Source organism: Buttiauxella noackiae ATCC 51607, assembly GCF_001654865.1.
Lineage (GTDB): Bacteria > Pseudomonadota > Gammaproteobacteria > Enterobacterales > Enterobacteriaceae > Buttiauxella > Buttiauxella noackiae.
The window spans coordinates 1-57,194 of record NZ_LXEO01000065.1; the positions used below are offsets into that span (position 1 = coordinate 1).

A 57,194-nucleotide genomic window follows, 5' to 3' on the forward strand; every position below is an offset into this window, starting at 1 on the left:
AATACAAACAAAAAGGCCTGCACATGGCAGGCCTTGTGGCTGGAATACTTAGCGTTAGAGAGTGATGACACCAATAAAAGTCACTACAGTAAGGATGGCCGCAAGACCGTAGAACACCCACTTGCCAGACGGCACATGAATTTTCAGGTCGTGCATTGCGTGATGGATACGGTGCAACCCACACCACAGCGGTAGGACAATCATCAGGAAGATGAACAGGCGGCCAATCAGGCTTTGTGAGAATGCCAGCACACGGTCATAGCCTAATGCATCGCCCGGGAAAAGCCCCAGCGGCAGCATAATGCCAACCAACAGCACGATCACAGGAGCAATGATTGCACCCCACATACCGCTTGCGCCAAACAGACCCCAGAATACTGGCTCGTCGGAGCGTTTTGGATTCGGATTAATCATGACGTCCCCCTTACCAGAACAGTGCAATAAACAGAATGACGACCGTGGCGACAACCGTCACCGCCCACAAGCCTTTAATCACTGGCTCTGGCCCCATTTTGTCATCTTTGATGATGATATTGGCGGCCTTCGGTGCCAGTTCAAACCAGGTTTTCGTATGCAATAACGCAGCCGCTAACGTGATCAGGTTGAGGATAACCACGATAGGGTTCTGGAGAAAACTGACAAACCCTGCCCAGCTTTCCGGGCCACTTTTCAAAGAGAAAAGACCGCACAGCAGCAAGATGCTGAACCAGACGGTAGGTACAGCGGTTCCTTCGCGAATCATATAAAAACGATAGAAACCCAGCTTTTTCCACCAGGTTGGGGTCATCGTCCGCACATATGGCTTACGTTTCGTAGTCATTTTGCACTCCTTAGCGTGGTTTCAGGGTAGCAATCAAAAAGTCTTTCGAACTTTCGACTTTACCCTGCTGGATGGCAGCGGCGGGATCGACGTGTTTCGGGCACACTTCGGAGCAGTAGCCCACGAAAGTACAGCTCCAGACGCCGTTCTGGCCGTTTAACTGCGCCATACGCTCTTTCTTGCCATGGTCGCGGTTATCCAGGTTGTAACGGTGAGCAAGCGTGATTGCAGCCGGGCCAATAAACTCAGGGTTTAAACCAAACTGCGGACATGCGGAATAACACAGCCCACAGTTGATGCAGCCGGAGAACTGATGGTATTTCGCCATCTGAGCTGGAGTTTGGGTGTTTGGCCCCTGGTCTGGAGTACGCGTGTTGCCGATGATGTACGGCTTAATCGCTTCCAGGCTTTCGATAAAGTGGGTCATATCGACCACCAAATCGCGCTCAATAGGGAAGTTTGCCAGCGCCTCAACCTTCATACCCCTGGTGTATTCACGCAGGAAGGTTTTGCAGGCCAGTTTAGGCACGCGATTGACCATCATGCCGCAAGAGCCGCAGATAGCCATACGGCATGACCAGCGATAGCTCAGGTCTGGTGCCAGGTTGTCTTTGATATAACCCAGCGCATCCAGCAGTGAGGTTTGCTCATCATAAGGCACTTCATAGATTGCACTGTGTGGCTCGTTATCCGTTTCCGGGTTGTAGCGCACCACTTCAATCTTCAGAGTCTTCATCGTATCAGCCATTCGACATCTCCTTCTTCTTGTCGGCTGCTTCTGATTCCGCACCGTAGACGCGTTTAGCCGGTGGCAACGTAGTGATTTTCACATCACTGTATTCCAGACGCGTAGTTCCATTGGCGTCACGGAAAGCGAGAGTATGTTTCAGGAAGTTCACGTCATCACGCTCGGTACAACCCTCGTCCAGACGCTGATGCGCGCCGCGCGACTCTTTACGAGCCATCGCCGAGTGCGCCATACATTCCGCAACATTCAGGCCGTGGCCCAACTCGATGGTGTAGAGCAAATCAGTATTAAACACGCTGGATGTGTCAGTAATACGCACACGTTTGAAGCGCTCTTGCAGCTCAGCCAGCTTATCAATGGTTTTCTGCATCAGTTCTGGTGTGCGGTAAATCCCGCAACCTTCTTCCATGGACAGACCCATTTCATCGCGAATCTTCGACCAGTTTTCAGTGCCTTCCTGATTAACCAATTTCTTGAGACGCGTTTCGACATCAGCCGCTTGCGCGTTCAGGGCAGCATCGTTAGCCGGCAGTGCTTCATTCGCGCGCTTCATCGCGCTTTCGCCCGCCAGACGACCAAACACCACCAGTTCTGCAAGGGAGTTAGAACCCAGACGGTTCGCGCCATGCAGGCCAACGGAAGAACATTCACCCACAGCAAACAGCCCTTTGATACGGCTTTCACACTGGCTGTCAGTTTCGATGCCACCCATGGTGTAGTGCGCGGTAGGGCGAACTGGAATCGGCTCTTTTACCGGGTCAACGCCGACATACGCTTTCGACAGCTCGCAGATAAACGGCAGGCGCTCGAGAAGTTTCTTCTCACCCAGGTGACGCAGATCGAGATAAACCACATCGCCACGTGGAGTCGGAACGGTACGGCCTGCACGCCATTCGTGCCAGAAGGCCTGAGAGACTTTGTCGCGCGGGCCGAGTTCCATGTATTTGTTGCGCGGCTCGCCCAGCGGTGTTTCGGGCCCCATTCCATAATCTTGCAGATAGCGATAGCCATCTTTGTTGACCAGAATACCGCCTTCACCACGGCAGCCTTCTGTCATCAGAATGCCGGAACCTGGCAAGCCAGTTGGGTGATATTGCACAAATTCCATATCACGTAGCGGTGCGCCGTGGCTCAACGCCATGCCCATACCATCACCGGTCACGATGCCGCCGTTGGTGTTATAGCGATAAACACGGCCTGCGCCGCCCGTCGCCATCACGACTGCATTGGCGCGAATCTGCACCAGCGTGCCTTCCATCATATTCATGGCGACCACGCCACGCGCTTCGCCGTCATCGACCAGAATATCGAGTACGAAATGCTCGTCAAAACGCTGGATTTGCGGGAACTGTAAGGAGGTCTGGAACAGGGTGTGGAGCATATGGAAGCCGGTTTTATCTGCGGCAAACCAGGTACGCTCAATCTTCATGCCACCAAAGCGACGAACGTTTACGGAACCGTCCGGACGGCGACTCCATGGGCAACCCCATTGTTCAAGCTGAGTCATTTCGGTAGGGCAGTGATGGACGAAGTAGTCGACCACATCCTGCTCGCACAACCAGTCGCCACCGGCCACGGTGTCATTGAAATGGTATTCGTAGCTGTCGTGATCCTGCGTGACGGCGGCAGAACCCCCTTCGGCGGCCACGGTGTGGCTACGCATTGGGTAGACTTTGGAAATCAGAGCTATTTTGGCTTGTGGATTGGCTTGTGCCGCCGCTATGGCTGCTCGTAAGCCCGCTCCGCCAGCGCCTATTATGGCGAGATCGGCTTGAAAGGTTTGCACGACATTCCTCCAGATTTTAGTTATTTCGCACAGCTAATTTAACCAAAGGTAGTTCACCAATACGGCGCCAGCTATTGCGAAAGGGTTATCCCTGCTCCTTTGTAGGTAGAGGATTATAGCCGCAGGCTTTTTAAGGAAATTTGACGTGTTCGATTTTTTTGCTGTTCAGTGCAGCAATTAATTAATAGTGGTGATGAGTTACGTCACGAAATACAGATTATTAATGTCAATTAGGGGCTGGAAACGGTGAAAATTTACTGCGCAAAATTTGTCTCCCTTATGCGATGCGGGTAGACTTCTCCGCCTTGTTTGAATACGGAGACTTCCCCATGAGCGAAACGGCCACCTGGCAGCCGAGCGCATCCATCCCCAACCTGTTGAAACGTGCAGCGATCATGACCATCATTCGGCGTTTTTTTGCCGATCGCGGCGTACTGGAGGTGGAAACACCGTGCATGAGTCAGGCAACGGTTACGGATATCAATCTGTTCCCGTTTGAAACCCGTTTTGTTGGCCCAGGTCACGCTCAGGGCGTTAATCTGTACCTGATGACCAGCCCGGAATATCACATGAAACGCCTGCTGGCGGCGGGCATTGGCCCGGTATTCCAACTGTGTCGCAGTTTCCGTAACGAAGAGATGGGGCGCCATCATAATCCAGAGTTCACTATGCTGGAGTGGTACCGCCCTTGCTACGATATGTATCGTCTGATGAATGAAGTTGATGATTTACTGCAACAGGTTCTGGAAACTGATGCGGCAGAGTCTCTCTCTTATCAGCAGGCGTTCCTGCGCCACCTGGAGATTGACCCGCTTTCTGCGGATAAAACGCAGTTGCGTGAAGTGGCCAAAAAACTCGATTTAAGCAACATCGCCGATCAGGAAGAAGACCGCGATACCTTGCTGCAACTGCTGTTCAGCATGGGTGTTGAACCACATATTGGTAAAGACAAACCGACGTTTGTTTATCACTTCCCCGCAAGCCAGGCAGCCCTTGCACAAATCAGTACCGAAGATCACCGCGTCGCAGAGCGTTTCGAGGTTTATTTCCGTGGTATTGAACTGGCGAATGGTTTCCACGAATTGACTGACGCCCGTGAGCAGCAGCAGCGTTTTGAGCAGGATAACCGTAAACGTGCCGCGCGCGGTTTGCCGCAGCAGCCGGTAGATGTGAATTTACTGGAAGCACTCAAGGCGGGATTGCCGGATTGTTCAGGTGTTGCACTAGGTGTGGATCGTTTGATTATGTTAGCGCTGAAGGCTGAAAGCCTTGCTGATGTGCTGGCGTTCCCGGTAGACCGGGCTTAAGAAAATAGTGGATGAGCTTGCGCTTATCCACCCTAAATGAAATAAAAAATAGAGCGGGTAAGCATTTAGCTTCACCCGCTTTTTTTACAAACTCCCCGGCGTCCTGCCTGCTTTCCCTGTCGAAGTCAGCGTCTTACTGCTACGTTGCCCGCCGAGACTATCCAGACGCATCTGGAATGGTGGGAACGGCAGCTCGATACCGTGTTCGCGGAAACCTTGCAGAATGAGCTGATGAATCTCGTGGCGCAGCGGCATACGGTGGTTCATCTCTGCGGCGTAGATACGCAGCTCAAAGATTTGAATGCCCGCCTGCAAGTCCACAAGGAACGCTTCTGGCGGTGGGTTATCAATTACCAACGAACAGCGCTGGGCCGCCTGCAACAACACCTTCGTGACTTCTTCGCTGTTTGCATCAGATGGGGCTGGAACAGTTAGCACCACACGCGTTACTGAATCCGACAACGACCAGTTAATGAACTGCTCGGTGATAAACGCTTTATTTGGCACGATTATCTCTTTACGGTCCCAGTCGCTGATGGTGGTCGCGCGGGTGTTGATCTTGGTGACGCTGCCGGTGAGATCGCGGATAGTCACGGTGTCGCCAATACGAATCGGTTTTTCGAACAGAATAATCAGGCCGGAAATAAAGTTGGCGAAGATCTCCTGCAAACCAAAACCTAAACCGACACCAAGGGCTGCGACCAGCCACTGCAATTTCGACCACTCAATGCCAATCATCGAGAAGCCAACTAACGTACCGATCAGTAACAGCAGATATTTGGTTACGGTGGTAATGGCGTAGCCTGTGCCTGGCGCCAAATCCAGATGCTGTAGCAGTGCAAGTTCGAGTAGCGCAGGGAGGTTACGCACCAGTTGCATGGTGATAATCAGCACCAGAATGGCAATTAACACTGAACCCAGGGTTATCGGCTCGATGCTTTCCACGCCTTGTACTGTTGAGGTCACATCCCACAAGGTGATGTTCTCAAGGAAACCAAATGCAGAGTGGATTTCTGACCACAACACAATGACCGACAGCAGCGCAATCAGCATCAGAATCGAACGCACCAGACGCAGTGATTGCACGCTGATGGTATCCAGATCGATTTCAGGTTCTTCGATAGTTTCTGATGAGCCTTCATTACTGTGGCTATGTGCGGTTTCTTCTTCACCACGCGCACGCTGGGCCAGGATTTCAGCACGGCGATGTTTAGCGCGATCAAAGGCCAGACGGCGGCGCTGAATCAGCATCCAACGGCGGAAGATGTGGTACACAACGAGCAGTAAGAACCAGATAGCTACTGATGTTTCAAGCCTTGCCAGCAAGGCCTGGGCCGTTGCCAGGTAACCCACTGCCGCTGCCAGAATGGCGAGCAACGGGGCGGCAAGCAGCAGGTTCCACAAAATGGTGTTAGCGATGTTTTCGCTATTACCTTGTTTATCCAGATACAGCGGAATACCTGCGCGTTTCAGACTCAGGGTGACCAGTGCCATTGCACCGCAAATCAACATAAAGCACAGTCTTCCGAGCGAGCCGGAGAACTCTCGGTCGTTCAAATTATCAAACATAATCAATGCCATAATCAGGGGCACGATTAAGCCGATACTCATCAGGTAATAGCGCATGGCACGGGCAACTCGTTGCTGCGGCCAACCAAAATGCACGATGAACAAGCCATTTGGGCGGGCGAACGTGGCGCAAATCATCACGGCCCACAGCAGCGGAACCGTGGCGGTCACTCCATCACCGATAGCCACCGCAAGGGGATATGGCCAGGCAGATTGCAGCCCGTAACCGAGCGTTGCCCAAAGAACGGGTAAAGGCAGAGCCACCAGAATCGACCAGAAAACGGTACGCAAGGTCAAGCTGAAGTGATCCTGAGTAACCTTTCCGACCTTTGCACTAGAGCGTTCAAGGAACGCAGAAAAATGGCGGCGGGAGCTGACACTAAAGCCCACCAGTATCAATGCTCCGAACAAAGGCAGCAGCGTTTCTTTGCTGGTGAGCATCATGATGGTCGCACTGCCAAGCTGGCTGAACGTATCCATCGACACCAGACGACGCAAATCCTGCACAATCTCTACCGGCCAGGTGATGCCCATTGGGCTGACATCTGAGGTCCAGAACAGGTAGCGGTGTGTTGCTTCGTTGACCTCTTTTAACGCATCTTCCAGTTGGCTATTCGCCACTTTCAGTTTGGTCAGTTCGAGAATCAGGTTATCGCCACCTTGCAGCAAGGAGTTGAGCAGTTCGCGTTGGGTGCGCAATTGCGCTTCCAGAATACGATTTTGCTCACTGGTCAGCTCCTGACCATCGTTCTGACGAATCTGGCGTAATTGCTGCTGTTTGTTCAGCAGGTCTTCATAATGCAGGCGCTGTACACGCAACTGGCCAAGTTCGGTATCCAGTTGCTGAGACTTTGGCATTTCAGGTAAACGGGCCACCTGAGCGCGTAAAGCTTCACCCAACACATTCGATACGCCAAGCCATTGTGACTGTTCACGTAGTGTGTTGAGTGCCTGACGCACTTGCAATGTCTGACTGGAGGCCTGGCGTTGCTGAGAAGCCACTAAATCCATTCGTTGAGCCTGTTGATTCAACGCCTGGGATAATTCGCGGTTATTTTTAAACTGATCAACGATACCTGATGGCAGGTTAGCGCTGCTTTCTGCCAACAACTCGGTGCTTTCCAGCGCTTTTTCCGCTTCACGCTGACGCTGATTATTGAGCTGATTACGCAATGCCTGGAGATAAGCATCCAGTTGCGCGCTCTGTTTTTGGGCCAGCTCTGCCCGTAGCCGCGCGAGTTCCTGGCGGTTACTGGCAGACAACTGTGCCAGTTCCAGTTCATCGACCAGGGCTTTCAGGCGTGATGATTCAGCCTGTAAAGAGAGATTTTGTGCCTGCGCCAGCGGTGTACTGCTAGCAGGCTGGGTGCCCATCCGACGTTCCACCTCGTTTAGCTGGCGGCGTGCATCTGTTTGCTGTTGAGGCAGTTGGCTGAGCGAATCGGTGATTTCTCGGGTGCGTTCCTGCTCTTGTTGCGCAAGGCGGCTTTTATCCAGCAATTGGCTGCTAACTTGCAGGATTTCCTGATTTAACGCATCGGTGCTCATGGTTTCTGGCACTTTTGGCGGTTCATCGCGCAGATTATTTATCTGCCGACGTAAGGTGTCAGAGAGTTTGGGGAAGTTATCGATAACTTGCTGATATTGCGTGACACGCTCCAGCGAGATTTTACGTTCATCAAGCGCGTTGAGCGCGGCCTGAAGTGCTTCCACGGTTTCAGGGCTGCCAGGTTTGTCTTTTGCAGACTTAGCTTGTTCTAGTTCCTGGGAGATTTGTTTGGCGTCGGGGGCTGTGGCGGCATACGTCGGTAGACTAAGGCACCAGGCCATCAGAATTGTGATTATCAGGCGCACGTGAATACCTATAGGTGAATCAGCCCTCGCAGCGATGTCGCGAGGGCTGGGGTAGGAGCGTTAAACGTCTGGTTTGCTTTCCTGATCGGCAGCAACTTCCATTTCAGAAATCTCACTCACTGGTACTTCCGGCTCGATCACCGGCTCGGTAGAGATTGCCAGAGGTTCACCAATTTTGGTTGCGGACAGGCTTTGCAGCTGTTCGGCCAGGTTCACTTTACCTGGTGCGAACAAGTTGATTACTGTTGAACCGAGTTTAAAGCGACCCATTTCCTGGCCTTTCAGCAGCGCTACAGAACCTTCGTTGTCACCAGCAGGCCATGTCCAGCGCTTAATCACACCTTCACGCGGTGGGGTGATGGTGCCAGCCCATACGGTTTCGATGCTGCCAACAATGGTTGCACCCACCAGAATTTGCGCCATTGGGCCAAACTCGGTGTCGAACAGGCAAATTACGCGTTCGTTACGGGCAAACAGGTTCGGCACGTTTTGCGCGGTTAAATGGTTTACGGAGAACAAGTCACCCGGTACGTAAATCATTTCACGCAAAATACCATTACACGGCATGTGAACACGGTGGTAATCACGTGGTGACAGATAAGTGGTAACGAAGCTGCCGTTACGGAACAAATCGGCCATCAAATAGTTACCGGCAAGCAGGGCTTCCAGACTGTAGTTATGACCTTTGGCCTGCAGAATTTTATCTTCTTCAATAGGGCCTAACTGGCTTACAACACCGTCTGCTGGCATCACCAGTACATTTGGGTCGGTATTAATTGGACGAACATCGTCACGTAGTGGGCGCACGAAGAATTCATTGAAGGTGCGATAGCTGGCAGTATCCGGCTTCTGAGCTTCCTTCATGTCGACTTTGTAGTATTTGACGAACAGGTCGATAACCAGTTTGGTCAACCAGCCAGCTCGTTTGCTTGCACCCCAACCTGCCAGGCGAGTCAGCCATAGTTTAGGCAGGATGTACTGGAGCGAAAGTTTAAAGTTGTCTAACAAGATAGCCTCCTGGCTAAGTACCCATATTTAGCGGGCATACACAAAAAGGAGCGCGATTTTAGCGATGCCCAGCTTAATTGTCAGCGGTCAGTATCGGAAAAGGTTTTACGCGATTTTACCTCGGACATACTTTCCAGTATGCGATGGTAATTTTCGAAACGCGTTTCGGCGATTTCCCCACGTTCAACAGCTTCGCGCAGCGCACAGCCAGGATCGTTGGTGTGGCTGCAGTCACGGTATTTGCAACGCCCTAAATACTCGTGGAATTCAGTGAACCCTTGAGTGACTTGATCGGGTTCTAAGTGCCATAAACCAAACTCACGAACGCCTGGAGAGTCAATTACATCACCGCCGCCCGGGAAGTGATACAAACGAGATGCAGTGGTTGTATGCTGACCCAGACCTGAGTTGTCAGAAACGTCATTAACCAGAATCTGGGCTTCTTTAAAACCAAGCAGGTTGTTCAGCAGGCTGGATTTCCCCACACCGGATTGCCCGGCAAAAATGCTGACGCGGCCGATCAGGGCTTCTTCAAGCTCTTTCAGACCTTCTACTTTGTGGCTGGAAACCATTAAGACGCGGTAGCCAATTTTGCGGTAGATATCCATTTGTTCATTAACGAACGCAAGACCTTCTTCATCGAGCAGGTCGGTTTTATTCAGTACCAGCAGTGGTTCAACGTCCAGTGTTTCACACGCTACCAGATAACGGTCAATAATGTTTAGTGACAGCTCGGGCAGAATGGCGGAAACCACAATGATTTGGTCGATATTGGCGGCAATCGGTTTTACGCCGTCATAGAAATCAGGGCGTGTCAGGACGGTAGTGCGCTCGTGCACCGCATCAACAATGCCTTTTATGGTTACGCCAGCCGCAGCTTCTTTGGCTGGACGCCAGACCACATTGTCGCCGGTTACCAGCGAACGGATGGTGCGGCGAATATTGCAGCGGTGAATGTCACCACCTGGTGATTCAACATCGGCATGTTGGCCGAAACGACTAATTACGCGACCATCGCGCGGTTCACCAAACTGAGAGTCGTCAGGATCGGCTTTCTCCACAGTCTGTTTAAGCCGACGCTGGTGGTTTGCTGAAACCCGGCGCTGCTGTCCTTTGGAGAGTTTATTTTTGCTCAATCTTACTGGCTCCTGGTCGCCCGTGATGGGCAAAACCTCTATGATACACACTATTTTATACGAATTAACCCATCGACAAAGGTGGGCTACGCACAAGAAGGGTGGAAAATAGCATGAGTGGAAATGAAAACAATCTGATTTGGATTGATTTAGAAATGACCGGCCTGGACCCCGAGCGGGATCGCATAATTGAAATTGCCACTCTGGTTACCGATGCCAATTTGAATATCCTCGCCGAAGGGCCAACGATCGCGGTTCATCAGTCTGACGAACAGCTGGCGTTGATGGATGACTGGAATGTGCGTACCCATACTGGCAGCGGGCTGGTAGAGCGCGTGAAGGCAAGCACCATGGATGACCGTGCGGCTGAACTGGCGACACTTGAGTTCCTGAAAGAGTGGGTTCCCGCTAATAGTTCTCCAATCTGTGGTAACAGCATAGGCCAGGATCGCCGTTTCCTGTTTAAGTACATGCCTGAGCTAGAAGAGTACTTCCACTATCGTTATCTGGATGTCAGCACTCTGAAAGAGCTGGCGCGCCGTTGGAAACCTGAAATTTTGGCTGATTTCAAAAAGCAGGGTACCCATCAGGCGATGGATGATATTCGTGAATCGGTGGCAGAGCTTGCCTTCTACCGCGAGAATTTTATCAAGTTATAAGAATTTGTTAGCCTCGGTTCTGTTTTTTTCACTCATCCGAAAAAGGCAGGATCGAGAGATTTTCCTGTTATTCGCTGGGAAAATAATCATTTTGTCGAATTAATCAGCATTCAAACAAAAATAGCAAAAAAAATCGTTTGAGGGCTTGCGACTAAAACGATTTCTCGTATAATGCGCCTCCCGTACCGATGCAGAATTTGCAGCGTTACACAGAGCGGGAATAGCTCAGTTGGTAGAGCACGACCTTGCCAAGGTCGGGGTCGCGAGTTCGAGTCTCGTTTCCCGCTCCAAAATTTGATTAGGCTTTTTACAGCCAGCACCACCCAAGCGGGAATAGCTCAGTTGGTAGAGCACGACCTTGCCAAGGTCGGGGTCGCGAGTTCGAGTCTCGTTTCCCGCTCCAAAATTTGATTGGCTTTTACAGCCACGCACCACCCAAGCGGGAATAGCTCAGTTGGTAGAGCACGACCTTGCCAAGGTCGGGGTCGCGAGTTCGAGTCTCGTTTCCCGCTCCAAATTCTAATATCCAGTACAAATTATCCACAACGCTAACCAGCGTCGGTGGTGGTTTTTACGTTCGCGATAAATTCTTGTAAACAGACTTATCCACAGCCTTTGTCTATTCACTTAGATCGCTAACTATTTCTTAATTTTTATAAGAATATTTTAACTATTTGATTAATATCATTTTTTTAATATTTGAGAATGTTAAGCGGATCGCTTGCAGATTTTTTTTCGTTTGCAGGACAAGGTGTTCAAATTTTTATTCACATCCTGTGGACATATCAAGCATCACGTTTTAGTCCCTTTTCAATCACACGAACCAGACGCTGTTTCTGCGGGAGCTGGACTTCGGTAGCGTCCTCGCTTCGCTTGATTAATTGTTGCGCAATCGCCCAATCAATGTGCTCATCAAGAAGTGGGTGCTCACATTTCCGTTGCTGCAACGTCTCCAGAATCGCTTCATCCCAGGGTGCATTTCCCAACGCCACCGCAATATTTCGCAGCCAACGTAAATGGCCAATTCGACGAATTGCCGAACCTTCTGTCACGCGCAGGAAATACTCTTCGCTCCAGGTGAACAGCTCAGCCAGCTCCGGCGCATGCAATTTGCTACGCGGGCTAAAGTCGTCTTCTGTGGTTAATTGTGAGAAACGGTTCCACGGGCAAATCAGCTGGCAGTCGTCGCAACCATAGATTCGGTTGCCGATAAGCGGCCTGAACTCTTCCGGGATTGCACCTTCAAGCTCAATAGTGAGATAAGAGATACAACGGCGGGCGTCAACGGTGTAGGGTTCCACAATCGCACCAGTCGGGCAGATAGTCATGCAGGCCACACAACGCCCACACTTTTCCTCAATGGGATTATCAATTGGCAGTGGTATATCGACTAACAGTTCGCCGAGGAAAAAGAACGATCCTGCTTCCTGGTTGAGGATTAGTGAGTGCTTACCTGTCCAGCCCAGCCCGGCTTTTTCCGCCAATGGGCGTTCAAGAATCGGCGCTGAATCCACAAAAGGTCTAAAATTCAGCGTGGAACAATGGGACTGGATCATCTCGCCCAGTTTTTTGAGCCGATTACGTAGCAGTTTGTGATAATCACGCCCAAGCGCGTAACGGCTGATGTAACCGATTTTGGGATTTTTGAGCGTGGAAGCAAAAGCTGCATTCGCGGGGAGATAGTTCATCCGCACGCTAATGACGCGCAAAGTACCGGGCAGCAATTCGTGTGGTCGGGCGCGCATCATGCCATGACGAGCCATCCAGTCCATCTCGCCATGATATTGTTTATCCAGCCACATCTGGAGCGCAGGCTCGCTGGCAGAGAGATCGGTATCGGTTATGCCAACTTGTTGGAAACCGAGTTCGATACCCCACTGTTTGATATTTTGCGCTAATTGATTGAGATCGAGGGGCTGTGACATGACGGACCTGAGCCTAAAAATAACCGCCAAAAGTATACCACACTCAGTCTGGTCCGCAGACTGGTTGCGCACCGCTGAGAAACAGGCAGCGGATTACCTGGGATTAACGTTATACGAGTTAATGCAACGGGCAGGGGCAGCGGCGTTTAATGTTGCCCACGAACTCTACCCGCAAACTCAGCACTGGCTTGTGGCATGTGGGCATGGCAACAATGGTGGCGATGGTTATGTCGTCGCACGACTTGCGCAGGCTGCTGGTATTCGCGTCACGTTACTGGCGCTTGAAAGCGACAAACCTTTGCCTGAAGAAGCCGCTTACGCACGTGATGCCTGGCTGGGTGCTGCAGGCGTTATTCATGCACCAGAGCATGTCTGGCCTGACGATATCGATCTTGTGATTGACGGTGTGCTCGGCACAGGGATAAACAGCGCCCCACGCGATGCGGCCGCCCGGCTTATCGAAAAGTGTAATCAGCATTCGGCACCTGTTATTGCGCTGGATATTCCTTCCGGTTTACTCGCAGAAACTGGTGCAACACCAGGCGTTGTGATTAACGCTTCTCATACCATTACGTTTATTGCTCTCAAACCTGGTTTACTGACCGGGAAAGCGCGCGATGTAGTGGGCAGACTGCATTTTAATGCGTTGGGTCTTGAAACCTGGTTGCAGGGGCAAACTGCGCCAATAAGCCGTGTGGATAGCGCGCAACTGACGGGCTGGTTGCCTCCGCGTAAACCTACGTCGCATAAAGGGACAAATGGGCGGCTGGTCATCATTGGTGGTGACCACGGTACTGCCGGAGCGATTCGCATGACCGGTGAGGCTGCGCTACGCGCTGGAGCGGGTTTGGTCAAAGTTTTGACTCGTTCAGAAAACATTGCACCGCTTATTACCGCCCGACCAGAACTGATGGTTCAGGATCTCACGTCAAATTCACTTGATGAATATCTCGAATGGGCGGATGTGGTGGTTATCGGCCCCGGTCTTGGGCAGCAGGAATGGGGCAAAAAAGCCCTACAAAAAGTAGAGAACTGCCGTAAACCGATGCTGTGGGATGCCGATGCGCTCAACCTTCTGGCAATCAATCCCGATAAACGTCAGAATCGCGTTATTACGCCGCATCCTGGTGAAGCTGCCCGGCTGTTAAATTGCTCGGTATCACAAATTGAGAGTGACCGCTTACTTTCCGCAGACCGTCTTGTAAAACGTTATGGCGGAATTGTGGTCTTAAAAGGTGCCGGTACGGTTGTTGCCAGCCAAAGCGGCGAATGCTCACTCATTGATGTGGGAAATGCCGGGATGGGAAGTGGCGGTATGGGGGATGTGCTATCCGGGATCATCGGAGCATTGCTGGCACACAAGTTAACCCCGTATGATGCGGCATGCGCCGGATGTGTTGTACATGGCGCTGCTGCTGATGTACTGGCTCAGCGCTTCGGTACACGTGGCATGTTAGCAAGCGACTTATTCTCGACGATGTACCCTTTTGTTAACCCGGATTTGAATAGCAAAGAAAATGATTAATCGAGTTATCGCATTACCTGATGAAACTGCGACCTTAGAATTGGGTGCGCGTCTGGCAAAAGCCTGTATCGGTGCCACAGTGATTCATCTGTATGGTGACCTGGGTGCGGGCAAGACGACATTCAGCCGTGGTTTTGTGCAAGCGTTGGGCCATAAAGGCAATGTTAAGAGCCCAACTTACACGTTGGTCGAACCGTATGAGCTCGGCGATTTGATGGTATATCACTTTGATCTCTATCGCCTTGCTGATCCAGAAGAACTCGAATTTATGGGAATTCGTGACTATTTTACCAATGACGCAATTAGTCTGGTGGAATGGCCGCAAAAAGGTCAGGGTGTGCTGCCGGAACCGGATGTCGAAATCCACCTAAGTTACCAGGCCGAAGGGCGCGAGGCGTGCCTGAAAGCAGTTTCCTCATCTGGTGAGTCGTTACTGGCGCGGTTTGCCAAATAACAAGGATGACGGGATGATCTTTCGCGTGAAAAGTTGGTTGATGGCGGCGTGCTTACTGTTGCTTACGGCACAGTCGGGTGCCGCGAGTTTAGCGGATATTCAGGTATCAAATGGTGATTCTCAGGCGCGGATCACCTTTAGTTTTATTGGTGATCCTGAATATGCTTTTTCTCAGGATGATAAGAAAAGCGTTGCTCTGGATATCAAACAAACGGGTGTGATCAGAGGATTACCGCTGTTGTTCAGTGGCAATAACCTGGTGAAAAGCATTCGGTCAGGGCAACCAAAAGACAGCGATTCTTTACGCCTGGTGGTTGATCTCACTGAGCCTGGCAAAACTCGCGCTGTAAAACAGCAAAATGGTTCTAATTACACGGTAGTGTTTACCATTAACGCCGATGCTCCACCTCCGCCACCTCCTCCTCCGGTGGTGGCTAAACGTGTTGAAGCGCCGCCCGTTGTCCGTTCAACAGAACCTGCAAAAAATCCCTTTAATCCGCAGACCGTGACTGGAGCCATCAGTTCGAATACGGCGATGCATCCTGCGCGAACTCAGCGCACCACAACTCAATCCGATACCGTGGTTGTGGCCATTGATGCAGGGCATGGTGGACAAGATCCGGGTGCGATTGGTCCTGGTGGTACAAAAGAGAAAAATGTCACTATTTCTATTGCCCGTAAGCTACGTTCCTTGCTCAATGATGACCCGATGTTTAAAGGCGTGCTGACCCGTGATGGCGACTATTTCATTTCAGTGATGGGGCGCTCAGACGTAGCACGCAAGCAGAACGCTAATATTCTGGTTTCCATTCATGCTGATGCTGCACCTAACCGCGATGCGACGGGAGCATCGGTATGGGTGTTGTCAAACCGTCGCGCAAATAGCGAAATGGCGGGCTGGCTCGAACAGCACGAGAAGCAATCCGAGTTGCTGGGTGGTGCGGGCGATGTACTGGCTAATAGCCAGGCCGATCCGTATCTGAGCCAGGCGGTGCTGGATTTGCAATTCGGCCATTCCCAGCGTGTCGGGTATGATGTGGCGACCAAAGTACTGGCTCAAATGCAACGCGTCGGTGCGTTACACAAGCGTCGCCCTGAGCATGCAAGCCTTGGCGTATTGCGCTCACCAGATATCCCTTCTGTGCTGGTGGAAACCGGGTTTATCAGTAACAACTCGGAAGAGCGTCTGCTTGATAGCGATGATTATCAGCAAAAAATTGCCCAGGCCATTTATCAAGGGTTGAGGGACTATTTCCAGACGCATCCGTTACAATCAGCACCTGGACCGGGGCAAACCGCACGTTCGCAAGGTGCGGGTCTCGATCAGGTCGCGATTACTCAATAAGGAAATTTCATGCCGATTCAGGTTCTGCCGCCGCAACTTGCCAACCAGATTGCTGCTGGCGAAGTGGTAGAGCGCCCCGCATCGGTGGTGAAGGAGCTGGTTGAGAACAGTCTGGATGCTGGTGCTACTCGTATTGATATTGATATCGAACGCGGTGGCGCCAGGCTCATTCGTATCCGCGACAACGGTTGTGGTATCAAAAAAGACGAGCTGGCGCTTGCGTTGGCGCGCCATGCCACCAGTAAAATTGCTTCACTTGATGACCTTGAGGCGATTATTAGCCTTGGTTTTCGTGGCGAAGCGTTAGCGAGTATTAGCTCGGTTGCCCGTCTGACGTTAACGTCACGTACTGCCGATCAAAATGAGGCCTGGCAAGCCTATGCCGAAGGCCGAGAACAAGATGTGACGGTGAAACCCGCAGCGCATCCAGTCGGAACCACGCTTGAAGTGTTGGATCTGTTTTACAACACGCCTGCCCGGCGCAAATTCATGCGCACTGAAAAAACCGAATTCAACCATATTGATGAGATTGTCAGACGTATTGCGCTGGCACGCTTTGATGTGTCGATCAATCTGACACATAACGGCAAAGTCATTCGGCAGTATCGTGCGGTCGCAGAAGGCGCGCCTCGTGAACGTCGGCTGGGGTCGATTTGTGGTACGGCTTTCCTCGAACAAGCGCTGGCCATTGAATGGCAGCATGGTGACCTGGCATTGCGCGGCTGGGTGGCTGAACCTACGGCGACGACTTCCGCACTGGCAGAGATTCAATATTGTTACGTCAATGGCCGCATGATGCGTGACCGTTTGATCAATCACGCCATTCGTCAGGCCTGTGAAGATAAGCTTGGAGCCGATCAGCAACCGGCATTTGTGCTCTATCTGGAGATTGACCCGCATCAGGTGGATGTGAATGTGCATCCAGCCAAACACGAAGTGCGGTTCCACCAGTCTCGCCTGGTACATGATTTTATCTACCAGGGTGTACTGAGCGTATTGCAGCAGCAGACAGAAAACCGTTTGCCACTGGAAGAGGCTAACGAAGAACCGCAACAGAGTTGGCAGCCGGAAAACCGTGTGGCATCTGGCCGCAACCAGTTTTCAACACCTGCACCCACTTCTTCGGTTGTTCGCGAATCATCGTCTCGCAGTTCTTCGCCAAATAGCGGCGAATATAGCGGCGGTGGTGTCAGCAAAAACACACCTTTATGGCCTCATGCGGCACCGGGTTTCCAGAAAAAAGAAGGGGCGTTGTATCGCGAACTTCTGAATACGCAAGCCTCCCCGACGCCAAAAAATCGTGCCGCTGAACCTGAAACTGACGCAGCGTTAGACGCCCACGCACAAAGTTTTGGCCGTGTACTGACGGTGCTCGCACCAGACATGGCATTGCTGGAACGCGACGGAAAAATCATGCTGCTTTCATTAAGCGTGGCTGAACGCTGGTTGAAAATGGCTCAGTTAGTACCGGGTAGTGAAGGTGCGCGGGCACAACCATTGCTGATCCCTGTACGCCTGAAAGTGACGAAAGAAGAGCAGGACGTTCTGGTTAAATATCAGTCGCTTTTATTGGAAATGGGTATCGAATTTGTCGCAGAATCGCGTCAGATAACAATTCGCACCGTACCTTTACCTTTACGTAAACAAAATTTACAAATCTTGATTCACGAACTGCCAGGATACCTGGCGCAACAGACAGAGGTGAGCGCAACTCAGATTGCTCAATGGTTTGCTCGTCAAATGGACGGCTTTCATGAACAATGGAATCAGGCACAGGCAATTGCCTTGCTGGCTGATGTAGAGCGCCTTTGTCCGCAGCTGGTGAAATCACCACCTGGCGGTTTGTTACAACCTGTTGATTTACAATTGGCGATGAACGCCCTGAAACATGACTGAAGTTAAGCAAAGCCTGCCACAGGCAATTTTTCTGATGGGGCCGACGGCCTCAGGTAAGACAGCGTTAGCCATTAATTTGCGTAAAACGTTGCCGGTAGAGTTGATAAGCGTCGATTCGGCCCTTATCTATCAAGGAATGGATATTGGTACAGCGAAGCCTACGGCCGAAGAACTGGCTCAGGCTCCGCATCGGTTACTCGACATTCTCGACCCGGCACAGGCTTATTCCGCCGCAGATTTCCGGCGCGATGCGTTGGCTGAAATGGCAGATATTACTGCCGCCGGTCGTATCCCCTTGTTAGTTGGGGGAACGATGCTCTACTTCAAGGCATTGTTAGAAGGTTTGTCACCGTTGCCATCTGCCGATCCAGAAGTTCGGGAACGGATAGAAAAACAGGCTGCAGAGCAAGGATGGGAGACGTTGCATCGAGAGTTAGCACAGGTTGATCCTGTCGCCGCTGCACGTATTCATCCAAATGATCCACAAAGGCTTTCCCGCGCACTGGAAGTTTTTTTCATTTCGGGTAAAACTTTAACGGAACTGACGAAAACGTCAGGAGAAGCTCTGCCTTACCAGGTGCATCAGTTCGCCATCGCCCCGGCGAGCCGTGAACTGCTCCATCAACGAATTGAGCAGCGTTTTCATCAGATGTTAGCTTCTGGATTTGAAGCTGAAGTACGGGCTCTTTTTGCCCGTGGTGATTTGCATACGGACATGCCTTCCATTCGTTGTGTGGGTTACCGGCAGATGTGGTCTTATCTGGCGGGTGAAATTCCACATGATGAAATGGTTTATCGTGGTATTTGCGCGACGAGACAATTGGCTAAGCGCCAGATGACCTGGTTAAGAGGCTGGGAAGGTGTTCACTGGTTAGACAGTGAGAATCCGTCTCAATCTTATAACGATGTAGTACAGGTTGTTAGTGCGAAGCACCAATGAATGTGTACAATTGAATCGTTATGGTGCGCAGTATCTTACGCAGTTTTTCAGAGCCTCAGGGTTCTTGAGTTACAAACAACAAGCATATAAGGAAAAGATAGAATGGCTAAGGGGCAATCATTACAAGATCCGTTCTTGAACGCACTGCGTCGCGAACGTGTTCCAGTTTCTATTTATTTGGTGAATGGTATTAAGCTGCAAGGGCAGATTGAGTCTTTTGATCAGTTTGTGATCCTGTTGAAAAACACGGTCAGCCAGATGGTCTATAAGCACGCGATTTCAACTGTTGTTCCGTCACGTCCGGTATCTCATCACAGCAATAACACCGGTACTAGCGGTTCTGGCAGCTACCACCATGGTGGAAGTGCGCAAGGTTCTGCGCCACAACAAGATAACGAAGACGCTGAATAAGGCGTAACGTTGTTTTTCCAAGCCGGGGAACCAGGGATGATGGGTTCCCCGCTGGTCTTTTTGAGAGGTTATACGCTTGTTTGACCGTTATGATGCCGGTGAGCAGGCGGTGCTGGTACACATCTATTTTTCGCAAGACAAAGACATGGAAGATCTAGAGGAGTTTGAATCTCTGGTCTCTTCAGCCGGCGTCGAAGCATTGCAGGTGGTTACTGGTAGCCGTAAAGCTCCTCACCCGAAGTATTTTGTTGGTGAAGGTAAGGCAATTGAAATTGCCGATGCAGTGAAAGCCACTGGGGCATCGGTCGTTTTATTTGATCATGCGTTGTCTCCAGCTCAGGAGCGTAACCTCGAAGCGCTGTGTGAATGTCGTGTCGTCGACAGAACCGGCCTGATTTTAGATATTTTTGCTCAACGTGCGCGTACCCATGAAGGTAAGTTGCAGGTTGAACTGGCTCAGTTACGTCACATGGCAACTCGCCTTGTGCGCGGCTGGACCCACCTTGAACGTCAGGGAGGGGGGATAGGTTCACGAGGCCCTGGGGAAACTCAGCTTGAAACCGACCGCCGTTTACTACGCAATCGGATTATGCAGATCCTTGGACGCTTAGAACGAGTCGAAAAACAGCGTGAACAAGGGCGAAGATCACGTGCCAAGGCTGATATCCCAACCGTATCTCTGGTGGGCTACACCAACGCCGGCAAATCTACCCTGTTTAATCAGATAACTGCGGCTGGTGTTTATGCTGCAGATAAGTTGTTTGCCACACTTGATCCAACATTACGTCGTATTAACGTCGCGGATGTTGGTGAAACCATACTGGCAGATACAGTTGGTTTTATTCGTCACCTGCCACACGATTTAGTGGCGGCGTTTAAGGCAACCTTGCAGGAAACTCGTCAGGCGACACTGTTATTACATGTCATTGATGCAAGCGACCTCAGGATTGAGGAAAACATTGCCGCGGTAGATGCCGTTCTCGAAGAGATTGAGGCTGATGAAATTCCAACGCTCTTGGTGATGAATAAGATAGATATGTTGGATGATTTCGTTCCACGTATCGACAGAGATGATGAAAATATGCCGATTCGGGTCTGGCTTTCTGCCCAGACCGGAGACGGCGTTCCACTGCTTTTCCAGGCTTTGGCAGAGCGTTTATCTGGTGAAATTGCACAGCATACGTTGTGCTTACCCCCCCAGGCAGGCCGACTGCGGAGCCGGTTTTATCAGCTTCAGGCAATAGAAAAAGAGTGGATGGAGGAAGACGGCAGTGTTGGCTTACAAATTCGTATGCCTATTGTTGACTGGCGTCGCCTCTGTAAACAAGAACCGGCACTCGCTGACTACATCGTTTAGCAAGTCAAGGGAATGTCCTGAAGACTTTTTCCCCTTCGGGGGATATCACCGCACAACAAATATGGAGCATAAACATGGCGTGGAATCAGCCCGGTAATAACGGACAGGACCGCGACCCGTGGGGAAGCAGCAAACCTGGCGGCGACTCTGGGGGTAACAAAGGAGGGCGGGATCAGGGGCCACCTGATCTGGATGATATCTTCCGAAAATTAAGTAAGAAACTTGGTGGTCTGGGCGGCGGTAAAGGCGGCGGTTCCGGTTCCGGTGGTGGTTCTTCGCAACTTCCACGTCCTCATATTGGTGGCCGCATGGTTGGCATCGTTGCCGCCGTGGCTGTCGTAATTTGGGCAGCAACTGGGTTCTATACCATTAAAGAAGCTGAACGTGGTGTTGTGACTCGTTTTGGTCAATTCAGCCATTTGGTTGAGCCGGGTCTGAACTGGAAACCGACATTCATTGATAGTGTCAGAGCGGTAAACGTTGAGGCAGTACGTGAATTGGCGGCTTCTGGTGTGATGCTGACTTCCGACGAGAACGTTGTTCGCGTCGAAATGAACGTTCAGTATCGCGTTACCGATCCGCGTCGATATCTGTTTAGCGTGACCAGCGCAGACGATAGCCTGCGTCAGGCAACCGACAGCGCACTGCGTGGTGTTATTGGTAAATACACCATGGATAAGATCCTCACCGAGGGTCGTACCATTATTCGTAACGATACCCAGCGCGAACTGGAAGAAACCATTCGTCCATACAACATGGGTATCACTTTGCTGGACGTCAACTTCCAGGCTGCTCGCCCGCCGGAAGAGGTGAAAGCTGCATTTGATGATGCGATTTCTGCGCGTGAGAACGAACAGCAATACATCCGTGAAGCAGAAGCGTATACCAACGAAGTTCAGCCGCGTGCTAACGGTCAGGCGCAGCGTATTCTCGAAGAAGCTCGCGCTTATAAAACACAGACTGTGTTAGAAGCTCAGGGTGAAGTTGCTCGTTTTGCCAGATTGTTGCCGGAATACAAGGCTGCGCCGGAAATTACCCGTGAGCGTCTGTATATCGAAACTATGGAAAAAGTGCTTAGCCATACCCGTAAAGTTCTGGTTAACGACAAAGGTGGCAACCTGATGGTGCTTCCTCTGGATCAGATGCTTAAAGGTGGTTCACAGCCTGCGGCGAAGAGCGATACGAGTGGTGCGAACAACTTGTTGCGTCTGCCACCTGCATCCAGCTCAAGCAGCGGCAGCGCCAGCACACCGTCCTCGTCAAGCCGGGGCGATATCATGGATCAGCGCCGTGCCGACGCACAGCGCACTGATAACCAGCGCGTAGGGAGTGAATAACGATGCGTAAGTCAGTCATTGCTTTAATTATCATCGTGCTGGTAGTGCTGTTTACCTCGGTCTTCGTGGTACAGGAAGGTGAGCGCGGAATTACGTTACGTTTCGGTAAAGTGTTGCGTGATGATGAAAACAAGCCGGTGGTCTACGAGCCAGGTCTGCATTTCAAAGTACCGTTTATCGAGTCGGTTAAAACCCTTGATGCACGTATTCAGACTATGGATAACCAGGCCGATCGCTTTGTAACCAAAGAGAAGAAAGACCTGATCGTCGATTCCTATATCAAATGGCGTATCAGTGATTTCAGCCGCTACTACCTGGCAACAGGTGGTGGTGACGTTTCTCAAGCTGAAGTGCTGTTAAAGCGTAAGTTCAGTGACCGTCTGCGTTCTGAAATTGGTCGTCTTGATGTGAAAGACATTGTGACCGATTCTCGTGGCCGTCTGACTCTGGACGTTCGTGATGCGCTGAACTCTGGTTCTGCAGGTACAGACGATGAAGTGTCTACACCTGCTGCTGACGATGCGATTGCATCAGCTGCTGCTCGTGTAACGGCGGAAACCAAAGGTAAAGTGCCAGTGGTTAACCCGAACAGTATGGCAGCGCTGGGTATTGAAGTGGTCGATGTGCGTATCAAGCAAATCAACCTGCCAGCTGAAGTTTCTGAGGCTATCTACAACCGTATGCGCGCAGAGCGTGAAGCGGTTGCTCGTCGCCACCGTTCACAAGGTCAGGAAGAGGCTGAGAAGCTGCGTGCTACCGCCGACTACGAAGTGACTCGTACTCTGGCAGAAGCCGAGCGTATGGGCCGAATCAGCCGTGGTGAAGGCGATGCAGAAGCTGCCAAACTGTTTGCTGACGCATTCAGCCAGGATCCAGATTTCTATGCCTTCATTCGTAGCCTGCGTGCTTACGAGGCGAGCTTCAATTCTGGTCAGGACGTTATGGTGTTAAGCCCGGATAGCGATTTCTTCCGCTATATGAAAACACCAGCGAACAGTTCACGTTAATATTCGCAAGCGTTTTATCAAGAGCCGGTCTGACCGGCTCTTTTTTTATGGGTGTTAGAGGAAATTATGAATTCGACAATCTGGATGGCATTAGCACTGGTATTAGTGCTCGAAGGACTCGGACCGATGCTTTATCCGCGTATGTGGCGTCGTATGATTGCCGCTTTAATCCAATTACCCGACAACACGCTACGTCGTTTTGGCGGTGGACTAGTGGTTGCAGGTGTTGTTGTCTACTACATGTTGAGTCGAAGCGGCGGCTAAGCCACATTGAGGTAGATGATTACCATTTTGTATACTAAAAGGGCTGATCATCGAGGAAACCGATGGTAGAATCCTTTTTTAAGCAAACGGTGATTTTGAAAAATGGGTAACAACGTCGTCGTACTGGGCACCCAATGGGGTGACGAAGGTAAAGGAAAGATCGTAGATCTTCTGACTGAACGGGCTAAATATGTTGTGCGCTACCAGGGCGGTCACAACGCAGGCCATACTCTCGTAATCAACGGTGAAAAAACCGTTCTTCATCTTATTCCATCAGGTATTCTGCGTGATAACGTTACCAGCATCATCGGTAATGGCGTTGTGCTTTCTCCTGCTGCACTGATGAAAGAGATGAAAGAGCTGGAAGACCGTGGGATTCCGGTACGTGAGCGCCTGCTGTTATCTGAAGCATGCCCGCTGATCCTTGATTATCACGTAGCGCTGGATGTGGCTCGTGAGAAGGCGCGTGGTGCTAAAGCTATCGGTACTACCGGTCGTGGTATCGGCCCTGCGTATGAAGACAAAGTGGCCCGTCGCGGCCTGCGCGTTGGCGACCTGTTCGACAAAGCCACCTTTGCCACTAAGCTGAAAGAAGTTCTGGAATACCATAACTTCCAACTGGTTAACTTCTATAAAGTTGAAGCGGTTGACTACCAGAAAGTTCTGGACGATGTCATGGCGGTTGCTGACATTCTGACCAGCATGGTAGTTGATGTGTCCGATCTGCTGGATCAGGCACGTAAGCGCGGCGACTTCATCATGTTCGAAGGTGCTCAAGGCACACTGCTGGACATCGATCACGGTACCTATCCGTACGTGACCTCTTCCAACACCACCGCGGGTGGCGTGGCAACAGGTTCCGGCATTGGTCCACGTTATGTTGATTATGTTCTGGGTATTATCAAAGCGTACTCAACTCGCGTTGGCGCAGGTCCGTTCCCAACTGAACTGTTTGATGATATCGGCGAGTTCCTGTGCAAACAAGGTAACGAGTTTGGTGCGACCACTGGTCGTCGTCGTCGTACAGGTTGGTTGGATATCGTTGCTGTGCGTCGTGCAGTGCAGATCAACTCCCTGTCAGGTTTCTGCCTGACCAAGCTGGACGTACTGGACGGCTTGAAAGAAGTTAAACTGTGCGTAGGCTACCGTCTGCCAGATGGCCGTGAAGTGACTACCACTCCAATGGCTGCTGACGATTGGGAAGGTATCGAGCCAATCTACGAAACCATGCCAGGCTGGTCCGAAACGACCTTCGGCGTGAAAGAACGTAGTGGTTTGCCGCAAGCAGCGCTGGATTACATCAAGCGTATTGAAGAACTGACTGAAGTACCAGTAGACATTATCTCTACCGGTCCAGACCGTTCTGAAACCATGATTCTGCGCGATCCGTTCGACGCATAATGATGTGATGGGGTGTGCTTAGCGCACCCCAACTGTTTTATCCTGCCGTTTTATCTACCTTCCCCGTTAAATAAATTAGCTGGCAACCATATGGCTGGTTTATCATCAATATATCTACCCGTCATACTTCAAGCTGTGGAGGTGTTGGCTGCACTCACAAACCCCAGTCACTTACTGAAGTAAGCTCTTGGGAATTTGCTCCCTTGCCGCCTATCCATAACTTGAATTATTTAGGGTATTGAGTATTCGCTTATGAAAAGCGTTTCCCCTCCCACCTAAGAGGTTGATGTGCAGTTAACGAGTTTTACTGATTACGGTTTACGTGCTTTGATTTATATGGCGTCTTTGCCAGAAGGCAAAATGACGAGCATTTCTGAGGTAACAGAAGTGTACGGAGTATCACGTAACCACATGGTGAAAATCATCAATCAACTCAGTCGCGCGGGCTATGTGACAGCAGTGCGCGGCAAAAACGGTGGTATTCGCCTCGGCAAACCTGCGCAAACAATCCGTGTGGGTGATGTGGTGCGCGAGCTGGAACCGCTATCTTTGGTGAACTGTAGCAGTGAGTTTTGTCATATTACCCCCGCATGTCGCCTCAAACAGGCACTGGCTCAGGCGGTGCAAAGCTTTCTAACAGAGCTGGATAAGCACACGCTGGCCGATTTGGTGGACCAAAACCAACCGCTCTACAAATTATTGCTGGTGGAATAAATCACGATTTCCTCAGCAAATGACAACGGAGGAACCGCAATGTCAAAAGATCCTTTTCAGGAACGAGAAGCCGAAAAATACGAAAACCCGATCCCAAGCCGGGAGTTTATTCTCGCCCATCTCTCTAAACGTGAAAAACCAGCCAATCGTGACGAACTGGCTGAAGAACTGAATATTACTGGTGAAGAACAACTTGAAGCGCTACGTCGCCGTCTGCGAGCCATGGAACGCGATGGACAGTTGGTCTTTACCCGTCGCCAGTGCTACGCCCTTCCAGAACGTCTTGATTTGCTAAAAGGCAAAGTCATTGGCCACCGCGATGGCTTTGGTTTCCTGCGTGTAGAAGGTCGTAAAGACGATCTCTACCTTTCATCTGAACAGATGAAAATGTGTATGCATGGCGATATCGTGCTGGCGCAGCCGCTGGGTGCCGACCGTAAAGGCCGTCGCGAAGCGCGTATTGTGCGTGTGCTGGAGCCAAGAACCGGGCAAATTGTGGGTCGCTATTTTACCGATGCTGGTATCAGTTTCGTAGTGCCAGACGACAGCCGTCTAAGCTTCGATATCCTTATCCCGCCGGAAGGTGTGATGGGCGCGCGTATGGGCTTTGTGGTGGTCGTTGAACTGACCCAGCGCCCAACTCGCCGCACCAAGGCTGTGGGTAAAATTGTCGAGCTGCTTGGCGACAACATGGGCACCGGCATGGCCGTCGATATGGCGCTGCGCACCCATGAAATCCCATACATCTGGCCACCAGAAGTTGAAGCTCAGGTTGCTTCCCTGAAGGAACAAGTGCCGGAAGAGGCCAAAGTCGGCCGCGTAGATTTGCGTGACCTGCCACTCATGACCATCGATGGCGAAGATGCGCGTGACTTTGATGACGCCGTATTCTGTGAGAAAAAACGTGGTGGGGGCTGGCGCTTGTGGGTTGCGATTGCTGACGTAAGTTATTACGTTCGCCCGCCAACCGCACTGGATAAAGAAGCGCGTAACCGCGGCACGTCAGTTTACTTCCCGTCGCAGGTTATCCCGATGCTGCCGGAAGTTCTGTCCAACGGCCTGTGCTCGCTCAATCCACAGGTTGACCGTCTGTGTATGGTCTGTGAAATGACTATCTCGGCAACGGGTCGCCTGACAGGTTCTAAATTCTACGAAGCGGTAATGAGCTCCCATGCACGTCTGACCTACACCAAAGTGTGGCACATGTTGCAGGGCGATCAGGAACTGCGTGAGCAGTATGCACCGCTGGTTAAGCACATCGAAGAGCTGCACAACCTGTATAAAGTGCTGGATGTTTCCCGCGCCGAGCGTGGTGGTATCTCGTTCGAAAGTGAAGAAGCGAAGTTTATCTTCAACGCGGAACGCCGCATTGAGCGCGTTGAGCAAACTGTGCGTAACGATGCGCACAAGCTAATCGAAGAGTGCATGATCCTCGCGAACATTGCAGCCGCTCGTTTTGTTGAAAAGCATAACGAACCGTCGCTGTTCCGCGATCATGACCGCCCAAGTAACGACGCGATCACCGCGTTCCGTTCTGTGCTGGCAGAGTTGGGTCTGGAATTGCCGGGCGGGCAGAAGCCTGAACCGCGTGATTACGCAGAACTGCTGAACTCGATTGCCGATCGTCCGGATCATGAAATGCTGCAAACTATGTTGCTGCGTTCTATGAAACAGGCGGTTTACGACCCAGAAAACCGTGGTCACTTCGGTCTTGCGCTGCAATCTTATGCGCACTTTACTTCGCCTATTCGCCGTTACCCTGACTTGCTGTTACACCGTGCAATTAAGTATCTGCTGGCGAAAGAGCAGGGCCATAAGGGCAACAGCACCGAGTCTGGCGGCTGGCACTACGACATGGAAGAGATGCTGCAACTTGGTCAGCACTGTTCTATGGCTGAACGCCGTGCCGATGAAGCTACACGCGACGTTGCCGACTGGCTGAAATGCGACTTTATGCAGGATCAGGTCGGTAATACCTTTACAGGCATTATTGCAAGCGTCACCGGTTTTGGCTTCTTTGTACGCCTGACCGATCTGTTTATCGACGGTCTGGTGCACGTTTCAACGCTTGATAACGACTACTACCGCTTTGACCAGGTTGGGCAACGCCTGATTGGTGAATCTGGTGGTCAGACTTATCGCCTGGGCGACCGTGTAGAAGTGCGCGTTGAAGCCGTCCACATGGATGAGCGCAAGATTGATTTTGCTCTGCTCTCAAGTACTCGAGCACCTCGCGGTGCGGGTAAAACTGAGAAAGACAAAGCGAAAAAAGGCGCTAATGGTAACGGACCAAAACGTCGCCAGAGCGGTAAACGCACCAACTTCGAGCCAGATAGCACTTTCCGTAAAGAGAAAGGGCCAGCTAAACCGAAGAAAGCGAAAGCCGACAAAAAAATCGAGAAAAACGCTGAACCGAAGGCGAAGAAACCAAAAACGCCATCGGACAAAACTCGTAAAATAGCGGCAGCCACGAAAGCTAAACGGGCAGCGAAAAAGCAACCGAGCTAGCCTTGAAAGGGTGGATGGTACTTTGTTATCCACCCTGAAACTGCTTTTTGTAAGTCGGATTAGCGTAAGCGACATCCGACATTTACGAGCAAATTAACACTGGTGCATCAGCACCTGAAATGAGTAACAGTAATGAGTGAAATGATTTACGGCATTCACGCCGTCCAGGCGCTACTTGATAACGCCCCTCAGCGTTTTCGGGAAGTCTTTATTCTTAAAGGCCGTGAAGACAAACGTCTGATGCCTTTAATTCATGCGCTGGAAGCCCAGGGTGTGCCGGTTCAAATGGCAAACCGCCAATGGCTGGATGAAAAATCTGAAGGCGCCGTGCACCAGGGCATTATTGCTCGCGTGAAGCCGGGTCGTCAGTATCAGGAAAATGATCTTCCGGACTTGCTTGCAAGCCTGGAACAGCCATTCTTGCTGATTCTGGATGGCGTTACCGACCCTCACAACCTCGGTGCCTGCCTGCGTAGCGCAGATGCTGCCGGTGTGCATGCGGTTATCGTACCGAAAGACAGGTCTGCACAACTGAATGCGACTGCCAAGAAAGTGGCCTGTGGTGCCGCTGAGCATGTTCCGCTTATCAGTGTGACCAACCTGGCTCGAACTATGCGTTTATTGCAGGACTCGAACGTTTGGATCGTCGGTACTGCAGGTGAAGCAGACCACACTTTGTTCCAGAGCAAAATGACTGGCCCGATGGCGCTGGTGATGGGCGCTGAAGGTGAAGGTATGCGTCGACTGACACGTGAGCATTGCGATGAGCTAATTAGCATCCCAATGGCTGGAACCGTTTCTTCCCTCAACGTCTCCGTTGCTACCGGTATTTGCCTGTTCGAAGCTGTGCGTCAACGCAGTTAAATCCTTGTGGGGTGCTTTCGCACCCCGCTTTGTGATCCCCCTCCATGCATAAGCGCTGTCACCGTCCATACTAATGGCATTGCCATTACAGGAGGGAACACGATGCGCTGGCAAACTCATACCGTTTTCAACCAACCAATACCCCTCAACAACAGTAACCTTTTTCTTTCTGATATCTCGTTAACCGAGGCTGTAGCTCGTGAAGGGGCTGGCTGGGATGCGGAACTTCTGGCAAGTATCGGCCAACAACTGGGTTCGGCTGAATCGCTGGAACTCGGCCGCCTGGCGAATGCCAATCCACCTGAATTACTTCGCTATGATTCCAGCGGTGAGCGACTCGATGATGTGCGTTTTTACCCTGCCTGGCATTTACTGATGCAGGGGTTGTGTGCCAATCGGGTTCATAATTTGCCGTGGCAGGAAGATGCGAGGCAGGGCTCATTTGTGGCAAGAGCCGCGCGCTTTGTTCAGCACGCGCAGGTGGAAGCGGGCACGTTATGCCCCATCACTATGACATTTGGTGCCATTCCTCTCTTGCTTAAGTATCTACCCAAAGAGTTTCAGCCGTGGCTAAAGCCGCTACTCAGCGATCGTTACGATGCGCACCTCTCACCTGGCGCTCAAAAACGTGGCCTGTTGATTGGCATGGGGATGACCGAGAAACAGGGCGGGTCGGATGTGCTCAGCAACACCACACGGGCTGAGGCCATCGACAAACGTGGCCCGGGTGAAATGTATCGCATAGTCGGCCACAAATGGTTTTTCTCCGTTCCACAAAGCGACGCGCATTTGATTCTGGCGCAGGCGAAAGGCGGTCTTTCTTGTTTCTTCCTGCCACGGTTTTTACCTGATGGGCAGCGTAACCAGGTTCGTTTTGAACGATTGAAAGACAAGCTCGGGAATCGTTCAAATGCGAGCAGTGAGGTTGAGTTTTGCGATGCTACGGCGTGGCTTATCGGTGAAGAGGGGGAAGGTGTTCGTTCGATTTTGAAAATGGGTGGCTATACCCGCTTTGATTGCGCGCTTGGCAGTCATGGCCTGATGCGCCGTGCGCTCTCTGTCGCGTTATATCACGCACACCAACGTCAGGCATTCGGCAAAACGCTGATCGACCTCCCGATTATGCGCCAGGTTCTTGGGCGTATGGCTTTGCAACTTGAAGGGCAAACGGCGTTTCTTTTTCGTCTGGCCCGCGCCTGGGAATCACCCGGTAATCCGCATGAGTTGGCTTATAGCCGTCTGTTTACGCCTGCTGCCAAGTTCAGCATCTGCAAAGCAGGAATCCCATTTGTTGCGGAAGCGATGGAAGTGCTTGGGGGAGCTGGTTATTGCGAAGAGAGCGAGTTGCCACGTATTTACCGTGAAATGCCGGTGAATAGTATCTGGGAAGGGTCGGGCAATATCATGAGCCTTGATGTGTTACGTGTTCTGGCCAAACAGCCCGGTGCGATGGAGATGTTGCATGCGGAGTTTGACGAAGTTAAAGGGCAAAATCGGCATTTCGATCGTAGCTGGCGGCAGTTGCAACAGCGACTTCATAAGCCACAAGAGGAATGGGGCAGGGAAGTTGCTCGAATGCTGGCTCTTCTGGCGACAGGTACCCAGGTTTTACAGCATCTCTCTCCACCTTCAGGTGAAGCCTGGTGCCGTATGATGCTGGACTCTCGAGGGGAAAGTGTTTTACCGAATCAGGTACTTATTGATGTCCTGCTCAGAGCGACAGGGCGCGCAGGATAGAACAAAAAGCCAGCGCCATAAGGGGGGATATTAATGGCCGCTGGCTAATTTATGCATAAATAATGGCTTGAACACGCCAGCCTTCAGCAAGCTGGTTTTCCTGCATTTTAACGATGCGATAGTATGATGCTCCATGTTCGTCAGCCTTCAGAGCGATGACTTTTTCCACATCTTGCACGCTACCGGCAATACCATTTACTGAAATCATGCCGATTTCATTCAAGCCTGTCACACAATCTGCGGCAACATCTTCTGCCGATTGTGCCGACGTGGTGATTAGCCCTACAGACAGCAGTAATGAGGTTAAGGCAAGCGATCGTTTCATAATTTACTCCTTTAATACTTACCCTAAATCAGCAGGGCATTCCTTCGCGTGGATGAACTCCAGACCTGTCCGTTGGCTGAGGTTCATTGTGCATAACAAACGATCAGTTGACGCAAAGCTATGTAAATATGCATAAATTAAACACAGCGCTAAATTACTTGCGGTACAAAATGGCCTGGGCATACCACTGACCTGGCACTACCGTCTCATCGTTTAACAAAATGACGTAGTAATCCGCTTTGGCTGCAACAGCTTTCTCTTCTAACGCTCTTTCTGCGTCCATTGGAGAGCCGTGCTCAAGTGCTGTCACTGTCCCTATTTTGGTCAAACCCTGCGTTTGATAACGCTGGATTTCCTGAGGGACTCCGGTTGCAGGCGGCGCTGGTTCTGGTGTCCCTTGTAGCACGCTACAGGCACTGAGCGTGGTCGCAAGCAACACAGCTAATAGCAATCGCATGATCGTTTCTCGTCTCTTAATAGCCATATTGTAGCCCCGGTTTTTATCTGAGAAGAGGGAATGTTCCCATTTTGTTAGCTTCCCCGCGCTTTTTAATCACTTTCGAATGAAAATCGCTAAGCAGATCTCATAGTGAAGAATAATCACAACCCATCAATGACTTGCCATCCATAGGACGCTGACATACAAAGGATATATCACACCGACACAGGGCTAATATCATGATTGAAATATATACTGAACAGCTTGCGGGGATTGAAGTTCTCCACGCTGTACCTGCCGGAAAAAAAGAAAGCAAACTCCCGGTGGTGTTTTTCTATCATGGTTTTACATCATCAAAATTAGTTTACAGTTACTTTGCGGTCGCTCTTGCCCAGGCTGGAATTCGCGTGATTATGCCCGATGCCGATCAACACGGTGCGCGATTTAATGGTGATGACACCGCGCGGCTGTATCAATTCTGGTCGATTCTTAAACACAATATTGATGAGTTTTCGCCGCTTTATCAGGCTTTATTTGAACACTATCCCGTAGATGAGCGACGAGTTGCTGTGGGCGGTGCTTCAATGGGAGGTATGACGGCTCTTGGTATTATGGCGCGGTATCCGCAAGTATGCTGTGTGGCGTCTTTGATGGGGTCAGGATATTTTATGTCGCTTGGACATTCGTTATTCCCACCAAGGACTGAGGAACTTGAATCGCTAAATGCACTTGCTGGTTACGACATTAACCATCAGTTGGAAAACATCGGTAATCGGCCACTTTTGCTATGGCATGGCGAGGAAGATGATGTGGTCCCGGCAGCAGAAACCTGGCGTTTGCAACAAGCCCTTATCGAGAAGGGACTGGATAAACAGATGATCTGCTTGCGCGAAGCGGGCGTAAAACACCGTATTACCCCAACGGCGCTTGAGGCGACCAGCCGATTTTTTAGCGAGCATCTCTGATTACACCAGAACGACCTGCACGCCCTGAGCTTCAAGCTTTTTGACGACTTCAGGGTCTGCTTGCTTACCTGTGATCACTAAATCAATTTGCTCTGCCCGGCTAAAGAGCATTCCCGCGCGCTGGCCGACCTTCGAGCTGTCGACTAACACCGCCAGTTTGCCCACTACGCCCAGCATTTTTTGTTCAGCCATCGCCGTCAGCATATCGGTTTTATACAGCCCTTCAGCCGTTAAACCTTTTCCACTGGTAAACATCCAGTGCCCGGCATACAGCGACGTTTCGTTTTCTTGCGGCCCAAGAGTAATCGAATGGCTTTTATTATATTGCCCACCCATGATCACAACGCTCTCATGATCCTGATCGATAAGGTAATTCGCCAGCGGAAGATAGTTAGTAATGATCTGCACGGGTTTTCCACAGATCTGCTGACCCAGCAAAAAAGCCGTCGATCCGCAGTTGATCACCACACTTTCGCCTTGTTTTACAAGGGCGGCAGCGGCACAGGCAATACGGCTTTTCTCATCGTGATTCTGCGCCAGATGAATATTCATTGGCGTCCAGCGCAGAGGCTGCTGGCTAATGGCTTCAGCTCCGTTACGAACTTTTTTCAGCCTGCCGCTTTCATCCAGTTTATTGATATCGCGACGTGCGGTAGCAGGGGAAATCGCCAGCCGTTCCATCACTTGTTCGACAGTAACAAACCCTGTTTGTTGGAGTAGATCGAGCAGGATCTGGTGGCGCTGTGCTTCTGTCATGCATATTCCAGATTAGAGATGATTTTTAAAGATGATATTTGAAAAAGTGAGAAATACCTAAAAGAAAAGCCGGACATCAGCCCGGCTTTAACCTTACAGGAAGGACTTAAACGGTAAGTCCGGTTCCAGCGTAAAACAATCATCAAACCCGCGTGGATAGTGATACTCGAACAGATCTTTATCCAACGGCCAGGTAAATTTGCCGCCAACCTGCCAGATAAACGGCTTAAAGCCATATTTCAGACGATCTTTCTTCATATTCCACAGCACGCGGATCTCTTGCGGATCTGCCTGGAAATTTGACCAGATATCATGGTGGAAAGGGATCACGACTTTGGTATTGAGTGATTCCGCCATCCGCAAAATATCGGCACTGGTCATTTTATCGGTAATACCGCGAGGGTTTTCACCATAAGATCCTAGTGCGACATCGATCTGGTGGTCATTCCCATGCTTCGCGTAGTAGTTGGAATAGTGAGAATCACCGCTGTGGTAAAGATTGCCGCCAGGCGTTTTGAACAGATAGTTCACCGCGCGCTTGTCCATGCCGTCGGGCAACACGCCCGCCGCGTATTCATCAGCCGGTAGCGTGATAAGCGCGGTTCTGTCGAAAGCATCAAGCGCATGAATTTCAATGTCTTTTATTTTCACCACATCGCCGGGTTTCATCACAATGCAGCGTTCACGCGGCACGCCCCAGCCAATCCATAAATCAACACAAGTCTGCGGCCCGATAAATGGCACATCATCCGCACAGTTTTGCATCACGGCGGCGGCCACATTGACGTCGATATGATCATTGTGATCATGCGTTGAAAGGACGGCATCAATATTGCGAATAGCGAAAGGATCGAGCACAAACGGCGTGGTGCGCAGGTTAGGCTGTAATTTTTCCACGCCCGCCATACGCTGCATTTGGTGACCTTTTTTCATCAGCGGATTACCGTGGCTCTGTTTGCCCGTACCGCACCAAAAATCAACACAGATATTGGCACTACCCTGCGATTTCAACCAAATGCCCGTACAGCCCAACCACCACATTGCAAAGGTTCCAGAGGCGACAACTTCCTGCTCAATTTCCTCGTTCAGCCAGCTTCCCCACTCCGGAAAGGTGTTCAATATCCAGGATTCACGGGTAATCGTTTCTACCTTACTCATCAGCTCTCTCCTTTCCATTTAAAATCAAAATAAATCATTTGGTGATTTCATTTGATTGATATTGACATCAAAATTTTAACTTGAGAAGCGTTTTTTAGCGTTAGTTGATGTGTTTCTACGTGTGTGAAGTTCGTTTATTTTTGTCATTACATCAATTATTTGTTTATATATGCATGATTTTATTTTGTTATTTTTGTTTTTCTCACACAAATCAATAACCCTTACTACATCATGGGAAATAAATTGCGTGGCATCTCACAAATAATCATATTCAATCTTGTTGTGATTGATTTTGATAAATAGAGTTAGCCGAGCATTACTTCCGCCTGTTTTCTCATCAAAACAGGGAGCGACTACCCTATGGAGAGCTTTATGGAGACCCTCTACAACGGCTTTATCATTTTCTTTAATCAGGTCATGACGAACGCCCCTTTGCTACTGGGGATTGTGACTTGCCTGGGCTACGTGCTTTTGCGCAAAAGCGTCAGCGTGATTATCAAAGGAACCATCAAAACCATTATCGGCTTCATGTTGCTGCAGGCAGGTTCAGGGATCCTGACCGGTACGTTTAAACCCGTCGTGGCAAAAATGTCCGAGGTTTACGGGATTAACGGCGCAATTTCAGACACCTACGCCTCCATGATGGCGACGGTTGAAAGAATGGGGGACGCCTACAGTTGGGTGGGATATGCCGTGTTACTGGCACTGGCGCTCAACATCAGTTATGTGTTGCTGCGGCGTATTACGGGGATTCGCACCATCATGCTTACCGGGCACATCATGTTCCAGCAAGCCGGTTTGATTGCGGTGTTCTTCTTTATCCTCGGTTATCCGATGTGGACAACCATTATTTGCACCGCCGTGCTGGTTTCCCTCTATTGGGGCATTACCTCCAATATGATGTTCAAACCGACGCAAGCCGTGACGGAAAACAGTGGTTTTTCCATCGGCCATCAACAGCAATTTGCTTCGTGGATTGCCTACAAAGTCGCTCCTTATCTGGGCAAGAAAGAGGAAAGTGTCGAAGACCTCAAATTGCCTGGCTGGCTCAATATTTTCCACGACAATATCGTTTCTACTGCCATCGTTATGACGCTGTTTTTCGGCGTAATCCTGTGCTCATTTGGCATCGATGTCATGCAAGCCATGGCGGGAAAAACGCACTGGACTATCTACATTCTGCAAACCGGTTTCCAGTTCGCCGTAGCGATATTCATCATCGTGCAGGGCGTCAGAATGTTTGTGGCGGAACTTTCCGAAGCGTTTAACGGTATCTCACAGCGCTTAATTCCAGGTGCGGTTCTCGCCATCGACTGTGCGGCTATCTACAGCTTCGCCCCTAACGCCGTGGTGTGGGGCTTTATCTGGGGAACCATCGGTCAGCTTATCGCCGTCGGCATTCTTATCGTGCTTGGCTCTTCCATCATGATCATCCCGGGCTTCATCCCAATGTTCTTCTCCAACGCCACGATTGGCGTGTTTGCTAACCACTTTGGCGGCTGGCGGGCAGCGCTAAAAATCTGCCTGGTGATGGGCATGATTGAAATCTTCGGCTGCGTGTGGGCCATCAAATTGACCGGCCTGAGTGCGTGGATGGGGATGGCTGACTGGTCAATTCTGGCACCGCCATTAATGCAGGGGCTAACGCTGGGCCTGTGGTTTATGGGCATCGTTATCGTGATCGCACTGATTTATATGTTCTTTGCCGGGCGCACTTTGCGTCAGGAAGAGGATGCAGAAAAACAACTGACCGAATCATCCGCTAATTAAGGAATTGAGATTATGACCGTACGCATTCTCGCTGTTTGTGGCTGTGGGCAAGGCAGTTCCATGATCATGAAAATGAAAGTGGATCAGTTTCTTACGCAAGAAGGGGTCAACCATAGCGTCAATAGCTGCGCTGTAGGCGAATACAAAAGCGAGCTGAGCGGTGCCGACATCATTGTTGCTTCCACTCACGTCGCCAGCGAAATCACAGTCTCGGGCAATAAATATGTCGTGGGGGTTCGCAACATGCTTTCTGCGGCGGATTTTGGCCCAAAACTGATGGATGTGATCCGCGAACATTTCCCGAAGGACATCAAGTAAGGAACGCCAATGAAACTACGTGACTCACTGGTTCAAAACCACTCCATACGTTTACAGGCAGAAGCAAACACCTGGCAGGAGGCAGTAAAGCTAGGCGTTGACCTGCTGGTGGATGCGAATGTCGTTGAGCCTCGCTACTACCAGGCCATTCTGGATGGCGTTGCGAAATTTGGCCCTTACTTTGTGCTGGCTCCGGGCCTTGCGATGCCGCATGGCCGCCCGGAAGAAGGGGTTAAAAGCACCGGCTTTTCACTGGTCACGCTGAAAACGCCGCTGGTGTTTAACCATGATGATAACGACCCGGTGGACATCCTCATCACCATGGCGGCAGTAGATGCCACGACCCACCAGGAAGTCGGCATCATGCAGATCGTCAATCTGTTTGAAGATGAAGAGAATTTTGACCGTTTACGCGCCTGCCGTACCGAGCAGGAAGTGCTGGATTTAATTGACCACGCTACGGCGTCGGCGACTGCTTAAGGAGCTTTTTATGTCTCATTCATTACCGATGCTACAAGTTGCGCTGGATAACCAGACAATGTCAGATGCCTATAAAACGACGCGCCTGATAGCGGAAGAAGTCGACATTATTGAAGTTGGCACCATTCTTTGTGTCGGCGAAGGCGTGCGTGCGGTGCGCGATCTTAAAGCGCTTTACCCGCATAAAATCGTGCTGGCCGATGCCAAAATCGCCGATGCCGGGAAAATCCTCTCGCGCATGTGTTTTGAAGCCAACGCTGATTGGGTCACGGTGATTTGCTGTGCCGATATCAACACCACCAAAGGTGCGTTAGAAGTCGCCCGTGAATTTAAAGGTGATGTGCAAATCGAACTGACGGGTTTTTGGACGTGGGAACAGGCGCAAGAGTGGCGTGCGGCAGGTATCGCACAAGTGGTTTACCACCGTAGCCGTGATGCTCAGGCCGCAGGGGTCGCGTGGAGTGAAGCGGATATTACGGCGATTAAACGCCTGGCGGATATGGGCTTTAAAGTCACTGTAACCGGCGGCCTGGCGCTTGAAGATTTACCGCTGTTTAAAGGTATCCCGATTCATGTGTTTATTGCCGGACGAAGCATTCGTGATGCGGCTTCTCCGGTTGAAGCGGCGCGCGAGTTCAAACGTTCCATTGCCCAGCTTTGGGGCTAAGGACTGCTCATGTTACATAAGCAAGTTCCACTGGGTATTTACGAAAAAGCGCTCCCCACCGGGGAGTGCTGGCTGGAACGGTTGCTGCTCGCGGGTGGTCTGGGTTTCGATTTTGTTGAGATGTCGATCGATGAGACGGATGAGCGCCTGGCGCGTCTGGACTGGAGCCGCGAGCAGCGCATGGCATTGGTACAAGCCGTTGCGGATTCCGGCGTTCGCGTTCCTTCAATCTGTCTGAGCGCCCATCGCCGTTTCCCGTTAGGCAGTGAAGATGACGATGTTCGTAATCAAGGCCTGGAAATCATGCGTAAAGCGATTGAGTTTGCGCAAGATGTGGGTGTCCGCGTGATTCAACTGGCGGGGTACGATGTCTATTACCAGCAAGCCAATGACGCAACACGCTGCCGGTTTCGCGAGGGCTTAACCGCCGCAGTCGAAATGGCGAGTCGCGCCCAAGTGACTTTGGCGATGGAAATCATGGATTACCCGCTTATGAACTCCATCAGCAAAGCGATGGGCTATGCCACTTACCTCAATAACCCTTGGTTCCAGCTCTATCCGGACATCGGCAATTTATCCGCATGGGACAATGACGTGCAGATGGAACTCGAAGCAGGGCGCGGGCATATCGTGGCCGTACACGTAAAAGACACGCTGCCGGGTGTCTTTAAGAATGTGCCATTTGGCAAAGGCGTGGTGGAATTTGAACGCTGCTTTGAGGCATTAAAACGCAGCGGTTATCGCGGCCCCTATTTAATTGAAATGTGGAGCGAAAAGGCTGCCGATCCGGTAGAAGAAGTTATCGCTGCTCGCGACTGGGTGCTTGCGCGCATGGCAACAGCGGGGCTACTGGAGGCGGATCATGCAGCAGCTTAAACAGCGGGTGTTTGAGGCAAATATGGCACTCCCGCGGCATGGCCTGGTGACGTTTACCTGGGGAAACGTCAGCGGTATCGATCGCGAACGCCAGTGCATGGTGATCAAGCCAAGCGGCGTGGCCTATGAGCAAATGTCTGCCAGCGATATGGTGGTGGTAGATATGAACGGCGTGGTGATTGAAGGGAATTATCGCCCTTCTTCCGATACTGCGACGCATCTCGCACTTTATAAAAAGTACCCGGAACTGGGTGGCGTGGTGCATACGCATTCGACTCACGCCACCGCCTGGGCACAGGCCGGGCTAAGTATTCCCGCACTCGGCACGACACATGCTGATTACTTTTTTGGTGATATTTGCTGTACCCGTGCATTAACCTGCGATGAAGTGCAGGGCGAATATGAGCTGAATACTGGCAAAGTGATCGTCGAAACGTTGGGTGGTAGTAATCCTCTGCATACGCCAGGCATCGTGGTTTACCAACACGGCCCGTTTGCGTGGGGGAAAACTCCTGAGGATGCGGTGCATAACGCGGTTGTTATGGAAGAAGTTGCCCGCATGGCATGGATTGCTCGCGGTATTAATCCGCTTTTACAACCCATTGACGCATACCTGATGAATAAGCATTTCCAGCGTAAGCATGGCCCGGATGCCTACTACGGGCAGCGCTGATAAGTTTCCGTGCCCATAAAAAAGCCCCCGCAAGCGGGGGCAAGTCAAACGTTGGCTTTCTATGTCGTTGTGGTATTCCTGGTGTTAACGCCTTTACTTCATTACCTCATTGCATTCTGCTACCGGTAGATGTCAGCACTTACACGCATATTGCCGTTACTACCGGGCTCTCTCATCAAAATTGTGTGGTAATACTTTGCATTGTGCTGATCTGCATCCTCATGGATAGCAACTTCAGCTTCCTGTTCTGTCGCGAAGTTGTGGTTGATATAAATAACCCCAAGGCTCATCACATCATCCATATTTTGTGCCTGGCGACCATCAATCTTGATCGCTGCAGCTGCATTTGAACTAAGCAAAAGCGCCGCCAGAAAGGCAAAAACTGTAATTTTCATAATCCGCTCCACTACAACTTAATGTGTCAGCTGCGGTCGTCGCTCCTGTTAATAAATAGTGGCGGCCTATGACAATAAGTGTAAACCCTTAAGGTTGGATAAAAAGCGACCATTTCTGATGGTGTTGGTCAAAAATTTTAAGTGATCCAGGCCAAAGTCATAGATTTCACTGAGTTAGCGCTTGTTAGAAATTTAGCCTTCATGCAAAAGAATTAATTTCTATATAACCTTGAGTTTGCTGGGCTCCGCTTGTATGATTACGCGTCAATTTTTCAGCCGCCTTTATAAACACGTTCCTTGCTTCCATGGGCCGCGGCTGACCCTGACAGGAGGCTGAATAATCCGTAAGGAGCAATTCGATGCGTCATTACGAAATCGTTTTTATGGTCCATCCTGACCAGAGCGAACAGGTTCCGGGTATGATCGAACGTTACACTACTGCAATCACTGCAGCAGAAGGTACGATCCACCGTCTGGAAGACTGGGGCCGCCGTCAACTGGCTTACCCGATCAACAAACTGCACAAAGCACACTACGTTCTGATGAACGTTGAAGCTCCGCAGGAAGTGATCGATGAGCTGGAAACTAACTTCCGCTTCAACGACGCCGTTATCCGTAGCATGGTTATGCGTACTAAGCACGCTGTAACCGAAGCTTCACCAATGGTTAAAGCTAAAGACGAACGTCGTGATCGTCGCGATGACTTCGCTAGCGAAACTGCTGATGATGCAGATGCTGGGGATTCTGAAGAGTAATTTCCAATGACGGCCAACCGCCTGGTGTTGTCTGGCACAGTGTGCAAGACGCCTCTTCGCAAGGTCAGCCCGTCAGGAATTCCTCATTGCCAGTTCGTGCTTGAGCACCGTTCTGTGCAAAAGGAAGCCGGTTTAGATCGGCAGGCGTGGTGCCGTATGCCAGTTATTATTAGCGGGCACGCACACTCAGCCATTACTCAAAGTATAACGGTCGGCACGGTACTCACAGTTCAAGGTTTCATTAGTTGCCATCAGGCAAAAAATGGTCTGAATAAAGTGGTATTGCATGCCGAGCAGATTGATTTGATAGATTCTGGAGACTAGCCTAATGGCACGTTATTTCCGTCGTCGCAAGTTCTGCCGTTTCACAGCGGAAGGTGTTGTAGAGATTGATTATAAAGATATCGCTACACTGAAAAACTACATCACTGAAAGTGGTAAAATTGTCCCGAGCCGTATTACCGGTACTCGTGCAAAATACCAGCGTCAGTTGGCTCGCTGCATCAAGCGCGCTCGTTACCTTTCTTTGTTGCCATATACTGATCGTCATCAGTAATCGGCCACTGTCCATTAATGACTTTGAGAGGATAAGGTAATGCAAGTTATTCTGCTTGATAAAGTAGCAAACCTGGGTAGCCTGGGTGATCAGGTTAACGTTAAAGCGGGTTATGCTCGTAACTTCCTGGTACCACAGGGTAAAGCTGTTCCTGCTACCAAGAAAAACGTTGAATTCTTCGAAGCACGCCGTGCAGAACTGGAAGCTAAATTAGCTGACGTTCTGGCTGCTGCTGAAGCTCGCGCTGCGAAGATCAACGCACTCGAAACTGTTACTATCGCGTCTAAAGCTGGCGACGAAGGTAAACTGTTCGGTTCCATTGGTACCCGCGACATCGCTGACGCTGTAACTGCAGCTGGCGTTGAAGTGGCTAAGAGCGAAGTTCGTTTACCGAACGGCGTTCTGCGTACCACTGGTGAGCACGAAGTGGACTTCCAGGTTCACAGCGATGTATTCGCTAAACTGACTGTAAACGTTGTTGCTGAAGCGTAATTTACGCTGATGTAGTTACGTTAAGACGCCGGCCTAGTGCCGGCGTTTTGCATTTACTCGTCATACTTCAAGCAGCAGAGGAGTTGGTTGCATTCTTTCACCGCCTACCTGCAACTAGAATTATTTACAGTAAATAGAATTAAGTGCTAACGAGCACGCACAAAACTACCATCAGGCTGTCTTGTAAATAGCACCTGCTGATCGTTACCAATATCAATTGTCAGTCCCGTCACCACACCATTCGCATTCTGGCGAATCTGCACCATCTGCCCGGTTTGCAAAGTACTCAGCGGTTTGTTGCTGCCTTCTACCTGCGCCATCGAATAAACATCAGCGGGCGGTAAATTATGATCGCGGAACAGCTGCGCCATGGTTTGCCCTGACTCGACGCGGTACGAACGCCATTGCTGGTCAATATCGTTATTCTCATGCGGCACAGGAGCTTGCGTTTCTGCCTGTGGTTGTTCTTCCACACGTGACGGTTCGACGGGGGCAGCGTTCTCTGGCGGGTTGACTAAGTGGGCACGAATTGGGGATTGCGACTCAATGGAAAGCTGCGCATCGCGCGTAACTGGCTGAATAGGGGCATCAGGTGTCGGCCACAGGAAACCGAGGACAATCACGATTGCCGCAATAATAATGCCACGGCGGTGCATCACCGGAAGTGGATCCATCAACCGGAAATTATCGGGTGCATGCCAAATCCGCGCAAGCCAGGGTTTAACAGCGAATCGCATCGGCAATACTCCTCATTTCCACACAACGTGCTCTGTACATTTACCCACTCCATTATAGAACGCTAACTGTTTGATGCGCTGAATAATCCTGCGTTACGTGATTCTCAACCGCAATTTCACGCTCACTTAAAGCATTGTTCCTGTTTCGCCTGCATTTGTCACCTTTGCCGCTTTTGCATTTTACCCGTCAGGTTGACGCTGCTATGCTGCGGGCTTGCTTTTAAATACCATTAAAGGAAATCCCATGACGACCCCTTCTTTTGACAGCGTCGAAGCGCAAGCAAGTTACGGTATTGGTTTACAAGTAGGTCAACAACTGAGTGAATCTGGTCTGCAAGGCCTGCTGCCAGAAGCACTGGTAGCTGGTCTGCGTGATGCGCTGGAAGGGAATGCCCCGGCAGTTCCGGTTGATGTGGTTCATCGCGCACTGCGTGAAGTTCACGAGCGTGCCGACGCCGTTCGCCAGGAACGCCAGAAAGAACTGGCTGTTGAAGGCGTGAAATTCCTCGAAGAAAACCTTAAGAAAGACGGCGTGAGCAGCACCGAATCTGGCCTGCAATTCCGCGTTCTGACTCAAGGCACTGGTCCAATTCCAGCGCGTAAAGATCACGTTCGTGTACATTACACCGGTAAACTGGTTGATGGCACCGTGTTCGACAGCTCCGTACAGCGTGGCGAACCAGCTGAATTCCCGGTAAGCGGCGTTATCGCTGGCTGGATTGAAGCTCTGACGCTGATGCCAGTTGGCTCAAAGTGGGAACTGACTATTCCTCATAACCTGGCTTACGGTGAGCGTGGCGCTGGTGCGTCAATTCCTCCGTACAGCACTCTGGTTTTTGAAGTTGAACTGCTGGAAATTCTGTAAGCGTTCAAGGGCCCCGCTCCGGCGGGGTTTTTATTTGGTAGTTAACAAAATTAGCGTGATTTTATCTGGTAAATGCTACCTTCCTGAGTGTTTCTGTGGGGCTGCTCACTTTATGGCCGTGATTTTGCACTCAAAACAAACATTAAATTAACAAATAATTTCTTTCTTAGTATTCAACCTGCCAATTCTTCCCTACTATCTTTGAGTTCCCCGGAACAACAACATCACATCCTCACTATTTTAATTTTTATAAAGGCCGGTAGAGCCTGAACACAACAGACAGGTACAGGAAAAATACAACATGGTAGATCAGATAAAGGTTTCTGACGTTGCTGAAGAACCGTCAGAACAATCTCTGCGGCGTAATTTAACCAACCGCCATATTCAGCTTATTGCCATCGGTGGCGCCATCGGAACTGGCCTGTTTATGGGCTCCGGTAAGACGATTAGCCTCGCGGGTCCATCCATCATCTTCGTATATATGATTATCGGCTTTATGCTGTTTTTCGTGATGCGTGCGATGGGCGAACTGCTGCTTTCTAATCTCGAATACAAATCTTTTAGCGACTTTGCGGCAGACTTACTGGGTCCATGGGCGGGGTATTTTACCGGCTGGACTTATTGGTTCTGCTGGGTAGTAACCGGCATGGCGGACGTTGTCGCGATAACTGCCTACGCGCAGTTCTGGTTCCCAGGATTATCCGACTGGGTGGCGTCGCTTGCCGTGATCATCTTGCTGCTGAGCCTTAATCTCGCCACCGTGAAAATGTTCGGTGAAATGGAATTCTGGTTTGCGATGATTAAAATTGTCGCCATCGTTGCGCTGATCGTTATCGGCCTGGTGATGATTTTGACCAACTTCCATTCCCCGTCTGGCGTAGAGGCTTCCATCAACAACTTGTGGAATGACGGTGGATGGTTCCCGAAAGGCATCAGCGGTTTCTTCGCAGGCTTCCAGATAGCGGTATTTGCGTTTGTGGGTATTGAGCTTGTGGGAACGACGGCTGCAGAAACCAAAGATCCGGAAAAATCTCTGCCACGCGCCATTAACTCGATTCCGATCCGCATCATCATGTTCTATGTGTTCGCATTGATCGTCATTATGTCCGTAACGCCATGGCGTTCCGTAGTGCCCGATAAAAGCCCGTTCGTTGAATTGTTCGTGCTGGTGGGCCTGCCCGCGGCTGCGAGTATCATCAACTTTGTGGTGCTGACTTCTGCGGCTTCTTCTGCCAACAGCGGAGTGTTCTCAACCAGCCGTATGCTATTTGGACTGGCGCAAGATGGTATGGCGCCAAAAGCATTCGCCAAACTCTCTAAGCGAGCTGTTCCGGCGAAGGGTTTGACCTTCTCCTGTATCTGCCTGCTGGGTGGCGTGGTGATGCTCTATGTGAACCCTAACGTGATCGCAGCATTCACCATGATAACTACCGTGTCTGCGATTCTGTTTATGTTCGTCTGGACGATTATTTTGTGCTCGTATCTGGTATATCGCAAACAGCGCCCACATTTGCATGAGAAATCTATCTACAAAATGCCGCTTGGTAAGCTGATGTGCTGGGTGTGTATGGCGTTCTTCGTGTTTGTGATTGTGCTGCTGACGCTGGAACAAGATACCCGCCAGGCGCTGATCGTGACGCCGTTGTGGTTTGTATTGTTGGGTGTGTGCTGGATGTTTATCGGCAAGAAACGCATCGCGGAAATGCGTAAGTAATTTTAAGCGCCTCCTCCATGGAGGAGGCGCTTAATTACGGTTATTCGCCAGCCAAAGCGCGTGGGAACAACACATTATTCTCAAGACTGATGTGTTCCATCAGATCGTCAATCAGCTCATTAATCCCGTTATACATCGCTTTCCAGGTGGTGCAAGCTTCCGGCGGTGGCGTAACATTATTGGTGGTGTGTTTGATCACATCGACCAGTTCGCCCGCATCGTCATGCTCACTTTCCATCACACTGATAGGACCATTTGCCTGAGAACCCATACCCTGCTTAATCATTGGGAACAGGATTTGCTCTTCTTTCATCATGTGGCTGCCCAGCTCTTGATGCAGCATAGTCAGATATTTCGCTAAACCTTTTGGCACATTTGGTTTATCCGCATGTACGCGCTCAACTTTCGTTGCCTGAAGGATCAGTTCTGGCAGCTGTTCGCGGTGGCGGTCGTGATAACGCACGATGATGTGGTCGATAATTTCGGCCAGCGGCACGGTACGCCACTCTTTCTCGATTGGCTCTTCAGCAAGCTTTGCGAGCTCAGCTTCAATCGCGTCCAAATCCAACTCTTTACGCGTTGCGGCACGTACAAGCGTCTGCTTCCCGCCGCAGCAGTAATCGAGATCCAATTTACGGAACAGCGCAGATGCGCGTGGAATAGTTAAAGCCAGTTCACCTAAAGGTTGGTCGCGAAAAGCCATGAGCAAATACCTCGTTGTCGATAATATAAGATGCATATTAAATGCATCTTTAAGTCGGCGCTATGACTATTTCGAGGTAAGGCGCTATTTGTCCGTCACAACAACCACCTCAGCTAGCGTACTTTTCTGCGGTTTGGTCAGAACGGCCATCACCACGCCGATGACAAGACAAACAATGCCCAGTAATGTCAGCAATGGCGGCCAGCTATGGCGCAGCATAAAGGTGTAAGCCAGTCCTGCCAGCGTTTCAAAGACAATCAGCGGGCCGACAATAACAGTCGGTAAACGCTGGCTGGCAATGTTCCAGCACAAAGCACCGAGCCATGAACAGAACAGAGCAATGGCGAGCATCAGCGCCAAAAACACTTCCGGGCGCGGGCCAAAGGGCAGGGTAAAGTCACTGTTGGTACGTGACATCCACAGGCAAACGGCAATATAACCCAGCAGTGAAAACGGCAGGATCGCGAGCCCTTGTGCCGTGGCCCACATCAGCGGATTCTTATCGGGGTTTTCACGTAGCCACCTGGCATTACGCAGCGCATACCATGCCCAACAGGCAACCGAGATAAACGCCAGCCCGATGCCACTGATATATCGCCACCAGCTGAAATCAAGCTGCCCGGTGCGTAATTCAGCGGTATTCACCATCACCAGGCCCAGGGCGATAATCACCAGCGCAGGGGCCAGCCTGCGCCACGGGAGTTTACCGTCGCGTTTGCTGTAAAGCAGATTGGCGAAGACCGGGATCACCACAGGAAGAGTGCCGATAATCATGGTCGAAATCGGTGCCCCTGTGCGCTGAATCGCGCTGGCCAGGCAGACGTAATAAATGAGATTGCCGACGGTGGAAAGCTTGAGTGCGGTAAACCAGTCCGCACGGCACAACTGGCGCAGACGCTGGCGCCCAAACCATGCCAGCGGGAGCGCAATCAGTCCCAAAGCCAGATAGCGTCCGGTCGACTGCATTGCAGCAGGGTAATCAGGGACAATTAGCGGGCCGACGAAAATCAGCCCCCACATCAGCCCCGCGAGCAGGGCGTACAACACACCAGTTAACATCTTCATCTTCCGTTTATTGCTTTGGATTGAGTGTAGGCATGGCGTGAGGGGAAATATTGTACCAGCTTGCGGTTTTACTCTTTAAACGCCAGGGCGACTTGTTTCTGGTAGCGCACGGGCGTGATGCCATAGCGTTGGGAAAAAGCACGCGTCAGATGTGCCTGATCGGTTAAGCCGCTGGCTGCGGCAACTTGAGCAGCCAGCATACCATTCGTCAGTAATCGCTTAGCGTGCCAAAGACGAATTGCCATGAGCATCTGGTGGGGGGTGACGTGGAAGTGCGCTTTGAACGTGCGTTGAAAGTGATAAGGGCTAAGCGAAACTACGGCCGCGAGCTCATCAAGCGTCACCGGCTGCATATAGTTATCGTGCAGATAGTCCCGAATTTGTTCAAAGCGGTGTGCCGACTCTTTCGGCCCGGACGGTAAGTGGCGAGCGTATGGTTGGAAAGTTTCGATGAGATTCAGTAACAGGCTCTGCTGTGCCAGAGCATCATTCTCGCTCCATAAGCCATTAATCAATTGTGAAATATGACCTGCCCGCAGCGGGTCGTGTTTGACCACATCACTAAATGACCAGTTACGTGAGCCGGTAACTGACTCGAGGATCTCCGGTTCAAGATAAATCATGCGGTACTGCCAACCATCTTCGGTTGCTGCTTCGCCGGTATGGAGCTCGTCGGGGTTCATCAACACTATCGAATCTGTAGCTGCGACATGCTGAACACCACGATAACGGAAACGCTCAGCGCCCCAGGTTACCGTGCCAATGCCAAAAGCTTCATGGGTATGCGGTTCAAAGGCGTAACGCGAAATATGAGCGTGATAAAGCTCAACACCGGGCAATTGCGGCAGATGCCGAAATTGGGCTTTGTCTTTTTCATCGTTGAATTGGTCAGGTACGCCTTGCACGTTAATCTCCATCTGGACACCCCATCAGTATAGGGGCGTCCATGTTTAACGGAAAGTTAACATTTACAGCACGGCACGCAGGCTTTCTGCAAGCGTAGTGGTTGGACGACCAATCAGCGCGCTCAACTGACGGCTGTCATCAAACAAGCCACCTTTGGATGCGCCAACATCAGAATTTGCCAACAGCTCCGCCAGGCCTTCAGGTAAACCCGCACCTAACAATGCTGCTTTAAAATCAGCTTCTGGCAGATTTTGATAAACCACGGTTTTACCGCTCTGTTTAGTCAGTTCAGCAGCCAGTTCGGACAGCGTCCAGCCGTGGTCGCCCGCTAATTCGTAAACTTTGCCCGCCTGGTTTTCCAGAGTCATCACTTTTGCGGCGGCTGCCGCATAATCCGCGCGCGTTGCAGAAGCGATTTTTCCCTCGCCTGCGCTACCAATAAACACGCCGTGTTGCAGTGCTGGTGGCACGCTGGCGAGATAGTTTTCGGTATACCAGCCGTTGCGTAGCAGCACAAATGGAATGCCTGATTCTTTCAGCATTTTTTCAGTAGCGATGTGTTCATCAGCCAGACCCAGCGGGGAAGAATCAACATGCAACAGGCTGGTGTAAGCAATCAGCTCCACACCCGCTTCTTTAGCAGCTTCAATTACGTTGCGATGCTGAACCGCACGTTGTCCGACTTCACTTGAAGAGATAAGCAGCAGTTTTTCAACGCCCGCCAGCGCCTGCACTAGCGCCGCTTTATCTTCATAGCTGGCAGCACGCACCTGAACACCACGCTCAGCAAATGATTGAATTTTTGCCGGGTTACGCACGATGGCAACCAATTGGTTAGCTGCAACGGTATTCAGTAAATCTTCAACAACGAGTTGGCCTAGTTGGCCGGAAGCTCCGGTAATCGCGATCATGGTAAATCTCCTGTGGATTTCTGGTTAAGTTGTGTCAAAATATCACTATCACTAACTTTTAGTAAGTACGCACAAAAAGGTAAGTATGAAATGAGTGTAGTTGAAACCCGTCCACTGTCCTTAACTGAGCAAATGCGTGATGGTAATTTATTCGCCGAGCAGTGCCCGTCGCGCGATGTGTTAAAACACGTCACCAGCCGCTGGGGCGTGTTAATTCTGGTGGCCTTGCAGAGTGGGACTCATCGTTTCAGCGACCTGCGCCGTAAGATGGGTGGGGTGAGTGAAAAAATGCTCGCCCAAACGCTGCAATGGCTGGAAGCAGATGGCTTTGTGAATCGAATATCCTACCCGGTTGTGCCGCCGCATGTGGAATACAGCCTGACGCCGCTGGGCGAAGAAGTGGCCGTGAAAGTTGCTGCGTTAGCCGACTGGATAGAAGAGAATTTGCCAAGGGTTATGGCGTCCCGAAAACGGGACGCCTGAGAAATTACTTACTCAAATCAAGCTGATAAATCGCAAAACCGATTTCGTCGCTGCCGACATTTTTCATCGGATATTGGCCTTTTTCTTTGATAAATGCCGCCGCTTTTTCACCCGGTGAGGTTTCAAAGCGAATATCTAACGGCTGATTGCTGTGAATCGGAGCCAGGCGCCAGTTGTTATCAGCAGCCGGGTGGATCTCTTTGCTTGCCGTAATCCAGTTCGCCAGAACCGAACGGTTTTCATCTGGAGACGCGAAAGCGATATGGTTATCGCCTGTACCTGCAAACTTGCCGCCGTAAGCGCGATAGTTATTGGTCGCTACCAGGAAAGTCGCGTTAGGGTCGATTGGCTTGCCTTTAAACGTCAGCCCTTTGATTCGCTCGGCATTCGGGTTCACTATCTGGCATTCGCCGTCGTAACGTGCAGGTTGTGACACATCAATCTGGTAATCCACGCCGTCGATAACATCAAAGTTATAGGTGCGGAAACCGTCCCAGTTAATCAGCGACTGCGGTTTAGTGCTGTTCACATCAATCTGATTAAACTGCCCGGCGGAACATTCCAGCCACTCTTTAACCTCTTTGCCAGTGGCTTTCACCACCACCAGCGTATTAGGGTAAAGATACAAATCTGCGGCGTTACGGAACGTTAACTGGCCTTTTTCCACTTCCACAAAACTGGCCGGGTCATTCTTACGCCCGCCAACTTTAAATGGCGCAGCAGCGGAAAGTACCGGCAAGTTTGCAAGGTCCGGGTCGCCCTGAATGTATTTCTCAACGTAGGCGAGCTGGGCGTTATTCACTACCTGCACCGTCGGGTCATCCTGAACCAACGCAAGGTAGCTATACATGTTGTCTGATGATTTGCCGATTGGCTTACTGACGAACTCGCGCGTGGCATCGTGATCGTGCTTCATCACTTCCACCAGTTTGGCATCTTCTGGCACCAGTGCTTTCTTCGCCACGCTGTCATAAATTGGGCGCGCTTCCGCTTTGCTGCTGGTCACTTTCCATGCGCCGCTATCGTTGTTCAACACTAAATCAACCACGCCCAGGTGGTCGCCCCACATACCAGGCATCACCGCTGGAATACCGTTCAGCGTGCCTTTCTCAAGATCGACACCTTTGATATTGGCAAAGTCTTTGCCCGGGAACACGGCGTGGGCGTGGCCAAAGAGAATCGCATCCACGCCGGGTACTTCGCTGAGGTAATAAACTGAGTTTTCAGCCATCGCATGATACGGGTCGCTGGACAGGCCAGAGTGGGCGATAACGACCACTAAATCTGCCCCGTTTTTACGCATCTCAGGCACGTAATGACGGGCAGTTTCGGTAATATCTTTCACCGTAACTTTGCCTTCGAGATTGGTTTTATCCCACGTCATAATTTGCGGAGGAACAAAACCGATATAGCCGATGCGCAGCGTCTGCTCTTTGCCATCTTTATCTTTAACGGCAGTTTCTTTAATCACATAAGGCGTGAATAGCGGTTTATTGGTTTTGGCATCAATGATATTGGCATTCACATAAGGGAATTTCGCGCCCGATAGCGCCATATGCAGGTAATCGAGGCCATAATTAAATTCGTGATTGCCCAGGTTTCCCACCGCATAATCCAGCGTATTGAGCGCTTTATAAACCGGGTGAATATCGCCTTTTTTCAGGCCTTTTGCCGCCATGTAATCCCCGAGCGGACTGCCCTGAATCAGGTCACCGTTATCGACCAGTACACTGTTTAACGTTTCACCACGCGCGGCGTTGATTAAACTTGCCGTACGCACCAGTCCAAATTTTTCCGTAGAGGTATCTTTGTAGTAATCGAAATCCATCATATTGCTGTGGAGATCGCTGGTTTCCAGGATACGGAGGTCAACGGTTGCCGCATGAGCGCTGGTAGCAACCAGCATGGCAAGCATCGTTGCGCTAAACTTGATCATGATAAAAGGTCCTTTTTAGAGGTAGGCCGCAAAAGGCTATGTATATAAACGTTGTTGCTTACATTTTTGTGAAGTGTGCCAGAAATGAGAAGCGTTAAACCGGAATCGCTTCACAGATAGCGCATAAAGACGCAATGAGATATAAGTAAAACAATAGGTTATTTGCATGACACAACATGAGGTGGAGAATGTTAGATAAAATTTGCCAACTGGCTCGGGAGGCTGGAGCTGCCATCATGCAGGTGTATGAAGGGCAAAAGCCGCTAGAGGCGACCCAAAAATCCGATGACTCGCCGGTCACAGCGGCCGACCTTGCCGCACATGGCATTATCCTGCAAGGGCTGCAAACACTGACGCCGGACATTCCGGTGCTTTCAGAAGAAGACCCGCAGTCCTGGGAGACGCGTCAAAGCTGGGGGCGTTACTGGCTGGTCGATCCGCTGGATGGCACCAAAGAGTTCCTGAAACGTAACGGGGAGTTCACCGTTAATATCGCACTTATCGAAAATGGTAAAGCGGTGCTGGGCGTCGTGTATGCGCCAGTGCTGAACGTGATGTACAGCGCGGCAGAAGGTAAAGCCTGGAAAGAGGAGTGCGGCGTACGTAACCAAATCCACGTGCACGATGCCCGTCCACCGCTGGTGGTGATAAGCCGCTCTCATGCTAACAACGATCCGGAACTCAAAGAGTACCTGCAGCAGATGGGGGAGCATCAGACTACCGCTATTGGCTCATCATTGAAATTCTGTCTGGTGGCAGAAGGGCAGGCACAGCTTTACCCGCGTTTCGGGCCAACCAATATCTGGGATACCGCAGCAGGCCACGCCGTTGCGTCAGCGGCTGGTGCGCACGTGCATGACTGGCAGGGTAAGCCTCTCGACTATACCCCACGCGAATCATTCCTGAATCCAGGTTTTCGGGTCTCTATTTACTGAGCAACTCTTGCAGCAGGCGCATGACCTGCTGCACCTCTTCTTGTGTCAAACCACCATCTTTCGCAAACTGCACTCGACCTTCTTTATCCAGCACTACAATCGCCGAGCTGCCACTCTCCAGCTGCCATGACTTTTGTGCAACACCGTTGCTATCAACGATAATTTGCGACCATGGATACTGGGTTTTATTGCTCTCAAGACTGCTACGCACAAACATTCCTGTGCCAATAATCGCATCATCGGTATTGACGATGGTTGTCGTCTGGTAGCGGTCATGTGGGAATTTAGAGGCTTTAATCGCTTCGATTATCCCGGCATTTTTCTCTTTTGCACTGGTGCGCCCGGCCATAAGTTGCAGCACTCGCACTTTTCCAGGTAACTGCGCGCTATTCCAGCTTTTATAGCTAAACTTATCTTTATCGAGCATCAGCTCACCTTTATCCGTAATACCGATAGGTGAGACTCGGTGATTTTTCTCAAAAGTATGGGCCGATGCCGCAAGGGGTAACAACAGCAAGGCAAGCGCAAGGGTAGTACGTAGGGACATGATGACTCCTTATTATATGCAGGTGATCGGACCACTTATTATGACGTTTTAATCATATGTGCTGAATAGCCATCTGTCCCGCAACAACGATGCCAGTTTGCGGGTGACCGCACATATCCCTGTAATTTGAAGGCTTAAACTAAGTTTTGTTTACATTTGCAAAGATTATTCTGAGAAATTGTAATCAAACCGTAAATAAGATTGTGCAAACTAGGTGCCAGTTTGTATATGGGCTATAGTTTCCAGGCACCAAATTTTTCGCCTCGTTTTGTCGGACCAAATGTGGAACCGCAGGGGTGTTAACACTGCAGGAGAGAAGAAGAATGAAAATTTTCCAACGGTACAACCCGCTTCAGGTGGCGAAGTACGTGAAAATCCTGTTCCGTGGACGGTTGTACATCAAGGACGTTGGCGCTTTTGAATTTGATAAGGGCAAAATTCTTATCCCAAAAGTGAAAGATAAGCAGCATTTATCCGTTATGTCTGAAGTAAACCGCCAGGTTATTCGTATGCAGGCGGAAATGGCTTAAATACCCATCATATTTCAAGCCGCAGGTGCGTTGGTTCGCCCCTTACTCCACTCACATAAAGGATGATGTTTCTGGAGATTAGTGGTCTTTGCCTCGTTACTGTTACTTGAATTATTTAGGGCATTAAAGCGAAGTAAAAAAAACGGCACCTGAGGGTGCCGTTAGTGTTTCTGACGTTTGAGAACTACGCTGCCGATTGTTCTTCTGAATCTGGCAGTTTTGGCGTCAACGGTGTCGGCTTATTGTCGATACGTGTTACCAGCAACTGGTCGATGCGGTAGTTATCGATATCCACCACTTCGAACTTATACCCGGAGAACTTCACCGAATCGGTACGTTTCGGGATTTTTCGCAGCATAAACATCATAAAGCCGCCGATGGTTTCGTAATTGCCAGACTGCGGGAACTCGTCGATATCCAGCACGCGCATCACGTCGTCAATCGGCGTTCCGCCCTCAACCAGCCACGAGTTTTCGTCACGCGCGACAATCTGCTCTTCCATGCCCTGGCCGACCAGGTCACCCATCAACGTGGTCATTACGTCGTTCAGCGTGATGATACCCACCACCAACGCATACTCGTTCATGATAACCGCGAAGTCTTCACCGGCGGTTTTGAAGCTTTCCAGCGCTTCGGAGAGCGTCAGTGTATCCGGCACAATCAGTGTATTACGCAGATGGACACCGCTGTTGAGTGCCATGCTCTGGTTGCCCAGCACGCGGTTCAGTAGCTCTTTGGAATCCACGTAGCCAACGATGTGGTCGATATCACCATTACACACCAGGAATTTGGAGTGTGGGTGCTCGGCAATTTTGTTCTTCAGACTCTGTTCGTCTTCGTGCAAATCAAACCAGATAACGTTTTCGCGCGATGTCATGGATGACGGCACAGTACGTGATTCCAGTTCAAACACGTTCTCAATCAGCTCATGTTCTTGCTTACGCAGCACCCCAGCCAGTGCACCAGCTTCAAACACGGCGTAGACATCATCAGAGGTGATGTCGTCATTACGCACCATCGGCAGTTTGAAAATGCGGAAAATGACGTTTGCCAGGCCGTTAAAGAACCACACCAGCGGGCGGAAGATAAACAGACAGAAGCGCATCGGGTTGATGATTCGCAATGCAACAGATTCAGGCGAAATCATACCGATGCGTTTCGGAGTGAGGTCTGCAAACAGAATGAACAAGCTGGTGACCAGCGTAAAGGAGATGATAAAGCTCAGTTGGTCAGCCATTTCTGGTGAGAAGAAACGCTCCAGAAGTACTTTAAATGCCGGGGAAAACGCCGCGTCGCCGACGATACCGCCGAGAATTGCCACCGCGTTCAGGCCAATCTGCACCACGGTAAAGAACATGCCAGGACTTTCCTGCATTTTCAGTACGCGTTGCGCGTTAAGGTTGCCATCATCAGCCAGCAGCTTGAGTTTGATTTTGCGGGAAGCAGCCAGTGAGATCTCCGAAATTGAGAAGAATGCACTGACGGAAATAAGAAGAAGTATTAATAAAATACTGTTTAACATAGTTTATCCGGCTTAGAGCCAGAGCCTCGGAAGGGTAGTTGAAAATCTAAGGGTTGATACGTTTTGACTGCCAGTCCGTGGAGGTTGGGCCAGCAATTTCAACGGGTAGTATAGCGTAAGGGTGTATGGGGCTGCCAGAGGGCATAATTTGGACGATAAATTGAGGCGTCAAAAATTCTTGTAGGGCGGGTAAGCGCAACTTCACCCACCCTACAATGGTGATTAATCACCCACCCAGTTTTTCTTCAAACCTTAACAAACGCCCGGCATTGCCCAGAACGAGCAGTGTACTTAGGTTATGCAACAGGGCGGCGACCACCGCACCTGAGGCTCCTAGCCAGCCAAATGCGGCGGCGACGACAATCACCAGCGTCCAGCCCAGCCCAATAAACACATTCATCTGTAAGGTGCGGCGGCACAGGCGGCTTAAGCGTACGCAGGTTCCCAGGCGGCGTAAGTCCCCGCCAATTAATACAATATCCGCTGATGCCATGGCGATATCCGAGTCACCTGCACCCATCGCAACGCCAACCACACCCGCTTTAATTGCCAGGGAGTCGTTGATCCCATCGCCGACGACCATTGGCCGGAAGCCATTGTCGATTTGCACGCTGACCTGCTGGAGTTTGTCTGCGGGTAATGCCCCCGCTATAACGTCTTTAATCCCTACGTTCTTCGCGATGCGTTGTGCCACAGCTTCGCGGTCGCCAGTCAGTAAGAGTTGATGGTTAAGCCCAAGATCACGCAGTTCCGCCATTGCACTGGCAGCTTCGTCGCGTAAGCTATCGGCCAGTAAAATCCAGCCACGGAAACGCCCCGCCAGCACCAGCCCAACTATCGGGCCATCATGTGGTGGTTCTTCCGGTAAATCCGCAACCTGAGTTTTGAGTAGTTCATATCGACCAAGAAACGCGTCACCCGCAGCGGTGGTTGCCGATACGCCCAGCCCCTGGTGTTCATGGACATTTTCAAGCTGCGGCCATGTGCTTTGAGGGGCGATATTGACCAGCGCCCGGCTTACCGGGTGGTTACTGGTGGCTCCAAGGCTCGCCGCCAGTGCAGACAGAACTTCAGGCGACTCACCTGCTTCAGGAATCAGCTCATGAAGTTGCAGCTTGCCGTGTGTTAGCGTGCCGGTTTTATCAATAATCACTGCATTCAGTTCGGCTAATTCTTCGAGGAAGGCTGCACCACGAATCAAAATACCGTGACGTGCGGCAACAGTTAGCCCAGCAATAGAAGTTGCCGGCGCGGAGAGCACCAGTGCACAAGGGCAGGCCGCTACCAATACCGCTAACATGGCCTGGTCGTTTTGCGTCAAAAACCAGGTGCTGGCGGCAATCAATAAAACCAGCAACAGATAACGCGCAGCGTGACGTTCAAGCAGGCGGGTAATCGGTGGGCTGGCTTGCTCGGCACTTTGCATCAATGCCACTACGCGCCCGAGCGTTGAGGTTTCACCGATGTGCGTCACTTCAATTCGCAACCGCCCATCAAGATTGATTGCACCACCGTAAACATTCATGCCGGGCTTTACTTCCAGCGGAACGGACTCACCGGTGATCGGTGCGGTATCCAGACTCGCCGCTCCTTCCAGCACTCGCCCGTCAGCAGGTAGCCGGTCGCCTGCGCGCACTTCGACAATGTCACCAGCTACCAGTTCATGGTTGTCAATTTCGTGCAGATTGCCATCTACGTCAAAGCGTCGCGCCCGGCTGTGGGTCAATTTGCTGAGCGCTTCAATAGCCTCTTGCGAGCCAATCATACTGCGTTCTTCAAGGATATGGCCGACGATCATAATCAGCGGCAGTAATGCGGCAGTGAGTAAATCCCCGGTCGCCCATGAGCCAATCAGCGCCAGCGCAACCAGTTGATCGGTGATGCCATGCAAGCTTGGGTAGCGCAGGCTGTAAAAGGCGTGGCGCAATACTGGAATGCCGACCATCAGCGATGCGGCACCCAGTAAAATATCGGCCACCGCGACTTGATCGGGTGCCAGGCCACGCCATAGCAAACCAAGAATTAATGTGCCGCTGGCGACCAGTGCCAGTATCAACTGGCGGGTAATCTGCCGTTGTTCCTGATGGCTCAGTGCGCCGCCGGGGTTAACAGTGTGGGTACTCATGGTTTCGAAGGTTCCTTTTGCCCGGCCGCTTGCAGGATCAAATTCGCATCATCTTTTGGAGAGACGGTAATGACGGATTCAGCCTGTGCCAGAATTGCCGCAATGCGCTCGCGATAAACCCGAGCTAACAGGTCAGGGTCGTTATGGCTGTTGGCCAGACGTGCCACCATCGCCGTGTCGGACTGCGCTTTCGCCACGCGTTCACGTGCCTGTGCCTGAGCAGTCTGGCGTGTCTGGTCAGCAAGTTGGGTGGATTTCTGGCGAATTAAAGAAGCATCGGTATTTGCGGTAGCAATCGCCTGTGACGCTTGCTGGCTGGCAGTTAATACCGCATTAAATGCGGTGACTGTGGTTTCCGGCAAGGTGGACTGCACGGTAACACGCTCAAGCGTTATCCCCAGATCGCTGCCTGATTGCGCAAGGCGTTGTAAATTTTGCTCAACGTTATGCTGAACATCAGCACGCAGGCGCTCGCGCTGCTCGGCGACATTTAAATCGCCGCTGACCATTTCCGGGCGGGCGACAAGAATAGTATCGAGATCGCGCGCGGCGCATACCGCAACGGCTGCACGTTCAACCAGCCGGTCGAGAGCCGGAATCACATGTTCGCCCTGCAATACATACGCCATTGGCGTGACAACACGGTAAAACACGCTGATATCTAACTGCACCACGCCTGAATCTCCAGTTAGCAGGTAACCGGAACCTGCCAGTGCATCGCTGCTGTTATCACCACGCGCATCGGCATGTTGTGCATCGAACGAGCGTAATAGCGCCGTAACGTGGTGTTCGATCACGCGGTCAGGTGCTGGCACCATCACCACATCGTTAATCGGCTTCGGCCAGGTGAGCAATAAACCCGGTTCGGCAATTCGTTGCTGTGCGCCGAAGTGCAGTACCACGGCGCGGCTGTCTGCGGGTATCTGGCGAATATTTGAAAACAACCAGGACGCTGCTGCCAGTAGTGTCAGCGCATACAGTGCGTAAAAGGCGAGGCGTATTGACTGCGTCCACGGGC

General features: G+C 51.0%; 56 protein-coding genes and 3 tRNA genes (1 of these 59 running past the window's edge). 36 read left to right on the forward strand and 23 right to left on the reverse strand.

All coding sequences use genetic code 11. The annotated features are described in order from the left end of the window. Nucleotides 1-54 precede the first annotated feature (54 nt). The 4 genes from frdD to frdA are packed head-to-tail and all read right to left on the reverse strand — an operon-like array spanning nt 55 to nt 3,354. Complete coding sequence (gene frdD / locus M979_RS19635; RefSeq protein WP_064556121.1) at nt 55-414, reverse strand: fumarate reductase subunit FrdD; 360 nt, start codon at nt 412-414, stop codon at nt 55-57. Nucleotides 415-424: 10 nt separating this feature from the next. After that, entirely contained in the window at nt 425-820 is a 396-nt protein-coding gene (frdC, locus tag M979_RS19640; protein ID WP_034461133.1) for a fumarate reductase subunit FrdC, read from the reverse strand. 10 nt (nt 821-830) lie between these two features. Next, entirely contained in the window at nt 831-1,556 is a 726-nt protein-coding gene (locus tag M979_RS19645) for a succinate dehydrogenase/fumarate reductase iron-sulfur subunit (RefSeq protein WP_373977100.1), read from the reverse strand. A 4-nt stretch (nt 1,557-1,560) separates the two neighbouring features. Next, nucleotides 1,561-3,354 (reverse strand): fumarate reductase (quinol) flavoprotein subunit, encoded by a 1,794-nt coding sequence (gene frdA, locus M979_RS19650; protein ID WP_064556123.1) that lies wholly within the window; start codon nt 3,352-3,354, stop codon nt 1,561-1,563. 329 nt (nt 3,355-3,683) lie between these two features. On the opposite strand from frdA, the gene epmA reads away from it, so the two are divergent. Then, on the forward strand, nt 3,684-4,661 hold the full coding sequence (gene epmA, locus M979_RS19655) for an elongation factor P--(R)-beta-lysine ligase (RefSeq protein WP_064556124.1): 978 nt from the start codon (nt 3,684-3,686) through the stop codon (nt 4,659-4,661). 84 nt (nt 4,662-4,745) lie between these two features. Here epmA and mscM read toward each other — a convergent pair whose 3' ends face one another. The 3 genes from mscM to rsgA all read right to left on the reverse strand — a co-directional run bounded on the left by mscM (nt 4,746) and on the right by rsgA (nt 10,228). Further along, complete coding sequence (gene mscM, locus M979_RS19660) at nt 4,746-8,084, reverse strand: miniconductance mechanosensitive channel MscM (RefSeq protein WP_034461139.1); 3,339 nt, start codon at nt 8,082-8,084, stop codon at nt 4,746-4,748. Nucleotides 8,085-8,144: 60 nt separating this feature from the next. Then, the gene (gene asd / locus M979_RS19665; protein WP_034461140.1) at nt 8,145-9,092 is read right to left on the reverse strand and encodes an archaetidylserine decarboxylase; all 948 of its coding nucleotides are present in this window, start codon (nt 9,090-9,092) and stop codon (nt 8,145-8,147) included. A gap of 80 nt (nt 9,093-9,172) precedes the next feature. Continuing rightward, complete coding sequence (gene rsgA, locus M979_RS19670) at nt 9,173-10,228, reverse strand: small ribosomal subunit biogenesis GTPase RsgA (protein ID WP_034461145.1); 1,056 nt, start codon at nt 10,226-10,228, stop codon at nt 9,173-9,175. Between the two features lie 113 nt (nt 10,229-10,341). Here rsgA and orn point away from each other — a divergent pair, with 113 nt between their 5' ends. The 4 genes from orn (at nt 10,342) to M979_RS19690 (ending at nt 11,402) form a co-directional block, all read left to right on the forward strand. Then, nucleotides 10,342-10,887 carry an oligoribonuclease gene (gene orn, locus M979_RS19675; RefSeq protein WP_034461152.1) on the forward strand — a complete coding sequence of 182 codons (546 nt, stop codon included), beginning with the start codon at nt 10,342-10,344 and terminating at the stop codon, nt 10,885-10,887. Nucleotides 10,888-11,101: 214 nt separating this feature from the next. Further along, nucleotides 11,102-11,177: transfer RNA gene (locus M979_RS19680), tRNA-Gly, on the forward strand. A 37-nt stretch (nt 11,178-11,214) separates the two neighbouring features. Further along, a tRNA-Gly gene (locus M979_RS19685) sits at nt 11,215-11,290 on the forward strand. A 36-nt stretch (nt 11,291-11,326) separates the two neighbouring features. Next, a tRNA-Gly gene (locus M979_RS19690) sits at nt 11,327-11,402 on the forward strand. 270 nt (nt 11,403-11,672) lie between these two features. Here the strand turns inward: M979_RS19690 and queG are convergent. After that, nucleotides 11,673-12,812: a tRNA epoxyqueuosine(34) reductase QueG gene (gene queG / locus M979_RS19695; protein WP_064556125.1), complete on the reverse strand. Its 1,140-nt coding sequence runs from the start codon at nt 12,810-12,812 to the stop codon at nt 11,673-11,675. On the opposite strand from queG, the gene nnr reads away from it, so the two are divergent. The 15 genes from nnr to M979_RS19770 all read left to right on the forward strand — a co-directional run bounded on the left by nnr (nt 12,811) and on the right by M979_RS19770 (nt 30,572). Continuing rightward, on the forward strand, nt 12,811-14,337 hold the full coding sequence (gene nnr, locus M979_RS19700) for a bifunctional ADP-dependent NAD(P)H-hydrate dehydratase/NAD(P)H-hydrate epimerase (RefSeq protein ID WP_064556126.1): 1,527 nt from the start codon (nt 12,811-12,813) through the stop codon (nt 14,335-14,337). The genes queG and nnr overlap by 2 nt on opposite strands. Then, nucleotides 14,330-14,791, forward strand: a complete 462-nt coding sequence (tsaE, locus tag M979_RS19705; protein WP_034461161.1) for a tRNA (adenosine(37)-N6)-threonylcarbamoyltransferase complex ATPase subunit type 1 TsaE — start codon at nt 14,330-14,332, stop codon at nt 14,789-14,791. The genes nnr and tsaE overlap by 8 nt, the downstream gene beginning before the upstream one ends. A 13-nt stretch (nt 14,792-14,804) precedes the next feature. After that, the gene (amiB, locus tag M979_RS19710; protein ID WP_034461163.1) at nt 14,805-16,136 is read left to right on the forward strand and encodes an N-acetylmuramoyl-L-alanine amidase AmiB; all 1,332 of its coding nucleotides are present in this window, start codon (nt 14,805-14,807) and stop codon (nt 16,134-16,136) included. A gap of 9 nt (nt 16,137-16,145) precedes the next feature. Beyond that, nucleotides 16,146-18,032, forward strand: a complete 1,887-nt coding sequence (mutL, locus tag M979_RS19715; RefSeq protein ID WP_064556127.1) for a DNA mismatch repair endonuclease MutL — start codon at nt 16,146-16,148, stop codon at nt 18,030-18,032. After that, the gene (gene miaA / locus M979_RS19720) at nt 18,025-18,972 is read left to right on the forward strand and encodes a tRNA (adenosine(37)-N6)-dimethylallyltransferase MiaA (RefSeq protein ID WP_064556128.1); all 948 of its coding nucleotides are present in this window, start codon (nt 18,025-18,027) and stop codon (nt 18,970-18,972) included. The genes mutL and miaA overlap by 8 nt, the downstream gene beginning before the upstream one ends. A gap of 102 nt (nt 18,973-19,074) precedes the next feature. Further along, nucleotides 19,075-19,383, forward strand: coding sequence for an RNA chaperone Hfq (hfq, locus tag M979_RS19725; RefSeq protein WP_034461169.1), 309 nt, complete (start codon nt 19,075-19,077; stop codon nt 19,381-19,383). Nucleotides 19,384-19,459: 76 nt separating this feature from the next. Further along, on the forward strand, nt 19,460-20,740 hold the full coding sequence (hflX, locus tag M979_RS19730) for a ribosome rescue GTPase HflX (RefSeq protein WP_034461172.1): 1,281 nt from the start codon (nt 19,460-19,462) through the stop codon (nt 20,738-20,740). A gap of 74 nt (nt 20,741-20,814) precedes the next feature. Then, nucleotides 20,815-22,077 (forward strand): FtsH protease activity modulator HflK, encoded by a 1,263-nt coding sequence (gene hflK / locus M979_RS19735; protein WP_034461173.1) that lies wholly within the window; start codon nt 20,815-20,817, stop codon nt 22,075-22,077. A 2-nt stretch (nt 22,078-22,079) separates the two neighbouring features. After that, nucleotides 22,080-23,084, forward strand: a complete 1,005-nt coding sequence (gene hflC / locus M979_RS19740) for a protease modulator HflC (protein ID WP_034461175.1) — start codon at nt 22,080-22,082, stop codon at nt 23,082-23,084. 66 nt (nt 23,085-23,150) lie between these two features. Further along, the gene (locus M979_RS19745) at nt 23,151-23,348 is read left to right on the forward strand and encodes a DUF2065 domain-containing protein (protein WP_034461177.1); all 198 of its coding nucleotides are present in this window, start codon (nt 23,151-23,153) and stop codon (nt 23,346-23,348) included. A gap of 102 nt (nt 23,349-23,450) precedes the next feature. Next, nucleotides 23,451-24,749 (forward strand): adenylosuccinate synthase, encoded by a 1,299-nt coding sequence (locus M979_RS19750; RefSeq protein WP_034461178.1) that lies wholly within the window; start codon nt 23,451-23,453, stop codon nt 24,747-24,749. Nucleotides 24,750-25,037: 288 nt separating this feature from the next. Further along, nucleotides 25,038-25,463, forward strand: a complete 426-nt coding sequence (nsrR, locus tag M979_RS19755; RefSeq protein WP_034461180.1) for a nitric oxide-sensing transcriptional repressor NsrR — start codon at nt 25,038-25,040, stop codon at nt 25,461-25,463. Between the two features lie 39 nt (nt 25,464-25,502). Continuing rightward, nucleotides 25,503-27,971, forward strand: coding sequence for a ribonuclease R (gene rnr / locus M979_RS19760; protein WP_034461182.1), 2,469 nt, complete (start codon nt 25,503-25,505; stop codon nt 27,969-27,971). Between the two features lie 132 nt (nt 27,972-28,103). Further along, on the forward strand, nt 28,104-28,835 hold the full coding sequence (rlmB, locus tag M979_RS19765) for a 23S rRNA (guanosine(2251)-2'-O)-methyltransferase RlmB (RefSeq protein WP_064556129.1): 732 nt from the start codon (nt 28,104-28,106) through the stop codon (nt 28,833-28,835). Nucleotides 28,836-28,937: 102 nt separating this feature from the next. Then, on the forward strand, nt 28,938-30,572 hold the full coding sequence (locus M979_RS19770; RefSeq protein ID WP_064556130.1) for an isovaleryl-CoA dehydrogenase: 1,635 nt from the start codon (nt 28,938-28,940) through the stop codon (nt 30,570-30,572). Nucleotides 30,573-30,621: 49 nt separating this feature from the next. On the opposite strand, the gene M979_RS19775 is transcribed toward M979_RS19770, so the two are convergent. Together M979_RS19775 and bsmA are read right to left on the reverse strand one after the other, a co-directional pair. Further along, nucleotides 30,622-30,897, reverse strand: a complete 276-nt coding sequence (locus M979_RS19775; protein WP_034461185.1) for a YdgH/BhsA/McbA family protein — start codon at nt 30,895-30,897, stop codon at nt 30,622-30,624. A 154-nt stretch (nt 30,898-31,051) separates the two neighbouring features. After that, nucleotides 31,052-31,381 (reverse strand): biofilm peroxide resistance protein BsmA, encoded by a 330-nt coding sequence (gene bsmA / locus M979_RS19780; RefSeq protein ID WP_034461186.1) that lies wholly within the window; start codon nt 31,379-31,381, stop codon nt 31,052-31,054. Between the two features lie 194 nt (nt 31,382-31,575). Between bsmA and yjfP the strand changes: the two genes are divergently transcribed. Continuing rightward, complete coding sequence (gene yjfP, locus M979_RS19785) at nt 31,576-32,301, forward strand: esterase (RefSeq protein WP_064556131.1); 726 nt, start codon at nt 31,576-31,578, stop codon at nt 32,299-32,301. On the opposite strand, the gene ulaR is transcribed toward yjfP, so the two are convergent. After that, nucleotides 32,302-33,057 carry an HTH-type transcriptional regulator UlaR gene (gene ulaR / locus M979_RS19790; protein WP_064556132.1) on the reverse strand — a complete coding sequence of 252 codons (756 nt, stop codon included), beginning with the start codon at nt 33,055-33,057 and terminating at the stop codon, nt 32,302-32,304. A gap of 93 nt (nt 33,058-33,150) precedes the next feature. Continuing rightward, nucleotides 33,151-34,215, reverse strand: coding sequence for an L-ascorbate 6-phosphate lactonase (gene ulaG / locus M979_RS19795; RefSeq protein ID WP_064556133.1), 1,065 nt, complete (start codon nt 34,213-34,215; stop codon nt 33,151-33,153). Nucleotides 34,216-34,587: 372 nt separating this feature from the next. On the opposite strand from ulaG, the gene ulaA reads away from it, so the two are divergent. Genes ulaA through M979_RS19825 form a run of 6 tightly spaced genes read left to right on the forward strand, consistent with a single transcriptional unit; the run spans nt 34,588 to nt 38,999 of the window. Next, nucleotides 34,588-35,985 carry a PTS ascorbate transporter subunit IIC gene (gene ulaA, locus M979_RS19800; RefSeq protein WP_064556134.1) on the forward strand — a complete coding sequence of 466 codons (1,398 nt, stop codon included), beginning with the start codon at nt 34,588-34,590 and terminating at the stop codon, nt 35,983-35,985. Between the two features lie 12 nt (nt 35,986-35,997). After that, entirely contained in the window at nt 35,998-36,303 is a 306-nt protein-coding gene (ulaB, locus tag M979_RS19805; RefSeq protein ID WP_064556135.1) for a PTS ascorbate transporter subunit IIB, read from the forward strand. Between the two features lie 9 nt (nt 36,304-36,312). Next, a complete protein-coding gene (gene ulaC / locus M979_RS19810; protein ID WP_064556136.1) occupies nt 36,313-36,783 on the forward strand; it encodes a PTS ascorbate transporter subunit IIA in 471 nt (156 codons plus the stop codon). Nucleotides 36,784-36,793: 10 nt separating this feature from the next. Beyond that, the gene (locus tag M979_RS19815) at nt 36,794-37,450 is read left to right on the forward strand and encodes a 3-keto-L-gulonate-6-phosphate decarboxylase UlaD (RefSeq protein WP_157093276.1); all 657 of its coding nucleotides are present in this window, start codon (nt 36,794-36,796) and stop codon (nt 37,448-37,450) included. Between the two features lie 9 nt (nt 37,451-37,459). Further along, nucleotides 37,460-38,326, forward strand: coding sequence for an L-ribulose-5-phosphate 3-epimerase (locus M979_RS19820; protein WP_064556137.1), 867 nt, complete (start codon nt 37,460-37,462; stop codon nt 38,324-38,326). After that, complete coding sequence (locus M979_RS19825) at nt 38,313-38,999, forward strand: L-ribulose-5-phosphate 4-epimerase (RefSeq protein WP_064556138.1); 687 nt, start codon at nt 38,313-38,315, stop codon at nt 38,997-38,999. The genes M979_RS19820 and M979_RS19825 overlap by 14 nt, the downstream gene beginning before the upstream one ends. A gap of 119 nt (nt 39,000-39,118) precedes the next feature. Here the strand turns inward: M979_RS19825 and yjfY are convergent, their stop codons facing one another. Then, nucleotides 39,119-39,394, reverse strand: a complete 276-nt coding sequence (gene yjfY, locus M979_RS19830) for a DUF1471 family protein YjfY (protein ID WP_034461188.1) — start codon at nt 39,392-39,394, stop codon at nt 39,119-39,121. Nucleotides 39,395-39,753: 359 nt separating this feature from the next. Between yjfY and rpsF the strand changes: the two genes are divergently transcribed. Genes rpsF through rplI form a run of 4 tightly spaced genes read left to right on the forward strand, consistent with a single transcriptional unit; the run spans nt 39,754 to nt 41,197 of the window. Then, nucleotides 39,754-40,149 (forward strand): 30S ribosomal protein S6, encoded by a 396-nt coding sequence (rpsF, locus tag M979_RS19835; protein ID WP_034461189.1) that lies wholly within the window; start codon nt 39,754-39,756, stop codon nt 40,147-40,149. Between the two features lie 6 nt (nt 40,150-40,155). Then, complete coding sequence (priB, locus tag M979_RS19840; protein ID WP_034461190.1) at nt 40,156-40,473, forward strand: primosomal replication protein N; 318 nt, start codon at nt 40,156-40,158, stop codon at nt 40,471-40,473. 4 nt (nt 40,474-40,477) lie between these two features. Further along, complete coding sequence (gene rpsR, locus M979_RS19845) at nt 40,478-40,705, forward strand: 30S ribosomal protein S18 (protein WP_002210155.1); 228 nt, start codon at nt 40,478-40,480, stop codon at nt 40,703-40,705. A 39-nt stretch (nt 40,706-40,744) separates the two neighbouring features. Beyond that, nucleotides 40,745-41,197: a 50S ribosomal protein L9 gene (gene rplI, locus M979_RS19850; protein WP_034461193.1), complete on the forward strand. Its 453-nt coding sequence runs from the start codon at nt 40,745-40,747 to the stop codon at nt 41,195-41,197. A 146-nt stretch (nt 41,198-41,343) separates the two neighbouring features. Here rplI and M979_RS19855 read toward each other — a convergent pair whose 3' ends face one another. Then, nucleotides 41,344-41,940, reverse strand: a complete 597-nt coding sequence (locus M979_RS19855) for an OapA family protein (protein ID WP_064556139.1) — start codon at nt 41,938-41,940, stop codon at nt 41,344-41,346. Nucleotides 41,941-42,178: 238 nt separating this feature from the next. Between M979_RS19855 and bamJ the strand changes: the two genes are divergently transcribed. Together bamJ and cycA are read left to right on the forward strand one after the other, a co-directional pair. Next, nucleotides 42,179-42,799 (forward strand): BamJ family beta-barrel-assembly machinery protein, encoded by a 621-nt coding sequence (gene bamJ / locus M979_RS19860; protein WP_034461196.1) that lies wholly within the window; start codon nt 42,179-42,181, stop codon nt 42,797-42,799. 301 nt (nt 42,800-43,100) lie between these two features. Further along, complete coding sequence (cycA, locus tag M979_RS19865) at nt 43,101-44,513, forward strand: D-serine/D-alanine/glycine transporter (RefSeq protein ID WP_064556140.1); 1,413 nt, start codon at nt 43,101-43,103, stop codon at nt 44,511-44,513. Nucleotides 44,514-44,553: 40 nt separating this feature from the next. Here the strand turns inward: cycA and ytfE are convergent, their stop codons facing one another. The 4 genes from ytfE to M979_RS19885 form a co-directional block, all read right to left on the reverse strand. Beyond that, nucleotides 44,554-45,216: an iron-sulfur cluster repair protein YtfE gene (ytfE, locus tag M979_RS19870; protein WP_034461199.1), complete on the reverse strand. Its 663-nt coding sequence runs from the start codon at nt 45,214-45,216 to the stop codon at nt 44,554-44,556. 84 nt (nt 45,217-45,300) lie between these two features. Further along, on the reverse strand, nt 45,301-46,275 hold the full coding sequence (locus M979_RS19875) for a DMT family transporter (protein ID WP_034461200.1): 975 nt from the start codon (nt 46,273-46,275) through the stop codon (nt 45,301-45,303). A gap of 74 nt (nt 46,276-46,349) precedes the next feature. Beyond that, on the reverse strand, nt 46,350-47,186 hold the full coding sequence (locus tag M979_RS19880) for an AraC family transcriptional regulator (protein WP_064556190.1): 837 nt from the start codon (nt 47,184-47,186) through the stop codon (nt 46,350-46,352). Nucleotides 47,187-47,249: 63 nt separating this feature from the next. Continuing rightward, nucleotides 47,250-48,098: an SDR family oxidoreductase gene (locus tag M979_RS19885; RefSeq protein WP_034461201.1), complete on the reverse strand. Its 849-nt coding sequence runs from the start codon at nt 48,096-48,098 to the stop codon at nt 47,250-47,252. A 90-nt stretch (nt 48,099-48,188) separates the two neighbouring features. On the opposite strand from M979_RS19885, the gene M979_RS19890 reads away from it, so the two are divergent. Next, nucleotides 48,189-48,581: a winged helix-turn-helix transcriptional regulator gene (locus M979_RS19890; protein WP_034461203.1), complete on the forward strand. Its 393-nt coding sequence runs from the start codon at nt 48,189-48,191 to the stop codon at nt 48,579-48,581. A 4-nt stretch (nt 48,582-48,585) separates the two neighbouring features. Here the strand turns inward: M979_RS19890 and M979_RS19895 are convergent, their stop codons facing one another. Further along, the gene (locus M979_RS19895; protein WP_064556141.1) at nt 48,586-50,517 is read right to left on the reverse strand and encodes a bifunctional 2',3'-cyclic-nucleotide 2'-phosphodiesterase/3'-nucleotidase; all 1,932 of its coding nucleotides are present in this window, start codon (nt 50,515-50,517) and stop codon (nt 48,586-48,588) included. Between the two features lie 188 nt (nt 50,518-50,705). On the opposite strand from M979_RS19895, the gene cysQ reads away from it, so the two are divergent. Next, complete coding sequence (gene cysQ, locus M979_RS19900) at nt 50,706-51,452, forward strand: 3'(2'),5'-bisphosphate nucleotidase CysQ (protein WP_034461206.1); 747 nt, start codon at nt 50,706-50,708, stop codon at nt 51,450-51,452. On the opposite strand, the gene M979_RS19905 is transcribed toward cysQ, so the two are convergent. Further along, entirely contained in the window at nt 51,442-51,999 is a 558-nt protein-coding gene (locus tag M979_RS19905) for a YtfJ family protein (protein WP_064556142.1), read from the reverse strand. The two genes, cysQ and M979_RS19905, sit on opposite strands and share 11 nt — an antisense overlap. Before the next feature lie 323 nt (nt 52,000-52,322). On the opposite strand from M979_RS19905, the gene M979_RS19910 reads away from it, so the two are divergent. Continuing rightward, complete coding sequence (locus tag M979_RS19910) at nt 52,323-52,529, forward strand: DUF1107 domain-containing protein (protein ID WP_034461209.1); 207 nt, start codon at nt 52,323-52,325, stop codon at nt 52,527-52,529. A gap of 184 nt (nt 52,530-52,713) precedes the next feature. Here the strand turns inward: M979_RS19910 and paeA are convergent, their stop codons facing one another. The 3 genes from paeA to M979_RS19925 all read right to left on the reverse strand — a co-directional run. Further along, nucleotides 52,714-54,051, reverse strand: a complete 1,338-nt coding sequence (paeA, locus tag M979_RS19915) for a polyamine export protein PaeA (protein ID WP_034461211.1) — start codon at nt 54,049-54,051, stop codon at nt 52,714-52,716. Between the two features lie 226 nt (nt 54,052-54,277). Further along, nucleotides 54,278-56,176: a heavy metal translocating P-type ATPase gene (locus tag M979_RS19920; protein WP_064556143.1), complete on the reverse strand. Its 1,899-nt coding sequence runs from the start codon at nt 56,174-56,176 to the stop codon at nt 54,278-54,280. Continuing rightward, nucleotides 56,173-57,194: the 3' portion of an SPFH domain-containing protein gene (locus M979_RS19925; RefSeq protein ID WP_064556144.1), read on the reverse strand. 31 nt of this gene lie beyond the right edge of the window; the window shows 1,022 of its 1,053 coding nt (coding positions 32-1,053); the start codon falls outside the window, past its right edge — the gene reads right to left on this strand; it ends in the stop codon at nt 56,173-56,175. Before M979_RS19925 ends, M979_RS19920 begins: the two co-directional genes overlap by 4 nt.

Coding starts and splice junctions, on each gene's coding strand:
- orn (WP_034461152.1), top strand. CDS start 10,342: ATGAGTGGAAATGAAAACAATCTGATTTGGATTGATTTAGAAATGACC.
- miaA (WP_064556128.1), top strand. CDS start 18,025: ATGACTGAAGTTAAGCAAAGCCTGCCACAGGCAATTTTTCTGATGGGG.
- M979_RS19875 (WP_034461200.1), bottom strand. CDS start 46,275: ATGTTAACTGGTGTGTTGTACGCCCTGCTCGCGGGGCTGATGTGGGGG.
- M979_RS19885 (WP_034461201.1), bottom strand. CDS start 48,098: ATGATCGCGATTACCGGAGCTTCCGGCCAACTAGGCCAACTCGTTGTT.
- yjfP (WP_064556131.1), top strand. CDS start 31,576: ATGATTGAAATATATACTGAACAGCTTGCGGGGATTGAAGTTCTCCAC.
- M979_RS19820 (WP_064556137.1), top strand. CDS start 37,460: ATGTTACATAAGCAAGTTCCACTGGGTATTTACGAAAAAGCGCTCCCC.
- rnr (WP_034461182.1), top strand. CDS start 25,503: ATGTCAAAAGATCCTTTTCAGGAACGAGAAGCCGAAAAATACGAAAAC.
- M979_RS19770 (WP_064556130.1), top strand. CDS start 28,938: ATGCGCTGGCAAACTCATACCGTTTTCAACCAACCAATACCCCTCAAC.
- hfq (WP_034461169.1), top strand. CDS start 19,075: ATGGCTAAGGGGCAATCATTACAAGATCCGTTCTTGAACGCACTGCGT.
- nnr (WP_064556126.1), top strand. CDS start 12,811: ATGACGGACCTGAGCCTAAAAATAACCGCCAAAAGTATACCACACTCA.
- cycA (WP_064556140.1), top strand. CDS start 43,101: ATGGTAGATCAGATAAAGGTTTCTGACGTTGCTGAAGAACCGTCAGAA.
- M979_RS19890 (WP_034461203.1), top strand. CDS start 48,189: ATGAGTGTAGTTGAAACCCGTCCACTGTCCTTAACTGAGCAAATGCGT.
- hflK (WP_034461173.1), top strand. CDS start 20,815: ATGGCGTGGAATCAGCCCGGTAATAACGGACAGGACCGCGACCCGTGG.
- rpsF (WP_034461189.1), top strand. CDS start 39,754: ATGCGTCATTACGAAATCGTTTTTATGGTCCATCCTGACCAGAGCGAA.
- ulaR (WP_064556132.1), bottom strand. CDS start 33,057: ATGACAGAAGCACAGCGCCACCAGATCCTGCTCGATCTACTCCAACAA.
- rplI (WP_034461193.1), top strand. CDS start 40,745: ATGCAAGTTATTCTGCTTGATAAAGTAGCAAACCTGGGTAGCCTGGGT.
- frdC (WP_034461133.1), bottom strand. CDS start 820: ATGACTACGAAACGTAAGCCATATGTGCGGACGATGACCCCAACCTGG.
- M979_RS19750 (WP_034461178.1), top strand. CDS start 23,451: ATGGGTAACAACGTCGTCGTACTGGGCACCCAATGGGGTGACGAAGGT.
- M979_RS19815 (WP_157093276.1), top strand. CDS start 36,794: ATGTCTCATTCATTACCGATGCTACAAGTTGCGCTGGATAACCAGACA.
- rlmB (WP_064556129.1), top strand. CDS start 28,104: ATGAGTGAAATGATTTACGGCATTCACGCCGTCCAGGCGCTACTTGAT.
- M979_RS19775 (WP_034461185.1), bottom strand. CDS start 30,897: ATGAAACGATCGCTTGCCTTAACCTCATTACTGCTGTCTGTAGGGCTA.
- ulaA (WP_064556134.1), top strand. CDS start 34,588: ATGGAGACCCTCTACAACGGCTTTATCATTTTCTTTAATCAGGTCATG.
- amiB (WP_034461163.1), top strand. CDS start 14,805: ATGATCTTTCGCGTGAAAAGTTGGTTGATGGCGGCGTGCTTACTGTTG.
- M979_RS19745 (WP_034461177.1), top strand. CDS start 23,151: ATGAATTCGACAATCTGGATGGCATTAGCACTGGTATTAGTGCTCGAA.
- ulaB (WP_064556135.1), top strand. CDS start 35,998: ATGACCGTACGCATTCTCGCTGTTTGTGGCTGTGGGCAAGGCAGTTCC.
- cysQ (WP_034461206.1), top strand. CDS start 50,706: ATGTTAGATAAAATTTGCCAACTGGCTCGGGAGGCTGGAGCTGCCATC.
- priB (WP_034461190.1), top strand. CDS start 40,156: ATGACGGCCAACCGCCTGGTGTTGTCTGGCACAGTGTGCAAGACGCCT.
- mutL (WP_064556127.1), top strand. CDS start 16,146: ATGCCGATTCAGGTTCTGCCGCCGCAACTTGCCAACCAGATTGCTGCT.
- M979_RS19910 (WP_034461209.1), top strand. CDS start 52,323: ATGAAAATTTTCCAACGGTACAACCCGCTTCAGGTGGCGAAGTACGTG.
- tsaE (WP_034461161.1), top strand. CDS start 14,330: ATGATTAATCGAGTTATCGCATTACCTGATGAAACTGCGACCTTAGAA.
- ulaC (WP_064556136.1), top strand. CDS start 36,313: ATGAAACTACGTGACTCACTGGTTCAAAACCACTCCATACGTTTACAG.
- yjfY (WP_034461188.1), bottom strand. CDS start 39,394: ATGAAAATTACAGTTTTTGCCTTTCTGGCGGCGCTTTTGCTTAGTTCA.
- epmA (WP_064556124.1), top strand. CDS start 3,684: ATGAGCGAAACGGCCACCTGGCAGCCGAGCGCATCCATCCCCAACCTG.
- rpsR (WP_002210155.1), top strand. CDS start 40,478: ATGGCACGTTATTTCCGTCGTCGCAAGTTCTGCCGTTTCACAGCGGAA.
- M979_RS19895 (WP_064556141.1), bottom strand. CDS start 50,517: ATGATCAAGTTTAGCGCAACGATGCTTGCCATGCTGGTTGCTACCAGC.
- bsmA (WP_034461186.1), bottom strand. CDS start 31,381: ATGGCTATTAAGAGACGAGAAACGATCATGCGATTGCTATTAGCTGTG.
- M979_RS19905 (WP_064556142.1), bottom strand. CDS start 51,999: ATGTCCCTACGTACTACCCTTGCGCTTGCCTTGCTGTTGTTACCCCTT.
- M979_RS19920 (WP_064556143.1), bottom strand. CDS start 56,176: ATGAGTACCCACACTGTTAACCCCGGCGGCGCACTGAGCCATCAGGAA.
- ulaG (WP_064556133.1), bottom strand. CDS start 34,215: ATGAGTAAGGTAGAAACGATTACCCGTGAATCCTGGATATTGAACACC.
- M979_RS19825 (WP_064556138.1), top strand. CDS start 38,313: ATGCAGCAGCTTAAACAGCGGGTGTTTGAGGCAAATATGGCACTCCCG.
- M979_RS19645 (WP_373977100.1), bottom strand. CDS start 1,556: ATGAAGACTCTGAAGATTGAAGTGGTGCGCTACAACCCGGAAACGGAT.
- bamJ (WP_034461196.1), top strand. CDS start 42,179: ATGACGACCCCTTCTTTTGACAGCGTCGAAGCGCAAGCAAGTTACGGT.
- frdD (WP_064556121.1), bottom strand. CDS start 414: ATGATTAATCCGAATCCAAAACGCTCCGACGAGCCAGTATTCTGGGGT.
- ytfE (WP_034461199.1), bottom strand. CDS start 45,216: ATGGCTTTTCGCGACCAACCTTTAGGTGAACTGGCTTTAACTATTCCA.
- hflC (WP_034461175.1), top strand. CDS start 22,080: ATGCGTAAGTCAGTCATTGCTTTAATTATCATCGTGCTGGTAGTGCTG.
- paeA (WP_034461211.1), bottom strand. CDS start 54,051: ATGTTAAACAGTATTTTATTAATACTTCTTCTTATTTCCGTCAGTGCA.
- queG (WP_064556125.1), bottom strand. CDS start 12,812: ATGTCACAGCCCCTCGATCTCAATCAATTAGCGCAAAATATCAAACAG.